Below are 57,671 nucleotides of genomic sequence, written 5' to 3'. Positions count from 1 at the left end.
CATCTCCGGCTTCGACGCCCCGGTCTCCGCCGCCGAGCAGAAGCTGCGGGACGCCATCGAGGCGGCCGACCGCGCGGGCGAGATCGACGGCATCATCGCGCATGAGGCACGGCTGCTCGTCGACGGCCCGACCCGCGGCCCCGACCCGGAGCGCGCGGCCCTGCGCCGCGGCATCGCCGAGATGTCCCGGGCCAACTACGCCCAGCAGCAGGACGACGTACCCGACCACACCGCCGTCGACGCGCCGGCCGCCACGCGGCTGGCCGAACTCGCCTGTCCCGTCCATGTCCTCGTGGGAGAAGCGGACACCACCGGGACCCAGGCCATGGCCGCCGCCCTGGAAGAAGAGTGCCCCAAGAGCACTCTGGTGCGGGTGCCGGACGCCGCTCACGCGCTCGCGCTGGAGCGCCCCGAAACCGTGGAGAGGGAATTGCGGACATGGCTGCGGACGATCTGACCGCGCGGGACACCGCCCCCGAAACCCCGGAACGGCCCGGGCCGGCGGACGGCCGGGGACTGCGCCGGTCGATCGCGCACTGGACCCTGGTGGTTCTGCTGGTGGCCGTGCCGTTCGCGCTGGCCCACTGGGCGGTGCGGCCCGGCCCCGACCACGCGGAAGGACGCGGGGCCCGCGCCACCGCCGGTGCGCTGGAGAACCTCGGCGTACGCTTCGGCAACCAGCAGGTCTCCCAGGGACTGGACCTGATAGCCAAGGACCTCACCGCCATACCCGGCGTCGAGGTCGAAAGACAGCGGACGTCGGGAACGTACCGCTTCCACGACCGCGACATCGCCTACGACGTGCGGAACGTGATAGCCCGCCAGCCCGGCGACAGCGACGACGCCCTACTGGTGAACGCCCACGTGGACTCGGCCCTCGAAGGGACCGGCGCGGCCGACGACGCGGTCAACGCGGGAGCCGTGGTGGAAGCCGCGCGGAAGCTCGCCCGCACGCACCACCACTACACGGTCATCTACCTGTTCAACGGCGGCGAGGAAGCCGGCGCCACCGGCTCGGCCGGCTTCATCCACCACCCCTGGGCCAAGAACGTCCGCTGGTTCCTCAACCTGGAGGCGGTGGGCTCCGGCGGACTGCCCATCCTCTTCCAGGCGGGAGACAACGGCGGGGAACTCGTCGACCTCGCCGGGGACGTACCGCGGCCCTACGGAAGCATCCTCGGCCAGTGGCTCTTCCAGGCCGGGCTGATCAACTCGGACACCGACAGCCGGGTATGGCGAGCGCAGGGCTGGTCAGGACTCGACTACGCGCTCTTCGGGGACGGCTACACCTATCACACGCCGCTCGACCGGACCGCCCGCATCGAGCCCGGCTCGGCGCAGGCGATCACCGACCTGACCACCCGGCTCGCCACCCACATCGCGGACACGCCGGACCTGAAGGCGCAAGAGCGCACCCCGTACTACTTCAACCTGGCGTCCCGATGGTGGGTGACCATCGGGACCACGACCATGAAGATATGGACCCTGTGCGTGGCGCTCGCCCTGGCACCGCTGGTGGCGCTGGCCTGCCGCCGCTGGAGGATCAGACCGGGGCAGGTGGCGGCATCCGCGGCGGCGACCCTGCTCGGCATCGTCCTGGCCCTGCTGGCCGGCGTGCTCGGGGGAGTGGTCGCCTGGGCGGTGGGCGGCTCCGCCGCCTGGTACGCCCACCCATGGCTGGTCTACCTGCTCCCCTTGCCTCTCGCGGTCCTGGGCGCGCTGGCGCCGCACCTCGTGATCCGGCGCCGCCGGATGCGCCGCGATCCCGCCCGCCGTGACGGCGCCCGCACCGCCCTGCTCGCCCACGCGTGCACGGCGGCGGTGCTCGCGGTCGTCACCGCCTGGCTGGAGTTCGGCCCCGCTTATCTGGTGTGGACCGCCGGCACCTTGCTGACCGTCGCCGTGGGCTGCGCTCTGCTGCTGCGCCGCGGCTGGTGGATGGTTCCGCTGGCGGTTGCCGCGCTCGTCCAGTGCGTGCTGGTCGCGGAGTTCTCGCGGGACCTGATGTCCCTGGCGATACCGATGATGGGACGCCTGCCGACCGCGGTCCCCATGGACCCCGTGATCGGCGCCGTCACCGCCGTCGTCGCCGTACTGCTCGCGGTCCTGCTCGTGCCCCTCATGATGGGGGCCGGCCGAGCGCGCTGGTTCGTGTGGGCGACCTGCGCGGCCACCGTCTGCGGGCTGGTCGTCTCGGCCCTGGTCTCGCCCTACGACACCGAACGCCCGAAACTCGTCAACGCCTTCCAGGAACAGACGGACGGCAAGACGCCCCGGATCACCCTGGAAGGCCGGGACTTCCTCACTCCCCAGGCGCTGGGCATGGTCGACCGGGTCGCGAAACGTACCGGACTGCCGGTCGACGACGGCGCCCTCGTGACGTCCGACCACGTGACGGTGCCCTCCGGCCCGGTCGACTTCAGCGCCAAGGACTCTTTGGCAGGGCCGCTCACGGTCAAGATAGGCCCGAACCGGGCCAACCTCGTCCGCATCACCGTTACCGGCCCGGTGACCAGCGTGAACGGCCGCTCCTTCCACGGGGGAGAAGCGACCGTCGACGTACTCAACCGCACCGGGGGCTTCACGGCGGACATCGCCCGCACCGGCCCCGTCAAGGTCCAGGTCGACCAGGTCTTCCTCACCACGGGAAGCGAGATGAAGAAGGTCCTGGCCGCGTTGCCGCCCTGGGTGATCGGCGACGGCCGGACCGTCGTCCAGCACACCTTCAAGGACCCCGGCCCCGGCCACCGGCCCTGAGAACGAACGGGGCCCGGACCGCGGGGGCATGGCGCCGAGCGGCCTCCTGGCTTGAGTGCGCGGCAGACCGGGCTCGCGGACGTCCCTGTTACGGTCGCCGGATGGAGAGCTGGGACGGGGGCGGCGTACGCGCACGGCTACGGGAGATGGCAGCACGGGACCCGGAGCGGAAGCGCTTCGGGGCGGACACGCACGGGTACGAGCTGGCGCCTCGGCTGCCGGAAGCGGAGATCCGAGCGTTCGAGGAAGCCCATGGCATCGAACTGCCGTCGGCGTACCGGTCTTTCGTCGCGGAAGTGGGCAACGGCCCCGCCGGGCCCTCCCACGGACTGATGCCGTTGACCGTCGCCCGCCCGGAGGCCGACGAGGAGTGGGCCGCGGACGGCGAGTGGCGGGAAGACCGGCTCCCGGGCCGACTCGCCGAGCCGTTCCCCCTCACCGAACCCCTGCCCGGCCGGCTCGGCGCGGGCCCATCGGCCGCCGCACTGACCCGGGGCACGCTCATGCTGGCCGAACAGGGCTGCGGCATCTTCACCCGACTGATCCTGAACGGCCCACGAACCGGCCAACTCTGGCAATTCGACCCGGACTGGGGCGGCTTCACACCGACGAGCCCTGACTTCCGCACGTGGTACACCGATTGGCTGGAGAGCCCTGGCAGGTGATCGCCATCATGGGGAGATGACCAACCCGAACCTGACCACCGGCAGTATCTGGCGACTCCACCGAGGCGATCAGGAGATCGCCCGGCTGACCGTGACCGGTGCCGACATGCCCTGGACTTTCGCCGAAGTCGAGACACTTCCTGGCTTTGAAGAGTTCCGTCCCCTCTTTGCCGAGCAAGAGCGGGCCGTCGACGAGGAGGAGTGGGAGCAGGCAGACGCCTGTCACGCCCAGATCCGCAGCGCGCTCACCATGACGTTTCCCGACGGCAGCCCGGTTGCTGAGTTCATGCTGCATATCCACGATGACGGCACCGCCGGCTGGCGCTGGCACGACGAGCCCTTCGACACGGTGAACCAGTGACACGCTGGGCTCGCTGTTTCGGGACGAGGAAGCCGTCTGTTTCTACGTCGAGCCGAATGGTGACAAGCCCAATGGGACGGACCGCGCGACCGAGAGTTGCACGGCGATGGATCTCCACGTGACCGGGTCAAGTCGCGCGTGGAATGGTGAGTTGGCCCCTACCCATGCGGCCCAGGAAGCGAGCCAGTCGTGCAGGGTGCTGTGCGCCCAGGCACCTCCGTCGCCGGCCCGTTCGCCGCGTTCGTTCTTCGCCTGGCGTTCGCGTTGGTCTCGGGCGAAGTCGGTGGCGAGCGTCGCTGCGTACATGCGCAGGTCACGGGCGGTGTCGACCTCCTCCCGCTTGGTATCGGAGTCGGCGAGTACGCAGTTGAACCCGGGTGGCGTCGTGCGGATGGTGCCGAGTTGGTAGGCCAGTCCGCGCCAGCCGGGTTGCCCCGGGGCTTCTTCGTGCAGCAGGTCGCTGCCGTCGAGACGGCGGCCGAGCAGCCGGACCCAGCCCCAGAGGAAGCCGGTTGATGCTTGCGTGGGCGCAGTGCTCGGCTGCGGATGTCTCGGACCCAATACCGTGGCGGGGCATCCCGCAGTCGAAGGCCAGGAAGCGCAGGTAGGCGGCGAAGTCCTGGCGGGAATTCACTTGCTGCCAGGACTGGAGGTTTAGGGATGCGGGCACAGCGAGAGGCTACGAGCCGCGCCGGCCTGCGTCGACCGATGACCGGTCATGAGGTGGCGACGAGACCCTGGTGACCGGGCCCCCTGGTTGGCCAGGCGACCGAACGCGCCCGCTGACGCCGAATTCAGCCCAGCCCCGGCAAGCTGCGCAGCTCCCCGATCCGCAAGATCCGCGCAAAGAGCAGAAACAGAAGGCCCATGGCGATACCACCGGCGGCCAGCGAAAGCGCCGGCGTCCAGGAGGCCGTTGCCAGGCCCTGGCCGCAGGAGCGAGCGATGAACCACCCGGCGCCGCCGGCGGCGGTAGCGGCCGTGATGAGCTTCGCGTAGGTGCGGCTGATCCGCCGACCATCGAGCAGCCGTCAACGCGAAGTGCATCAAGCAGCCGTTGCGCTCCACGGCCATCACCGTGCCCGCCTTGCAGAGTGGCTTGAACTCCGGATCGAACCAGTGCGGCACGAGCGCGCCCAGTTCCTTCGGCGAGAGCTCGTCCAACGACTTGCCGGGCACACGCCGCCAGAAGAAGTCCACGCTCATCGTCACCCACTCCGATCCTGATGCCCGGCATTCCTGGTGCCGTTCATGCGGCAGGTTAGGCGATCCCCCGGAGATACGGACAGCTGGCAGTTGGCAGTTGGCAGCGGCAGGACTTGCGAGGGAAGAAGTGCCGGCTCAGAAGGCTGAACAGTACGACCGGGGATCACATGCAGAACCACTGCTCGGCGCCTCAGCCTCGTCGTCGACGACGCGATCCTCACGGCCTCCTGCCGTGTCGCCGCCTACCGAGTTGGTCGGGCCGAAGCCCTGCGCTGTCTTCGCCTGGGTCGGTATCTCGCCGAGGTTCGCTGCTGCCCGTCCCATAAGCTGATCCACTCCAAGTCCTGGACAGGAAGCGTGAGATGACAGACGACGTACGAGTTCTGGCGCAGCGCATGTATGAGGCGTTCAACGCTCGTGACCTCACCGCGGCAACGACGATCTTCTCCGCCGACTTCGTGAGCCACCCCCTGGGGACCGTTGGCGTCGACAGCGTTGTGAAGGCGTGGAGCGGGCTCCACGCCTTGTTCCCGGACATTCAGGTCGTCGTCGAGGACATGCTCGTGGACGCAGACAGAGCCGCAGTCCGTACGAGCCTGCACGGCATCCCGGCGGAAGCCGAGGGGCAGGCTTTGCCCCTCCCCTCGATGATGGAGATCTTCCGGGTGCGGAACGGGCGCATCGCCGAACTGTGGGGCCTGTCTTCACTCAGCCGCCCCGGACGCTGAGCGCAGCGTCCAGCTTCCTCCCGGCTGGGGCATCCCAACGATCCGTTCTCAGGATGGGACTCAGTCGGGGTGCACTCGCCCAGGGGCCATGGCCGTGATGGCGTACTCAGCGACGTCGTTGATCATCGAGGCTGTCCGCTGGCGGTATTGACTGGCTATTCCTCGGGCTCCCAGGCGATCAGCTGCTCGAACACCTGCTGGTCGCCCTCGATCTTCAGGTCGCTCAGCGTGAGGCGGCCCCAGACCAAGAGGAGCAGTTGCTCGGCCGTGCCCGTGGCCGATGCGGAGGCGGGCGCGGCGTCGTCCGTGAGGGGTGCGGGCCAGGCGCCGGTGCCGTCCAGCGTGAGGAGCCAGGAGCGGCCCTCGGTGGCGTGGTAGTGGATGGTGGCGGGCTCGTGCGGCCAGGCCGCCGGGGTGGAGTTGCAGGTGTCGAGAAACTCGGCCACGCCGTCGATCGCGACGTCCGCCGGCATCGGCTGCACGGCGCCTGCGGCGAGCTGGGCGTCGTAGGTGTGCACCAGAACCTCGTGCACCCGGCGCCGGGCAACGCCCCGGGCATTCGCCGGCGACACGCCGGCGCGCCACCACGCCCAGCACTCGCGCTCCGGGCCGGCCTCGCGCAGCGTACTCAGCAGCAGCTCGTTCGACTCCGTGTACCAGGCCAGCAGTGCATCAAGGTCGCGCGGCACTTCTGCGGCATCCTTGGCCGGCGGAGCCTCGGCCGGGCCCGCGGCGACGATTGCGGCCCACCAGCGCTGGCCCGTACCCAGGTGCCGCACCAGATCGAACAACGTCCACTCGGGGCAGGACGGCACCGGCGCGTCAAGGCTGGGCGCGGCGGCAACCGCACTCCGGAACGCGGCCGACCGCTCGTCGATCAGTTGCAGCAGGGCGGAATACTCAAGACTCTCTGTCACATCGCCTACCTATCACCCCAGCTCAGCCGACCGCACCCTGTTTTCCAGGCCGTCAGCTACGGGAGTTGGAGCACGCACACCGGGATCCACGGCTCCCGACGGCTACGGATCCGCTGGGAGATCCGTGAAAGACGGGGACTCTCCGGGCACTCCGGCCCATCTGAGTACGAGACTGAGTAGGACGACGGTGCCGTCGGCCCGGGTGGCGGCGTTTGGATGGCTGCATGACGCCGACTCCTTCCGCCGTTCCCGGTTTCCGCCGTCGACTCAGGGTCCTGGGGCTGTCCGTTGCCGGGGCCGTTGTCGTGCTCCTCCTCACAAGGTTCGTCGTGGTCTGCGTCGCCGTGCGAGGCGGCCCAGTCCGTTCCGAGGCGCAGTTCCTGGAACACGTACGCGACACGGAGGCCGCCGGCGAGGACGCGGTTCGCTTCCTGGGCTCGGATCCGGACTCGGTGATCCTTGAAAAGTCCAGCGCCGGCACGTCCTGCGTGGACGACCTCGGTGTCGACGGGGACGACATCAGCCGGGACCAGCCGTCCGTCTCCTGGGCCCCGGATTTCAAGGACGGCGACGCCGGGTACCGGGTGGCGGTCGCCGGCCTTCGCAGGCGGTGGTCCGAGCGGGGGTGGAAGGTGACGACGGGGCCGGGGACGGACCCGGTCACCGGTGAAGCGACCGGCCTGCAAGCGATCCGCACCACCGACGACCACGGCGTCGCGCTGTCGCTGAGCCCCGGCCGACGTGCCGGCGAGGGACTGATCGTCGCCGACGGAGGCTGCGTGCGCCACGACGGCTACTGGGACACAGAGAACTGGGAGTCCTCCTGATGGGCCCGATCACCGTGAGCACGTGGACGACTTCGCGGGCGCACCCTCCCCTCCCGGACCCGTACTGCGATCTCAGTAGTCACTGCTGCGGTTGCAGTACATGGCGGTGTCCGTAGCCGCATGACGACGGGGCGGGTCTCCCGAGTGAGCCTGGAACGGCTGTCGGGAGACGGATACGAAGACCCCTGATGACTCCTCGATGCCGGGGATCGAGTCCCAGCAGCCGTACGACCTGATGCAGGAGCGTTTCCCCGGGGCCACCGCCGACAGTGCCGGCGCCACGGTCGTCTTCGTGGCCCCGCACGGGCAGAAGGTGACCGCGAGCGACAACCGGCAGGCCATCGTGGAGACGGTGGAGGCGCTGGGTGGCGGCTCGCAGGTGGCCGGTGTGGCGGACGCCTTCACATCGGGGGCGGTCAGCAAGGACGGTTCGACGGCGTACGCGAGCGTCACCTACAAGGTGGCCTCCGACGCCGTCACCGACGCCAGCCGCAGCGCGATGGAGCAGGCCGCCGAGCAGGCGCGCGAGGCGGGCCTGACCGTCGACCTGGGCGGCTCGGCGATGGAGGCCGACGACGGGCTGAGCGGGGTCGCCGAGATCGTCGCATCTCGGTGGCGGCGCTCGTCCTGCTGATTACTTGCGTGGCAGGGGAGTTGGGGATCAGGGGTGGATGAGGGCCTTGAGGACCTGGCGGTCGGCCATGGCCCGGTAGGCGTCCGGGGTCCGGTCGAGGGGGAAGGTGTGGTCGAAGACGCGGCCGGGGGCGATGGTGCCGTCCAGGACGTCGGGGAGCAGCTCCTCGATGTAGGCGCGGGCGGGGCTGGCGCCGCCGGTCAGGGTGATGTTGCGCATGAAGGCGGCCGGGCCGATCGGGCCTTCCTCGTACTGGGGGACGCCGAGGCGGCTGATGGTGCCGCCGTCCAGGACCGCGCCGAGCGCGGTGTCCAGGGCCTGGCGAGTGCCGACGGCCTCGATCACCTTGTCCACGCCGCCTGTCAGCTCGCGGATGCGGGCGATGCCCTCCTCGCCGCGCGCGGCGACCACGTCGGTGGCGCCGAAGTGCCGGCCCAGCGTGGTGCGGGCTTCGTGACGGCCGGCGAGCACGATCCGTTCGGCTCCCAGCCGTTTGGCGGCGATCACCGCACACAGGCCGACCGCGCCGTCCCCGACCACGAGCACCGCGTCGCCGCGGCCGACGCCTGCGGTGACGGCGCCGTGATGGCCGGTGGTCATCACGTCCGCGAGGGCCAGCAGGGACGGCAGGAGCGCGGAGTCGGCGGCCACCGGCAGCTTCACCAGGGTGCCGTCCGCATGCGGGACGCGGACGGCTTCGCCCTGCCCGCCGTCCACGCCGTCGAAGCCGTAGCGTCCGCCGTTGCGGCATGAGATGTGCAGGGCCCTGGCGCAGTAGTCGCAGGTGTTGTCGCTGTAGGTGAACGGTGCGACGACCAGGGCACCAACCTTCAGACCGGTCACGTCCGCGCCGGTCTCCTCGACGACGCCGAGGAACTCGTGCCCCATGGGGCGGCCGGCGCCGGTGGCGGGCATCGACGCGTAGGGCCACAGGTCGCTGCCGCACAGACAGGCGGCGAGCGTACGCACCACGGCGTCGGTCGAGTGGACGATCTTCGGGTCGGGCCGGTCCTCGACGCGGACGTCGCCGGCTCCGTACATCACTGCTGCACGCATGAGGGTGCTACTCCAAACGGGGGTCGTGCGGGGGTCGTGCTGGGTCGTGACGGCTGTCAGCGTTCGAGCATCCGGGCCTGGGCCTCCGTGTGGGTGTCGCCGGCGGCGGGCGGCAGGTTGCCGAGCTGGTGGAGCTGCTCGCGGGTGAGCGTGAGGGCGTCGGCGGCGGTGTTCTCCTCGACCCGGCTGACGCGCTTGGTGCCGGGGATCGGGGCGATGTCGTCGCCCTGGGCGAGCAGCCAGGCCAGCGCGACCTGCGCCGGGGTGGCGCCGACCTCGGCGGCCAGGGCCTTGACCTCGTCGGCGAGCACCAGGTTGTGCTCGAAGTTCTCACCGGTGAAGCGGGGGTTGTCGCGCCGGAAGTCGTCCTTGTCGAACTGGTCGGCGGAACGGATGGTGCCGGTCAGAAAGCCGCGACCCAGCGGGGAGAACGGCACCAGGCCGATGTTCAACTCCCGCAGGACGGGCAGCACGCGCTCCTCGATCCCGCGGGTGAACAGCGAGTACTCGGACTGGACGGCGGTGACGGGCTGGACGGCGTGGGCGCGGCGGATCGTGTCCGGGCCCGCCTCCGAGAGGCCGAAGGCACGCACCTTGCCCTCGGCGATCAGCTCGCCCACGGCACCGGCGGTCTCCTCGATCGGAGTGTTCGGGTCCACCCGGTGCTGGTAGTACAGGTCGATGTGGTCGGTGCCGAGGCGCTTGAGGGAGCCCTCGACCGCGGTGCGGATGTTGGCCGGGCTGGAGTCCAGGTTCCACGAGCCGTCGCCGCCGTGCGAGACCAGACCGAACTTGGTGGCCAGTACCACCTTGTCCCGGCGTCCCTTCAGCGCCCGGCCCAGCAGCTCCTCGTTCGTGTAGGGGCCGTAGATCTCCGCGGTGTCGATGAGCGTGACGCCCAGCTCCAGCGCCCGGTGCACGGTCCGGATCGACTCCGCGTCATCGGTGCCCGAGCCGGTGTAGCCGTGGGACATGCCCATCGCGCCCAGACCGATCCGGGAAACCTCCAGGTCACGCAGCTTGATGTACCGCATCTCGCCCTCTCCGGTTGGTGGCGTTGCCCGCCCCCCGCTCTCGCCCGGCCCGGCAGGCCATGCCGGTCAGAGCCGGGCGGGGCAAGGGGACGGCGTCTTCCTCGTTCACCTTCGCCCGGATCGCGCCCGTGTGGCAGGGCGGGCCCTTCGGGGGTAATGACAGGGCCCCCCTCGACCCTGCGTGGCAGGGGCAGGGCGGGTGAGACTGGAGCCATGGCATCGACGAGCGCGCACAGCGAGGGCGCCGAGCTGGGCCGGTACCTGCGCGCCCGCCGTACCCAGACCAGCCCCGAACACGTGGGGCTCACCGTCGGCACCGGCATCCGCCGCACCCCCGGCCTGCGCCGCGAGGAGCTGGCCACGCTCGCCGGCATCAGCATCGACTACTACGTGCGCCTGGAGCGTGGCAAGGAGACCCGCCCCAGCCCCGCAGTCCTCGACTCGCTCGCCCGCGCCCTGCACATGGACGACCAGGAACACCAGCACCTGCGTGAGCTCGCCGCCCGCGCGGCCCGCTACGTCGCCGAGCCCCCGCCCGCGCCCAGCCGCACCGTGCGCCCCCACCTGAAGCTGCTGCTCGAATCACTGCGCCCGAACCCGGCGTACGTCATCAGTCGCAGCATGGACATGCTGGCCTGGAACCCCGGCGGCCTGGCCCTGTGCGCCGGCCTGGAGGACTGGCCGGCCAAGCACCGCAACCTCGCCCGCTACCTCTTCCTCCACCCCGCGGCCCGCGACCTCTTCCCCGACTGGGACCGCCAGATCACCGCGTGCGTCGCCCGCCTGCGCGCCATCGCAGGCACCGCACCGGACGCTCCCGACCTCACCAACCTCGTCGGCGAACTCCTCCTCAAAAGCCCGGACTTCGCGGGCCTGTGGGAACGCTACGAGGTCACCGGCCGCAAGCCCGCCCACAAGACCTTCCATCACCCGCACGTCGGAACGGTCACCCTCACCTCGCAGTCGCTGCATATCGAAGGCACTCCGGGTCAGCGCATCGGCGTCTACACCGCCGAACCCGGCAGCCCCGACTATGACGCCCTGCTCCTGCTGGACGCGGCTGCCCCACAGCAGGCGCATTCCTCGCAGGCCGCGGAAGCCATCGGACGACAGCCCCGCCGCGGCTGAGCGCTCGGCGGTCACCTGCCGGTTCCGGGTCTGGGGGCGTCGAGCCGGCCTCGGCGGAGCAGGCAACGGCTCCCTCCCCCTTTTCACGGGGGACTTGTGGAGACGAAGGGGACCTGGGGCCGCCGTCGATACCGTCGGCGCCGCCGCCCGAAGGGAAGAGCGTCGACCTGCGGGTGAGCAAGCGGCTGCTCTGGCTGGGGGAGGCCGCGTATCCACTGCAGAACATCGTGAGGGTCTACACCGCCGAGTTCAGGCCCAAGCGCTGGAGGGCTTTCTCGTACTGCGTGCTCGGGAGTGCCATCGCGTTGTGGGTCGCGAACGTGGAGCCGGAGCTGCGGGGCATCAGCCTCGTCGTGGTGGTCGCGCTCTTCGCATGGTTCGTGAAGGTGCTGACCTCGCCAAGCAAGTACGCGCTGGCCATCGACACGTCCGGCGCCGCGAGCGCGCTGGTGACATTGCCGGACCGGGGGAAAAGCTCCGGGGGCTCGTCGGCGCCATCGTGGAGGCCGTCGAGAACCCGGAGAAGGAACTCCACACGTGGGTGGAGAGCGTCCACTTCAGCCACAGTGAGTACCACTACGGCGACAAGGTCAACATGTACGGCGGCCTGGGCAACAGGGGAATCCTGAAGAAGTGAGCGGTGCCACCGTCCCCTTGTACGGCGCGCCTGGCTGAGCGTCTGTGACGGGTCGTGCCCCAAGAGCTGGGCGGGGGAGCAGACGAACGGGATCTTGATGCTGCACCGCAGGTTGGTGCGCCCGCAAGACGCTGCGCGGCCGGAGCAAACAGGAGTTGTTCACACAGCCGCGGCCATAGCCGCCCAGCGAGCCCGCGACCAGCCTGGCTATCCCAACCACAAGTACTCACACTTGCTTCCGCCGAGTCTCAATCGTCTTCGGTGATGAAGCCGGTCAGCGCGGCAGCGACGGCGTCGGGCTGTTCGTCGGGGATGAAGTGTCCTGCGTCCGGCACGACGATCCCGGTGACGTGGTCGGCCCACGGCCTGATGGAAGCTGCCATGTCGGGGATGGAGCCGTGGCTGCTGGAGATCCCGAGAACCGGGACCGTCAGGCGCTGATGCTCCAGCGCTTCGTGGTTCTTCCGCGCCGACACGGCGGCGTCCCGGTAGTAGGCCAGGGATGCACGGAGGCCGCCTTCGGCGGCCACGGACGCGGCGTATTGCTCGATTTCGGCGTCGTCGAAGGTGTCGGAGGAGAGGGTCTTGACCTTCAGGAACCAGCCGACGTACTCCCGTTCGCGGCCGGCGAGCAGTGCCTCGGGCAGGTCGGGCACGAGGTGGAAGGCGAAGTGCCAGGTCTTCCACGCCAGCTCGGGGTCGGTCGGAATGGCGTCAGGGAGTGTGATGCCCGGGATGCCGGCGTCGAGCAGTGCCAGGCCACGCAACTGGCTCTGGTACTTCAAGGCGAGGGAGAAGGCGACCCACGCGCCGATGTCGTGGGCGACCAGCCAGTATGTCGGGACTCCGAGCGCCTCGACCGCGGCATGGACGTGCGCGGCGACCGTGTGCGTGTCGTAGCTGACGTCCGGGCGTTCGGAGTGGCCCTGGCCCGGCAGGTCAATCGCGATGACGTGGAATCGGTCGGCCAGGTTCGGCATCACCTTGCGCCATGCCCACCAGGTCTGCGGGAACCCGGCCAGCAGCACGACGGCCGGACCGTCCGGCCGGCCGCCCTCAACCGCGTGAAGCCGGATGCCGCCCGCGTCGACCCAACGGTGGGTGAATCCGGCCAGGTCGGGCAGCGGCAGGTCGCGGACCGGGTTGCCGGAGCCGCGGGGGGTGCTTGCTGGGGCGTTCATGATTCTCCTCCACTGGTGTGAGGTGTGCGGACGGTCTGCTGAAGGTGCTGCCCGGTGTGCCGGCGCGCAGCAACGCAGGAGCCGGCGGAGAGAACAACCCGTCGACGCCCGAGGACGCCACGACGAGCACGCCTTCACCCTAACCCATCTTGAACTGATCAGTTCAAGATGGGATGATGGTCTCCCCTGAGAAGGCAGAGCACGAGGGAGGTGCCGGCATGGCAGGCAAGAAGCAGTTCGACATCGCCACGGCGCTCGACGCCGCGATGATCCAGTTCTGGCGGGCCGGCTACGCGGACACGTCGGTGGACGACCTGTCCCGGGCGACCGGGCTCAACCGCAGCTCCATCTACTACTCCCTCGGCGACAAGGACACGCTCTTCATGCGCTGCCTGGAGCGCTACACCACGCGCTACGGAGACAAGTACGACGCCGCGTTGTCCTGCGCCGCCGACCGGCCCCTGGCGGCCGCGCGGGCGTTCTTCGACGTCACCCTGGAACGCATCGCGGACCCCGGTCTGCCCGACGGATGCCTGGTGGCCCAAACTGTCATGGCGACCCCAGTGCTGAGCGCGAGCGTCGCGGCGCGTGCCCGGGAGGCGATCGGTTTCCAGCACACCCGGCTGCACGCCGCGCTGAAGGCCGGCCGACTGCACGACGAGGCGGCCGAGTCCTTCGCGACCCACCTCGCGGCCGTGAACCAGTCCCTCGCCGTCATGAGCAGAGCCGGAACGAGCATGGAGCGGCTGCGCGCCGTCGTCGACGTGACCCTCGACGCACTTGCGCAGACTCTCGGCGCGAGCGACTGAGATTTCCTCCGGCGAAGCGGACTTCGCCGTCTGCGTACGCTTTGGCGCCCGGCCCGCTTTCGTCCCCGGTCCGGCAGGGTACCGTCTGATTCGTCGTCAGTGACGGTTCCGGGGGTGCGGATGACGGGCATAGAGATCGCGGTCGGGTACATGTTCGCCTGGCTGGTCCGCAAGGCGAAGCGGGTAGCGGGGCGGGCCGATGGGGAGGTCGACCGCACGCTCGACGGCGCGATGGACCAACTCCACGAATTGGTCAGCCGCAAGCTCGGCGAGGACCCCGCACTGCACCGACTCGCCGAGGAGGCACGGGCGGGACAGGACGGTCCCAGCGTCCGTACCCGGCAACGGGTGCAGCTTGCGTTGGAGGACGCCGCGGAGCAGGATCCCGGCTTCGGCGAGGCCCTGAACCGGGCGGTCGAGCGGATGCAGAGCGTGAGTCGCCCATCCAGCGGATTGTCAGCAGGCGATGGCGGGGCGGCCGTCGGCGGGAACGTGGACATCCGCTCCGACCACGGCTCCGCCGCGGCCTGGAACATGGGGGATGTGAGCCTGGGAAACCCTCCGCAGCCGGGGGCGCCCCAGGGCTGACCGCACCCGGAGCCACCCCCCGGCCCGTCGGCGCGACCAGCACCAGCGTCTCCGCCGATCACAACGGCGTCGCCGCCGGCCGTATCGAGCGATTCATCCAGATCTTTCCCGGATACCGGGAAAGTGCACTGGACACCCCCCGGCCTGTCGGTTCGTGGACTGCGCAGCAACTCGGCGTGCACCCCGCCATCCACGGCGCCAACCCGCACGACGGCGACAGCGCGTTCGTGCTCCCGGAGTACCTCGAACGTGACCACGACCGGCGGCTGCGCAACCACCTGGCCAAGGCGGCCGCCGAGGGGCAGCCGACGCTGGTGGTGGTGCGCGGAGAGTCCTGTGTGGGCAAGACCCGTACCGCTTTCGACGCCGTCCGCGCTTGCCTGGACGACTGGCAGTTGGTCTTCCCGAAGACTGCCAAGAGGCTCCTGGCCCTGCTCGACGCCGATGCCCTCGCCCCGCGCACCGTCCTGTGGCTCAACGAAGCCCAGAACTACCTCACCGGTACCGATGGAGAGGCGGCGGCCGCCGCGCTGCACAGCCGAGTGGAAACCCCCGGACCGGTCGTGATCATCTGCACGCTGTGGCCCGAGTACCACCGGAGCCTGACCGCCACCGCCACCCCGCAGCCCGACAGGGACACACACCGCCACGCCCGCGCCCTGCTCGGCCAGGCGAAACTGGTAGACGTCCCGGCATTCTTCACCGCCCAGGCCCTCACGGACCCTCGTGTGAGCCGCGACCGCTCGTTGGCCACGGCCGCGCGCGCCAGCACTGGCGGAAGGATCACCCAGACGCTCGCGGTCGGCCCCCAACTCGTCGACCACTACGAGCACGCCGCCGGCCCCCAAGGCACATACGGCAAAGCCATCATCACGGCGGCCATGGACGCCCGCCGCCTCGGTCACACTTCCCCCCTGCCGTCCGCGCTTCTGCGGGCCGCCGCCCCCGGCTACCTCACCGCGGATCAGCGGGCTGCGGCTCCCGGCACCTGGTTCGCCGACGCCCTCGAATACGCGCGGACCAAAGTCAAGGGCGTAGCCGCGGCCTTGGAACCCGTCGCCAACCCGGACGGCATGGGCGCCCTCCCGGACGTGTACCGCCTCGCCGGTTATCTCGACCACCACGCCCGCGAGACTCGTCATTACGCCTTCCCGCCGGGGTCCTTCTGGACCGCCGTCAGGGATCACGCCGCCGGCGTGGAAGACCTGCGCCGCTGTGCGGTGTCGGCCCGGTACAGAAGTCGTTACCGCATCGCGGCGGACCTGTACCAGCGGGGGGCCCACGCCGGAGACGTCGCGGCGCTGCGGGAACTCGCAGAACTGCGCGAGCAGGCCGGGGACATCCGAAGTGCGGAACGTCTGTACGGGCAGGCCGCTGACGCCGGTGATACGCAAGCGATGAGGACGCTGGCAAAACTGCGCGAGCGGGCAGGGGACACCGACGGCGCACGCCGGCTTTACCGACGGGCCCTCGGTGTCTGGGCTCTGCAGGAGCTGACAGAGCGGCGCGAGCGGTCTGGTGACTCCCATGGCGCACAACGGTTCGCGCAGCAGGCCGCCGACGCCGGATACACGGGGCCCATGGAGGCACTGACGCGGATACACGAACTGGCCAGGGACCTGCGTGCGCCATGGACGCCCGAGCCGGCTGCCGAGACCTTCGTCGTGACGAATCCCCGAGCACTGGAGGAACGGGCGGAGCGGCTGGAACGGGCCGGGGACACCCATGGCGCACAACAGCTGTACCGCGGAGCCGTGGATGCCGGACACCTCACGGCTCTCCAGGGACTGGCACGGATGCGTGAGCAGGCCGGAGACGCGGAAGGCGCGGAGCACTTGAGGCGATTCGGGCTGGAGGCTGACGGCTCCCCGGCCCAACCGTGGTAGGAGGACGCAAACGATACGGTCCAGCGCGTTCGACGGAGGCCGGCGCCTGCCCTATCGACCAGCTGGAGGAGCACACACGGCTGAGCCCCCCAGCAGGCCGTCGGTCAGCGGCGAGGAGATAGCGGGACAGGACGCGGAAGCGGTACGTCCGGCAGCGCTGACGGACCATCACCTCATAGGCTGGCATCGGCACGCCAGACGTCCGCTGCCAAGTGCGCCCTGAGGGTGATTCCATGACTGACGACGCATACCCCCCGGACACGAGCACCTCCTCGCCCGAGCCCGACACGAACCCCGCGTCCCCTTCCCGCAGACGGTTCCTGGCCGGTGCCGCCGCGCTGGCCGCCACCATCGGCATCGTCAGACCCGACCCGGCGGTGGCCGCCGCTCAACTCCCGGACTTCCCGCCCGACGTCGAGCTGTATCGCACGGTGTACCGCAACTGGGCCGACGAGATCACCGCCGAGGGCCTGTGGGCCTGCGCACCGGCCGACCCGGACCAGGTGGTCGAAGTCGTCAACTGGGCCTGGCGGCAAGGCTGGACCGTCCGCGCGCGGGGATCCTCGCACGGCTGGTCACCGCTGACGATCACGGACCACACGCCGTCGGACGCACCGGTCCTCCTCGTCGACACCGCCGGGCACCTCACCGACGTGACCGTGGCGTCCACCGAGCCCGCCACCGTGCGGGCCGGCACCGGCATCACCATGGAAGCGCTGCTCGCCCGACTGGAGGAGCAAGACCTCGGCTTCACCGCCGTACCCGCCACCGGTGACATCACGCTCGGCGGCGCGCTCGCCATCGACGCCCACGGAACCGCGGTCCCCGCCCTCGGCGAGCAGCCGGCTCCCGGGCACACCTACGGATCCCTCTCCAACGTGATCGTCTCGCTGACCGCGGTGGTCTGGGACGAGAACAGCGGCGAGTACACCCTGCGTACGTTCGACCGCGACGAGACCGAGTGCGCCGCGCTCCTCGCCCATCTCGGGCGCTCCCTGGTCACCGAGGTCGTGCTCCGGGTGGGCGCCAACCAGCGGCTGCGCTGCGTCAGCCGTACCGACATCCCGGCCTCCGAACTGTTCGCTGCGCCGGGCAGCGGAGGACGGACGCTCGCGAGTTTCCTGGACGCCTCCGGGCGGGCCGAGGCGGTCTGGTTCGCGTTCACCGACCGTCCGTGGCTGAAGACGTGGACCCTGTCCCCGACCAGACCGCCGGGATCGCGCCAGGTGACGCAGCCCTACAACTACCCCTTCTCCGACAACATCCCGCAGACCGTGGCGGATCTCGTCGACCGCGTCATCGCCGACGCCGCCTGGTACCTGGCACCGCTCCTCGGCGCCGCGGAGTACACCGCGACGAACCTCGGACTCGCCGCCACCGCCTCCGCGGACATCTGGGGCACGTCCAAGAACACCCTGCTGTACCTCAGACCGACCACGCTGCGCTTCACGACGGCCGGCTTCACGGTACTCACCACCAGGTCCCAAGTGCAGCTGGTCGTACATGAGTTCACCAGCCACTACAGCGAGCTGCTCAACACGTACGCCGCCCGCGGGCAGTTCCCGGTGAACGGCCAGTTCGACGTCCGCGTCACCGGCCTCGACCGTCCCGCCGACACCGGCCTGCCCGGCGCGCAGGCCCCGCTGCTGTCCGCGCTCCGGCCCAGCGACGATCACCCCGAGTGGGACACGGCCGTGTGGATGGACGTCACGACCCTGCCGGGCACACCGCACGCGGAGGCGTTCCTGCGGGAGTTGGAACAGTTCCTCTTCCAGAGGTACGCCGGGGACACCGCCCTGACCAGGGTGGAGTGGTCCAAGGGCTGGGCGTACACCGACACCGCCGCCTGGAGCGACGATCAGGTCATCGGCACGGAACTGCCCGCGGCCTTCGGCGACACGGTGTGGGAGACGGCCGCCGGCGACCTCAACCAGCTCGACCCGCACCGGGTGTTCCACAACACCTTCCTGGACCGGTTGCTCCCCTGACCCGCCTCCACCGCGCAGAACACCGGACGGGGGTCAGATCCAACCGCGGCGTACGGCTTCCATCCCGGCCTGGAATCGGGTCTCGGCCCCCGTCTCCGCCATCATCTTGTGGATGTGGCGGTGGACCGTCCGCACACTCCAGCCGAGCGTCCGGGCGATCGTCTCGTCGGTGGCCCCGGTCGCGAGCAGGCTCAGGAGCTCACCGGCGACGGCGGGTCGATCGGCCTCGCCGTCGGCCCGCTTGAGCCGGTTGAAGGAGACCGCCCGATCCCAGATCGCCTCGAAGAGCTCGCTGAAGGCGTCGAGCATGGACGACGGCCGCACGAGGTAGGCCGCGTCGGCCACCGCTCGCCGTGAGATCGGGATCAACGCGAGCTGGTCGTCGCAGAGCACCATCTTCATCGGCACACGCCCGGAGACCCGCGCGCGCTCGCCGTGCTGGATGCGCCGCCAGACGTCGTCGAGGCGGCCCGGAATCTCCAGGGCCGACGGGTGGTAGACGACGCGGTACACCAGGCAGCGCTCCTCGGCCTGGCTGAACTGCTCGGGATTGCCGGCCACCGGGTGGTCGAGATAGGGCGGCATGTCGAGCGCCCGGATCTGGTGTTTCGCGGTGCGCTGGAGCCGTATGACGGCGTTCTGGACGTTGACCGCACCGTCGACGATCTCGATCAGCGAGGCGGGATCGGGCGCGTCCCGGTCGAGCGCCGCCTGCTCGGTCGCGAGTTGCTGCGCGTGGGCCCACAACTGCATCAGTTCCCGCTGGCGTTCCGAGATGAGCGAGCTCGCCGCGACATCCGGAGGCACGGCGACGTACTGGACAGGGCTGACGGGCAACCTGGTGGCCAGCCCGCGCTCGACCAGCCGCCCCAGAATCCGGGTCGTCTGGGTCCGCGACAACGCGATATCGGCCGCGAGGGTCTCGGCCTCGCTCCTGCCTCGCCGCACCAGGGCCTCGTACGCCAGTGCGTCGACGCCGGAGATGCCCACCGCCTCCCACATGGTGACCCCTCATCATCAATGCACGTCAGAAAGCTGACAGGTGACAGGAACCCGCACCCGGAAAAGATTGTCGGCCGAGTCTACCGTCTGACAGGATCCCGCCAATCCCCGTGACGTGACAGATAACTGACACATGGTGGGATCCGAGATAGGAGCCCTTGCACATGCGTTCACCGACTCGACGACGCAGAAGGACGACACACCCGTCGCTCCGCTCGTCGACAGCGGCTCTGGTGATGCTCATCACAGCCGCGACCGCGGTGGTCCTGCCGACCACCGCCCACGCGGCCGACGGCACCGCGGCCGAAGCGGCCGTGCCTGCGGCCGCCACCGCACCACCACCGCCCGCCCACGCGGCGGCACGGCCCACACCTGGCAAGTACGCCGTGCCGGCGGGCTGCAACGTCGGCCACGACACCGGTCAGGGTGACGACGGCAACGGCACCTCGCACGCACGCTGCTTCGCCGACGGTCTGGCCGACGCGAAGGGCCGGCTCGTGCAGCAGGACGACGAGCCGCTGCCGACCTCGCTCGGGCCCGCCGACATCAAGCAGGCGTACGACCTGCCGTCGGGCGGCGACGGCCGCACCGTCGCCATCGTCGACGCGTTCGGCTACGGCAGCGCGGAGTCCGACCTGGCCGTCTTCCGCGCCCACTACGGCCTTCCCGCCTGTACGACGGAGAACGGCTGCTTCACCAAGGTCGACCAGCGCGGCGGCACGGACTACCCCACCGAGGACCCCGGCTGGTCCATCGAGACCGCGCTCGACCTCGACGCCGTCTCCGCGGCCTGCCCCGGCTGCCACATCCTTCTGGTGCAGGCGGACAACAACGGTTCGCCGAACCTGGGGCAGGGGGTGGACACCGCGGCCCGCCTGGGCGCCGCGGCCATCTCGAACTCGTACGGCGTGGACGGTGAGTTCCCGTACGAGTCGTACTACGACCACTACTACGACCACCCGGGCATAGCCGTCACGGTCTCGACCGGCGACTCCGGCCACGTACAGAGCTATCCCGCGACCGCCCCCGACGTCATAGCCGTCGGCGGTACGACCCTGAACAAGGATTCGTCCTCGCCGCGCGGGTGGACCGAGACCGCCTGGGCGAGCGGGGGCAGCGGCTGCTCGCTGTACGAGCCCGCGCCCGGCTTCCAGCAGGACATCGCGACCGGGTGCCACGGCAACCGGGCGACCGCCGACGTCGCCGCCGACGCCGACTCGGAAAGCGGTCTCGCCGTCTACAACACCCTCGGCCAGGACGGCTGGGCGCAGTGGGGCGGCACCTCCCTGGCCTCGCCGCTGGTCGCCGCGATGTACGCACTCGCCGGCCCGGCGGTGCCCGGCACCTACCCGGCGAGCTACGTCTACCGCGAGAAGGCCTCGCTCCACGACGTGACCGACGGCACCAACGACAACTGCGGCGACAACTCGTGCACCGCCGGTCCCGGCTGGGACGGCCCGACCGGCGTCGGAACGCCGAACGGCGTCTCCGCGCTCACGCTCGGCCCGTCCGCCGACGTCACGGGCAAGGTCACCGCGGACCACAAGGCGCTCCCCGGCGCCACGGTCACCCTCACGGGCCCCGACGGCTACGCCTTCCACGGCGTCACCGACTCACACGGCCGCTACGACGTCGCGGTCGCGGCGGGCACCTACCGGATGACGGTTTCCGATTTCGGGTACGACGGCGGCACTCTCGACGGGGTGACCGTCAAGGCGGGCGACAGCGTCACTCGCACCGCCGATCTCAGGAAACTGGCGACCCGCACCGTGAGCGGCACCGTTCACGACGCCTCGGGGCAGGGCTGGCCGGTCTACGCCAAGATCACCGTGAAGGGCGACCCGAACGGCACCGCCTTCACCGACCCCTTCACCGGGCGGTACAGCCTGCGACTGCCGGTGGGGACGTCGTACACGCTGAGCGCGGCGCCGGTCGACATGCCCGGCTACCACACCGCGACGGCCACGGTCGACCTCGGCTCCGGCTCCGGCACGATCACCCACGACATCGGGCTCGGCGTCGACCCCTCGACCTGCACCGCCGCCGGCTACGGCTACACCTACGGCGGCGCCGGCACCGACTTCGAGGGCTGGTCGGCCGAACGGGACGGCTGGTCGGTCACCGACGACGCCGGCAACGGCAAGACGTGGGTCTTCGACGACCCCGGTCAGAAGGGCAACCTGACCGGAGGGAGCGGCCAGTTCGCGATCGTCGACGACTGGTACCACCCGGCCGCCCACGACACCAGCCTGGTGACCCCCAAGCTGGACTTCACCCACCAGACGCAGCCGCGGATCGGCTTCGACACCTACTACTTCAACCCCGGTTTCGGCACCCAGGCCGGCTACGTCGAGCTCAGCCTCGACGGCGGCGCCACCTGGCAGAAGGTCTGGACGGCGCCGGACACGACGGTCCAGGGCCAGATCTCGGTGCCCGTCCCGCAGGCGGCCGGGAAGTCGGACGTAAAGGTCCGCTTCCGGTTCGTCGGGGACTACGACAACTACTGGGAGATCGACAACGTCTTCGCCGGGTCGCGCTCGTGCGACCCGGTGGCAGGCGGCCTCGTCGCCGGCCAGGTCACGGACGCGAACACCGGTGGTCCGCTGACGGGCGCCGAGGTCTCGATGCCGGGCGGCACTCCCGCCGTCACCCGGACCACGAAGGACGACCCGGCGCTCGGAGACGGCTTCTACTGGCTCTTCGCTCCCGGTACCGACGGCCGGTCGACGACCGCGGCCGGTCGCCACTACACCACTGCCACGGCCAAGGTCACCCCCCGAGCCCACGCGGTCGTCGACCAGGACTGGGCGCTGCGGGCCGGGCAGGTGACGGCCGGACCGGCATCGATCTCGGTGCGCTCCGGCAACGGCTCCTCGAAGACCTCGCAGACGAACACCCTGACGCTGACCAACACCGGCACCGGCCCGGCGACGGTGAACATCGTGGAGCAGGACCGCGGCTTCACCCCTCAGGGCGGTAAACACCAGGACACATCGCCCGGAGCGCCGCTGAAGCACACCAAGGTCAAGGCGTCCTCGCGCCCCTTCGGTCCCGGCCACGTGACCGACGCCGGAGCGCTGCCGCCGAAGGACGCCTCGGTGAACCCGGCGTGGTCGGACCTGCCGGACTACCCCACGCCGATCATGGACAACGTCGTGGCGGAGCACGACGGGACCGTCTACTCGGTGAGCGGCTTCGCCGACTCGGGAATCACGGCCGACGGAGCCGCGTACGACCCGTCCGCCGGGAAGTGGCGAGCGATCGCCCCCATGCCGCAAGCACGCGAGAACGCCATGGGCGGGTTCGTCAACGGGAAGCTGTACGTCACCGGCGGCTGGGACGCCCAGGGCGACCCGACGTCGACGACGTACGTCTACGACCCGGCCAAGAACTCCTGGTCCCACGTGGCGGACATGCCGGCACCGGCGACGGACGCGGCCGCGGCCGTCGTGGGCGGCCGCCTCTACGTCGTCGGGGGCTGCTCCACCTTCGTCTGCGACACCGGGTCGTCCGTCTACCGGTACGACCCGCGCACGGACGCCTGGACGCGCCTGGCCGACTACCCGCAGGACGAGGTGCTGCTCGGCTGCGCGGCGTCGGGCGACGGTCTGGTCTGCGCCGGCGGCATCGGGCCGGTGACGAACGACCCGACCGGCGCGACGTACCAGTACGCCGCCGGGTCCGACACCTGGAAGCGCCTGACCGACATGCCGGTCCCCACCTGGGGGATGGGCTATGCGGGCGCCGGAGGGAAGCTGCAGATGGTCGGCGGCGTCGCCACCTACGACGCCACCAACCGGGCGGAGGAGTTCGACCCCGCCACGGGTGTGTGGTCGGCACTGCCCAACGCGACGTACGCGCTCTTCCGCGGCGGCGCGGCCTGCGGTCTGACACGCGTCGGCGGCGGGCTCTCCTCCGCCATGGCGGCGCCGTACGCCGAGGCACTGCCGGGGCAGGACGCGTGCGCCACCGGCTCGGACGTCGGATGGCTCTCGACGTCCCGGACCCGGATCACCGTCCCGGCCGGCAAGACCGTGACCGTCCAGGTGCGCACGGACGCCTCCGCGACGTCCACCCCGGGCACGAACCAGGCCCGGCTGGCGTTCGTCACTGACACGCCGTACACCATCCCGCCGGTGAACGTGGCACTCACGACCCGGTGAGATGAACCCAGCGGTGCCGTGTCGGCCGGGGCCACCCGCCGACACGGCACCGCTGTTTCGCGCCCGCGTGCCCCAGTTCGGACCAGTCGTGCAGTAGCGGAACAGGGCAGGGCCGCCGCGAGGAAAGAGGCCGCCCCGCAGAGCTGGCTAGCGTGCCTGATGCGGCGCCGGGCGGCCGCGCGGCTGTTGCGGCTGCTCAGCCTGGTCCCGGGGCCGGACATGACCGCCGCCTACGGCGCGGCCCTGAGCGCGACCGGCCTGTTCGAGGCGGAGGACGTGATGGAGGAACTGGTGGAGACCGGTCCGCTCCAGGCGACCTTCACCGGCCGCTACCAACTGCACGACTTGCTGCGGCTGTTCGCCCGCGCGCGCCTGTCCAGGGAAGAGACACCCGACGAGCGGGAAGCGGCCGAGGACCGGCTGCGCACCTGGCTGCTGGACACCGCCGTGGTCGCCGGCCGCTGGTACAAGCCCGGGTACGGCGCACCGCCGTCCTCCTGGCAGGGCCAGGTCCCGCTGGACACCGCCGAGCAGGCCCGGACCTGGCTCCAGAGCGAAGCCCCCGCCTGGCTCGCCGCACTGCGCGGCGCCGCACACAGGGGTGAGCACACCCAGGTCGTGGAGACCGCCGACGCCATGGAATGGTTCTGCGACCTGTGGGTCTTCTGTTCTGGGGGCACTGGCCAGGGGTCTTCCGCCTGTCCAGCCAGGCCGCCGCCGCACTCGACGACCCGTACCTGCGGGCCTTCCACCTCAACTGCCACGCCTGGGCACTGAGCACCTGCGAGCGTCGCTACCGCGAGGGCAGCGAGCGGGCCGACGAAGCGCTCGAATACGCCCGCCGCGCCAAGGACGTCCCCAACAGGCCTCGGCACTGGTCCAGGCGATGCGCCTCTGCGGAGGCGCCCTGCGCCTGCTCGGCCGCGCCGAGGAAGCCCTCACCCAGCACAAGCGCATCATCGCCTTCCTCGACGCGCTGGACTGTCCGGTGAGCGGGCACGTCGCCGACCTCTCCCGTGTCCGCACGATCCATGGACTCGGCCTCGACTACGCCGCGCTGGGGCGGTGGCGGGAGGCAGCCGACCACTATCGCGATGCCCAGGTCCGGTCCAGCCGCATCGACATCCTCCACAGGGAGGCCCTACTGCTGGTGCATCTGGGAGAAGCCCTGATCGAACTGGGAGAGACCGAGGAAGCCCGCTCCTGCCTCCGTCAGATACTCGCCTTCGGCGAGGCGGCCTACAGCGACGACCTGGAAACCGCACAGAGCCTCCTGGACTCGCTCCCGGCGACAAGAGGTGGAGGCCCTCGGGCGCAGTCAATGCGGTGACCACACGTTTCCGTCGTTCTGGTGGTTTGCCGTGCCCCGTGCCGGTGCCCGCCGTGGGCCGCCTCGCACACTGACAGGGGCGGCATCGGGCTGTCGGAAGGGGGACGGCATGGCCGACGGCAGGATCCTGATCGCGGTGCGGGAACACTCCCGTGCGGAGGGGGCCGCGCCCGATCAGCTGCGCGCGATCCGCGCGGCGGTCGAGGCGAAGGGTTTCGAGGTCCGCTGGGCTGTGACCACCGCGGACGCGCAGGCGGTGCTGCACACGGAGGCCGGACTGGCGGCGGCCCTGATCGCCTGGGACCTGCCTGGCGATCCGGGCGCGGGCCCGCCGGAGGGGCACGAGAGCGGCGCGGCGGCGGTGCTGCGGCACGTCGGCCGGCGGTTCCAGGACCTTCCGGTGTTCCTGGTGATGGCGGGCGAGGGCGTGCGGGAACTGCCGCTGTGGGTGTCGGAGATGGTCGTCGGCTACGTCTGGCCGCTGGAGGACACCCCGGGCTTCATCGCCGGCCGGATCGCGACGGCGGCCCGCGCCTATCGAGAGGCTGTGCTGCCGCCGTTCTTCCGGGCACTGCGCCGCTTCGACGACGCCCATGAGTACTCCTGGCACACCCCGGCGCACGCGGGCGGCGTGGCGTTCCTGAAGTCACCGGCGGGCCGCGCCTTCCACGACTATTTCGGCGAGCGGCTGCTGCGCAGCGATCTGTCGATCTCGGTGGAGGAGTTGGGCTCGCTGTTCGAGCACACCGGCCCGATCGGGGCGGCGGAGCGCAACGCGGCCCGCGTCTTCGGTGCCGATCTGACGTACTTCGTACTGCACGGCGACTCCACCTGCAACCGTCTGGTGGGCCACTTCAGCGTCACCCGGGACGAGTTGGCCCTCGTGGACCGCAACTGCCACAAGTCGGTATTGCAGGGCCTGGTGGTCTCTGGGGCCCGCCCGGTCTACCTGGTCCCGACCCGCAACGGCTACGGTCTGGCCGGGCCGCTGCCACCGGCCGAGCTGGCACCGGAGTCCGTGGCGGCCCGGATCGCCGCGCACCCGCTGGCCCAGGGGGCGCTCTCGGCGGATCCCCAGTACGCGGTGCTCACCAACTCGACGTACGACGGCCTGTGTTACGACGCGGTCCCGACGGCACGCGCGCTCGCGGCGAGCAGCCCGCGGGTGCACTTCGACGAGGCGTGGTTCGCGTATGCCCGCTTCCATCCGCTGTACGCGGGCCGCTACGGCATGGCGGTGCACGAGTCGTCGTTCCCCGGACCCGACCGGCCGACCGTGTTCGCGACTCAGTCGACGCACAAGCTGCTCGCCGCGCTGTCGCAGTCGGCGATGGTGCACGTGCGACCCGCGCCGCGGGCGCCGGTGGAGCACGAGCGGTTCAACGAGGTGCTGATGATGCACGGCACCACCTCGCCGCTGTACCCGATGATCGCCTCTCTGGACGTGGCGACCGCGATGATGGACGGCCCGCAGGGCGAGTGGCTGGTCGACGAGGCAGTGACCGAGGCGGTCCGGTTCCGTCAGGAGATGGTCCGGCTGCGGCGCCGTATCGAGGCCGCCGGGGACCGTCCACCGTGGTTCTTCGGCGTGTGGCAGCCGGAGTCGGTCACCGACCCGGCGACCGGCACGGAGCTCCCCTTCGACGAGGCCCCGCCGGAGCTGTTGCGCACGGAGCCGTCCTGCTGGACGCTCGAACCCGGCGCCGACTGGCACGGCTTCCCGGGGCTGACCGAGGGCCACTGCATGCTGGACCCGGTGAAGGTCACCCTGACCTGCCCCGGCATCACCCCCACCGGGGAGATGGGGGAGGAGGGCATCCCCGCACGCGTGCTCACGGCGTACCTGGCGACGCGGAACATCGTGGTGGAGAAGACCGACAGCTACACCACGCTGGTCTTGTTCTCCATGGGCATCACCAAGGGCAAATGGGGGACACTGCTGGACGCCCTGATGGACTTCAAGGCCCTGTACGACGGCGACGCACCACTGGAGCGGGTGTTGCCGCAGACCGTCGCCGCCCACCCGGTGCGGTACGAGGGACTGACCCTGCGCGAGCTGTGCCGACAAATGCACGACCAGCTCCGCTCGGCCCAGCTCGTGGAGCTGCTGGACACCGCGTTCCAGCAGTTGCCGGAGCCGGCGTTCCCGCCGCAGCACTGCTACCAGCGGCTGGTGCGGGGCGGCACCGAGCGGGTGCGCATCGCGGAGGCGGCCGGCCGGATCGCGGCCGCGATGGTCACCGTCACGCCACCGGGCATCCCGGTGCTGATGCCCGGTGAGCGTGTCGGCGCTCCCGACGGCCCGCTCCTGCGCTACCTCACCGCGCTGGAGTCCTTCGACCGCCATTTCCCCGGTTTCCGCAGCGAGACGCACGGCGTGACGATCGACGCCGGCACCGGCGACTACCAGATCGAGTGCCTGCACCCGGACCGGGACGGGCACCGGCCCGCACCCCCGGCCCAGCGGCACGCGCCGCGGTCGGCGGACACCCGGCAGCCCTGAGATCCCGTACGCGAGGCGCGTGGGAGCGGCCCAAGGGGCGGGGCCGGCGGCCGCCGCGGCGGCGCCGCGTCGGGTAGTCGCCAGCATCAGCCTCAGACCTTGGGGTGTGGCGTTGCCGGATGCGCCGCGCCCGGCCCGGGAGAGGTGTCCTCACGGAAGGCCGGACCGCACCGCGCCGTCCGGCACGGTTGTCTGCCAGACGGCGAGGAGCAGCAGCGTGCCGGCTTCGGCCAGGAGACTGAGCAAAGCCTGTGGGGCGGGCTGCAGACCTCTTTCGGTGAAACCGAACACGCCGACGGTGCGTGAGGCGGTGAACCCGCCGAGGGCGCCGAGCGCCACGCCGGCCGCGGCGGCCTTGAGCAGCAGCGGCATCCCGATCAGCAGCAGGGCCGCGACCGCGAAGGAGACGCTCGCCTGGAGCAGGAAAAGGGGGCCGACGACGCGGATGAAACGGTACTCGTCGATGTAGAGCTGAGCATGGATGTATCCGCTCGCGGCGAGCGTGGCGGCGATCGCCGAGCGTAGGGCCGGGGCGAGGAACCTTCCAGTGCTCATGCCAGCCTCTCATCCTTCACCGCCAGCTCTCGGGCGCCCTGCCGATAGCCGACGGTGCGAATACCGAGTGCGTCCTTGAGCCGTCGGGCGGGGACGACTTGGGGCGTGGGGGCGGGGGCCCGGCCCGGCTTGGGCAGCGGGTAGGCGGTGGTGGTCGCGGAGTGGAAAGTGATGTTGCCCTCTGTTTTGGTGAACAGCTGGTGGACGTGGCCGTTGAGGCAGGTGACCGAGGAGAAGCGGCGCAGCAGCGCGATGACCTTCAGCGCGTCGTCCGTGCTCCAGCCCCACTTGGGGTACATGGCGAACAGCGGGATGTGGCTGAAGACCACGACAGGGGTGTCCGACGGCAGGCCCGCGAGGTCCTTGCGGACGAAGTCGATCTGCTCGTTGCCGAGGTGACCGAGCTTCTCCAGACTCAGCGTGTTGACCAGGGCGACGAAGTGCACGCCATGGGTGTCGAAGCTGTACCAGCCGTCGCCGAGCGTGCCCTCGCCGAAGGTTCGCCGGTAGGCGCGGCCCGCGTCGCCGATGGAGTCGTGCTCGCCCGGCACGGTGAAGACGCGATCCGTCCGCATGCCGGTCATCATCTGCCTGACCTGGTCGAACTGGCCGGCCGTGGACAGGTGCGTGAGGTCGCCGCTGTGCATGACGAAGTCGGGCCTGAATCCCAGGGAGTTGACCTGGTTGATCGCTTCGGTGAAGGAGCCGGCGACGTCCGTGTTCGCCGGTCCCTGGAAGCCGATGTGACTGTCGGAGACCTGGACGAAGCGCAGCGCGCCGGTAGCCGTCGAGGCGGGCAGGGCGGCGGACTCGGCGGCAGCGCCGGCGTGCGGGTCCCGGGAGTCGGCGATGTGGCTGATCACCTCTCCACTGGCCACGGTCAGCACCACGGCCCCGCCGAACCACCCCGCGTGCCGCATGAGTTGACGCCGGGTCATGTCGAACCTGCCGGCAGGCTTCCAGTCGTCGTCGACGGGTGCTCCGTCGTGAGGATCGCGGTGCTCGGTCATGAGGTCACCTCCACGGTGGCGGTCATGAACGGATGGATGGTGCAGAGGTAGGCGTAGGTGCCGGGCTTGGTGAAGGTGTGGCTGTAGGTGGCGTGGGTGGCCAGGGCGGCCGAACGCAGGGGTCCGTCCGCTTTGGCGCTGGTCACGGTGTGAGCGTCGGTGTCCTGATTGGTCCAGGTCACCGTGGTGCCCACCTTGACCTTCAGGGTGGCAGGAGAGAACGCGAAGTTCTTGATCGCTACGGCGCCCCCGGTCACCGGTGCGGACGACGCCCTCGTACTCGGCGGGCCGGCGGGCCCGCTCATGCCGGGCATGGACGACATGCCGGGAGTGGCGCCCGCCGCGTTTGGTGGTCCGGAGGCGCCGGGCATCCCGGCCGGCTGGTGCTGACCTCGTCCAGGCGTGATGGCGCCGGCCCCGGCGGACGAGGCATGCGACGACTGGCCGCACGCGCTCAGGAGCCCCAGCGCGCCGGCGGTGGCGAGGGTGGCGACGGCGAGCCCGACCGCAGCGCGCGGTCGTCGGCCTGCCGTACGAGGGTTCAGGTACATGGTGTTGTTCCTTGCTGGATGAGGTGGAGACGGGGCGCCTGCCCACTGAGCGCACGCTCCGGGGTAGGGCCGCGTGCGCCGAGAAGATGCCCTTGCGTGCAGCGAAATCGAGCACGGAGTACGGCGGTTCGCCGGACGCGGGGAGCCGCGTATGGCGGCTGTTGTCTGCATTCACGGGCGGCGGGCGCGCACGGTTCGACCGATAGAGAGTTTTTGTGCCTTTTCTTCCGGGATGCGCCGAGCGCATGCCGCCGCGGCACTTGCGCACCGTGATCGCTAGCGCACTAGGGGTAGCGAGACAAAGCGTCGAATGTACGCAATGATCGTGTCATGTCCTGGAATCCCCGAAAGCGTGGTTCAAGGACCGATCCGGATGGCTCCGCGCGCCGTGTCTATGGTCGAGGGACGCTCTCGACCACGGACGAGGAACTGCTGCGCACCCTGTACGCCGAGCACGCGGGACCGCTGTTCCACTACGCGCTTCGGCTGACGTCAGGGGACTGGCAATGGGCGGAGGATGTCGTGCAGGAGACGTTGCTGCGAGCGTGGCAGCACCCTGCCGCGTTCGACCCGGCGCGGGGCTCGGCCCGAGCGTGGCTGTGTACGGTCGCCCGGCATCTGGTCATCGACGCCCACCGGGCCCGGCGGGCCAGGCCGGCCGAGGCCGGCGGCGAGGCGTTGGAGCGGGCCGCGGAGCAGACACCGGGCGAGGACGAGATCGAGCAGGCGCTCCAGAGCTGGGCGGTGGCCGAAGCCGTCCGGACGCTGTCCCCGGACCACCGGGCGGTCCTGCTGGAGACCTACTACCGGGGCCGGAGCATGGCGGAGACCGCACGGGTGCTGGGCATCCCGGTGGGCACCGTGAAGTCGCGGACGTACTACGCGCTGCACGCCCTGCGGCTGGCGCTGCGGGAACGGGGCATCGAGCCATGAGCGTGGCAGGCAGGAGGTGGCGACCATGAGTGCGGAGCACGACGTCCTCCGGCTGGCGCTGGGAGCCTACGTACTGGGCAAGCTGCCCCCGGCGGAGACGGAACAGGTGCGTGACCACCTCGCGGAGTGCGCCGAGTGCCGGGCGGAACACGCGCAGCTGACGGGACTGCCGGCGCTGCTGGCCGTGGTGACCGAGGCCGAAGCCGCAGGCCGGACGGCCCCGGCGGCCGAGGGGGAGATGGCCGATCGGCTGGTGGCGCGCGCGGCCGGCGTCGGGCAGGCTTCCCCGCCTGCGCGGCCCGCCGTGAGCGCGGGGCCGCGGGCGGGCGAGCCGGGTGTGCTGGAGAGGCTGCTCCAACAGGCCGGAGCCCGCCGCCGAAGGGCGTGGCGACTGCAACTGGCGGGCGGCGCCGCCTCCCTGATGCTCGTCGCGGGAGCCGTCGGCGGCGCGTGGCTGGCGGGCGTCGGATCCGTGGGCAGCGAGGCGAGGCAACCGGGGCCCACCGCGCCAGCCCCCCTGCGCACCTTCTCCGGAAAGGATCCCGCCACCGGCGTCTCCGCCTCGGTGAAGGTCTCGCCCTCTGCCTGGGGCAGCGTCCTACAGGTGCGTGCCCAGGGGGCGCCCGCCGGGATCACCTGCCGGTTGCAGGCGGTCGGGGCCGGCGGGGCCAGAACGGACGGCGCCACCTGGCGGGCGGGGGAGTACCCGCCCGAGACCACGATCCTTGGGGCGGTCCCCGTGTCCCCGGGGGCCATCGGGCACTTCGAGATCGTCGCGGGCAACGGCCAGAGGCTGGTCACGATCTGGCAGAAGCCGGTCAACTCAGCCCTGCCCGCGGTATGACCCGAGTCGCAACAAAATGCGCAAAAGGCGCCAACGTCTCGAACCGTTCGGTGTGCGCCGTCCGTGGAACTGATTGACCGCCCTTGCAGGGTCCGGCGTACCGGCCGACCCTCCAAGTCATCGGCGGGCCTTCCGCTTTCGGTCTCCACACACCCACAGAAGAGCCAGAAGACCATGTTTGTAGCCGATTCGCCCCGCACGAACACACTGCCTCATGAGTCCTGCCGCCACCAGGCGCTGCTCACTCTGCCCGCACAGGAGGCGCACGTCTCCGCCGCCCGTCACTTCGTGGCCGATCTGCTGGAGACCTGGAGCGTTCCCGAGAGCGCGCGGGACTCCGCCGTTCTCATCGTCGACGAACTCGCCGCCAACGCCGCCCAGTACGGCCGGGAGCGCATGACCCTGGTGCTCGTCCTCGACCACGGCATGTTGCACATCGTGGTCAGGGACTCCGGAACGGCCGTGGAGCACCCGCGCTCCGACATCGCCGCGGACGAGCACGGCCGCGGCACCGGTATCGTCCAGCACCTCGCGCACTCGACCGAGGTACACCAAAGTCGCCGCGGCCGCGAAGTCCGTGCCTGCCTGAGGTGCTCGGCATGACCGGCCCCGGCGCTCAGGGTGAGCCGCGCTCCCTCGGCAGGCGGGACACCACGGCAGGGCGGCGGTCACCGGTCGGCACGGACGGCTGCGGCACGGGATCACCCGACGGCCTCATCGAGCGGACGTGCGCGTCCCACAAGCCATGCCCTGCCGAGGACGTCCCTTCGGACGTCGGGGACGGCATCGGCGTCCCGTCCCCGCAGGAGGCGTACGCGAACGCTCCCGACCAGCGCCGTGAGATGCACCAGGTGATCGCCCTCGGGGCCGAGCGCGACGGCCGCCGGGTCGGCAGCGTCGCCGGACCACCCGCCGATGCCGCGGTCGCCGAGCGCGCCTGGCTGCTGCGTCGGGCCGCCCTCATGGACCGCGTGGCCCTGGAGACACCCGGCCCCGGCCCAGCCGGCGCCGCCGCACGCACCGCGGAAGAAATCCTGCGGTATGACCACCGCCACCCCGACCTGGTGGCCGGGCCCCTCCGCCCCGACGCCATCACGCCGGGCGGCGGCCTCCGCCTCTACGTCCGCCAGGAATACGCCGCATGGACGGCCGCGATGCGGCCCGGCGCCTGAGAGCCTGGTCATCACCCGGACGACCGCTTTTCCAGGGGCGTCGGAGCCGGTGGTCGTCACCGGGCCGGACGCCAGGGGGCGGCCGGTGGCGCCGGAAGCGTGGCTGCCCGCCCGCTCAGCGCAGCAGCGCGTCGAGGAACGGGTTGGACAGTACGCGGTGGGGGTCGAGCCGGTCGAGAATCGCGACCGCTTCGTCCCAGCCCGAGCCGCCTCCGGCGCGCTGGCTGGCGGGGATGGCGCGGGTGAGGACGTCCGGGTCGGACCACGCGGCGGTGTCGCTGTAGGCCCAGCCCTTCGACCACTCCACGCGAACCGTCGCCCGGTCCCCGTCCAGGGCCAGGAGGAACTGCTCGATGTCGCGGTAGAACCGGTGCAGGGCGGGTGTCGTCGGCAGGGAGAGCACGTCGATCCACACGGCCGTGTCGACGTCCGGCCGGTCGGGACGCGGCCGCAGGGCGGACAGCAGCGGGGGCCGCGCGCCGGGGACACCGCACACGAGCGGGTCCTCCAGACCAGTCACCCGGATCTCCACCTGGCCGTTGACCGGGTACTCGCCGCGCGCCGCGTACTGCGTGAGCAGGGTGCGGTAGAAGCCGGTGAACTGGCTGACCACCCACTGCAGATCGGCGCGGCGGGTGAGGACGGCGTAGCCGTTGGCGGTCTCGCGCAGCGTGGTGGGCCGCACGTACTGCAGCAGGTTGCGGGAGGAGCCCCACAGGTCCGAGCGCAGGCCGCCTGCCAGCAGGTGGGTGAGCACGTCGCCGGTCAGCACGTCCCGCACGAGGGTCCCCGAGAGCAGGACGTCGGTGATGTCGCCGGTCAACGCGACCTTGGCCAGCAGGTACTGGACCTGCCCGAAGAGCGGCGCACTCGCCCACGCCCCGGAGACCAGGTCCCCGGCCAACCGGGCCACCGGCTCCGGGAGGGAGTCGGAGAACGGGTAGTTGTACGGCTCGTCGACCGCGCGGGCGGTGAACGGCCGCTGCGGGGCGACGCTCCAGACCTTCAGCCAGGGGCAGTCGGTGAAGGCGAACCAGATCGCCTCCACCCGGCCGGTGCGGTCCACGAAGCCGTCCAGGGTCCGCGTGCCGGCCGGAGCACCGGGGGCGGCGAACAGTTCGGTGGCGGGGATGTCCAGAATGGACTGGCAGCGCAGATTGTGGTCGGTGCCGACCCTCAGAACGGCCTCGGTGACGAGCGAGCGGCCGAGGTGGGTGAGCAGGGCGTCACAGTCGGGCTCGGCTCGGCCGACGGTCCGCAGGACGTAGCGGCCGGCGGCGTCGTCCCAGACGACCACGGTCAGCTCGGTGACCAGATTGCTCAGCGAGCCGTAGCCGTGGCCGGACGACGGGCTCTCGCCCACGGCGGGGATGGCCGTGCCATGTGCGCCGATGGCGAGCGCGCCGCCGACCGACAGATCGCCGGGTGCCGGCGCGGAGGCGACCCCGTATCCGCCTGCGCCGGCGAACGCGAGCAGCGTCTCCAGCGAGGCGCCGGCCTGGACCCGGACGTGGGCCGACCCGTCGGCGGCCTGTTGCTCCAGCGACATCGCGGTGAGGTGTGCGGTGGTGTCCAGCAGGACGACCCGGGCCGCGGCGGATGTGCCGTCGGCCACCGTGAGGGGGGCCCAGCCATGCCGGTGCCCTTGCGCGCGTACCGTCCAGCCGGCGCCGTAGGCCCAGTTGACGACGTCGAGGACCTCCTGAGGGCTGCTCGGCGCGCATGTCCAGAGCTGGTCGGTACGAATCTCACCGGCCCAGTTCTCGTAGGCGCGCTGATAGATGTCGATTCCGGCTGGGAAGCCCGGCGGCGCTGCCGAGGCCGCGTAGGCGCTGCCCGGCCGGACCAGCCCGCGCAGCAACCAGACCGCGCCGCCCGCGGCGGCCGACGACGCGAGCAGCCTGCGCCGCGACAGCCCGCCGCCCTGGTTGGAAGGACTGTCCGTCATCCCCGCGCCCCCTGACCTGCTCCGAATCGGCCCCGCCGGGCCCGTCGAACACGCACGTTACCCAGCAAGGAAGGCATCGCGGTCATACATTCGGTCTAATCACTTGAACGAGTGAATGACCCGCGAACCGGCCCCTCCCGGGACGGGAACCGGTTCTCGGTGAACGCGATGTCCGCGACCCGCCCGCCAAGGCGTCATGGACACACCCCGAAGCCGCCGTCTGAAGGAGTATGGCCGCGTGAGCAGATCTGAGCGGATACGGAACGCGGCCCATCTCTGGCAGGAACACCTGGATGCCGAGTTCCCCGCCGACCTGCGAGGCGTCGAGTTCGAAGACATCGACTTGGTGCTGCTCGATGCCGATACCGCAGGTTGCGCCTACACATGGATCAGCAAAGGCGGCGACCTCGATCCGGAGCGCAGACGCCTTCTGCAGACCTGTGTCGAAGACCTGGACCGAGTGATTCCGCAGATCGGCGACCCCTCAGGACGCCGGTACTACCAGCGCCTGCACCAGCTCGCCCTGCTCGTTTCGGGGGACCCGGAAACCAAGTGAGATGGCTTCTCAGGAGAACTTGTATCCGGCGAAGTCGGCGACGCGGACGTACCCGATGCGCTGGTAGAGGGCATTGCTGGTGGGGTTGCCCGGGTCCGTGAACAGGACCACGTCCGTCGCGCCGGCGGCCAGCGCTGCCCGGCTCGCCTCGACCGTCACGGCGCCCGCGTAGCCGCGGCCCCGCAGGTGGGCCGGGGTGTAGACGGGGTCCACCCGGACCATGCCGCCGACGATCGAGGTCGCGGCCGCCATCGAGACGGGGGTTCCGTCCGGCGTCTCCCAGAAGGTGAAGTGCCTGTCGCCGAAACGCGAGTCATCCCAGGAGCCGGCGTCAATCAAGTCGATGGAGGGCTGCTCCCCGACATCGACACAGAACTCACGGCACCAGCGCACGACTTGCTCACGGTCCTGCTTGCCAGTGATGCGACCGCGGCCCTCCGGGCACGGCTGCGGTGGGGTGAGCGTGCCGAGACGGTAGAGATGCGTCCGCCAGAAAGGTATCGGTGCCGCGTTCGTGTGCCGCTGCCATGAGTCGGCGAAAGCGCTGGCGGTGTCCTGGTCCGCGATGACGTTGGAGGGCGAGTGGTCGCGACTGGCCAGGTGAGCGGCGAGGGCGTCGGTCTGCTGGACAGAGAGTGGGGTGAGGCCCAGGCGGCCGCCCGGAGTGAGATAGAAGATCGCGTGGACTCCGCCTCCTGACACCAGCCGGCCGAAGACGGGAGCTTCGCCGTCGTGACCGGCTGCCCCGCGTGTCCGCAGTTTCTCGATGTCCGTCAACGGGGTGTTGTGCAGGGCGGGGCGCGAGCGCAGGAAGTCTCCGGCTCGGGCGAGGAAGTCGTCGACGTCCTGGGTGAGGTGCCAGCCATCCGGGGTCATGCTTCATCATCCCGGATGACCTCGGCTCGGGGAGTACGCACTCAGCACCTTTCAGCCAGCCGCGGGCCCGGCGTGACGTACGGCAACCTGAGCTACTCCGCGCGCGTCAACGCAGCGCGCGCCAGGGGCACTGAGTTCCCGGTAAGCAATTCACCGTTCCTTACGGGGGGTTATCCCCACTGCCGTTCCGGATGATCGCCCCATCGCAACGGCTGGCACCGCTCGGGCATCGTGAACTGGCGAGGAGAGGGCGGGGTGTGAAGAGCCCTCCGCAGCAGTGGCCTTGCTACGAAGACGGAGGATGGACACGTGATCAAGCACAAGCGTGCACTGGGCGGGGCACTCACGCTGGCCGTGGCAGTCGGTGTGATGGGAGGCAGCCTGCCGGGTAACGCCGCCATCGCGGCGACCATGGCGAAAAGCACCGCCGCGCAGTCCCCCCACACTGCCGACGACGCTCAGCTGCGCGCGCTCATGCACCGGTTGACCACCACAGACGGTGCGCCCGGAGCACTCGTCGCGACGCGGGGCAGACGCGGCAGCGCGGTGCTGACCAGCGGCGTCGCGGACGTGGACAGCCAGGCTCCGGTGCGCGGCGACAGCAGGTTCCGGATCGGCAGCATGACCAAGCCCTTCGTGGCCACGGTCGTGCTCCAACTGGTGGGAGAGCACCGCGTCGATCTCGACGCCCCGGTGGAGCGCTACCTGCCCGGCGTCGTCCGAGGCCACGGGAACGACGGCCGGGTGATCACGGTCCGTATGCTCCTCCAGCACACCAGCGGCCTGCCCGACTACCTGGACTACCTCAACCCGCAGGACATACTCAAGGATCCGACGGCCCACCACGACACCCGCGACCTGGTGAACCTTGCGCTCGCCCACCCGCCGACCTTTGAGAAGCCCGGTGCGAAGCCCGGCTCCGAATGGCACTACTCCAACACCGACTACCTGCTGGCGGGCATGCTCATCGAGAAGGTGACCGGACACTCGTACGGCGAGGAGATCGGCCGGCGCGTCATCGAGCCGCTCGGCCTGCACGATACGTCCGTGCCGGGCGATGCCACGTCGATCCCCGGACCGCACCCGCGCGGATACGTACGCCCGGACAAGGACGCGCCGCTGATGGACATCACCGCGTTCAACCCCTCCATCGCGGGCGCGTCCGGCGAGATGATCTCCAGCGGCACCGACCTCAACCGCTTCCTGGACGCCCTCGTTCGCGGCAAGCTGCTGCGCCCGGCACAGCTCAAGGCGATGATGAAGACACGGTCGACCGGCAGTGACGACGGCCGGGAGTACGGCCTGGGCCTCGAGAGCCGACCGCTGCCCTGCGGAGGTCTCTACTGGGGCCACGGCGGCGACGTCTTCGGCTACCAGACCGCGGGCGGCGCCACGGCCGACGGCAGGCAGGCCACGGTCATGACGAACGTCGACCCGGGCGGAACGGACGCTCAGGACGACGACATAAAAGCCGCCGTCCAGGCGGGGCTGTGCGAGGGGCGGCCCGCACACTCCCGGTAGCGGTTCGACGTTTCTCGCCGCCCTCCGCCATCCCCACCGCCCTCCTTGGCCGGGCACGCGGCGTCGTCCCTGGCATGAAGAGAGCCGACCTGGCGACGACCGCGGGCGGCACCTTCGTACTGGACTGCCGACACCGATACCCGCTACTTCAACGTCAAGGCCGGCGGCCCCGGCCAGGGCCTGCGCCGTCAGAACGGTGGATCGGCGGAGTGGGCGCCGTCCCAGGCGGGTGTGGTCGGTGTGATCCTCGGCTGCTGGAGGATTCGTACAGCGTCTTCGATGCGGCCGAGGTCGATGAGGCGCTCGGCACGAAGAGAGCCGTTGGACGTCGGGTGCTGTTCGAGCACGGCGGCGGCTTCCTCGGCGCGGCCGGCTTCGGCAAGCACGTCGGACAGGGCCCAGGCCGCGTACCAGGTGCCGCCCTCGGGGTGCGCCCGCGCCTGCTCGATCGCCTCGTCGAGCAGTCCGCAGTCGGCCATGAGCGGAAGCCGCATCCGGAAGAACTCCCATTCCTCCTCGCCGCCGCCTCGCGCCTTGAGGGCATCGAGGTAGGCCAGGCCGTCCCGGGGCCGGCCCTGGTCGGCGTACAGGGTGCAAAGAGTGTGGACGATCCAGTCCTCCGCGCCGCCGGGCCGTTCGGCGAGCGCGCGCGTCACCTCGATAGCCTCGTCGCCCCGTCCGTGCCGGACCAGGAGCTCGGACAGCGGTACGGCGACATGCCACATACCGTCCGGCGCAGCACCGAACGCGCGGTAGGCGGCGATCGCGCCTTCCAGGTCGCCGCGTTCCTCCAGCACTTCGGCAAGGCGCTGCACGGCGTGTCCGTGTTGCTCGGACGCCGCGTACGCACGTAGTTCCGTGATCCGATCGTGCCTGGCCAGCAGGTCGGCCAGTTGGTCACGGCCGTTGACGGAGGTGACCTCGCGGGTGTGCAGCAGGGCGATCGCCTTCTCGTGCCGCCCCTGGCGTTCCCTGATCGTGGAGAGCAGACCGACCGCGTTGAACGGTTCCATCCGGAGGTTGTCGCAGCCGGGGTCGCCGCAAGCGGGGACCGCCGCTTCCACCCGGGCCTCCAACAGGGCCGCCGCTTCCTCGTCCAGGCCCGCCGCTTCGGCGACATCGACCAGGCACTCGGCGAGGAGCCAGTCCTGGATCCCGGCGCGCAGCAGCAGGAACGCCTCGCCGCTGCGGCCGTGGCGGGCCAGCAGGCGCGCGAAGAAGACCAGCGCCAGCCGGTCACCGGCATCCGCGCACGAGCGGGACAGCTCGATCGCCTCATCCACCCGACCCCAGCCCTCCAGCAGCTCCGCCCGGGCTCGGGCCGCCGGCCACCAGTTCGTGGCGATGTACGGAGCGAGCACCTCCAACGCCTGCTCACGTTGGTCCCGTTGCCCGAGCAGCCGTGCCCACTCCAGTGCGCAGAACCACTCGCCGCGGCCGGCCTGGAACTCCACTTCCCGCTCATGACCGAGTTGGAGGAGCCGCGACACCAGCAGCGGAGGAATGCAGCCCGGCAACGTTCGGGTCCGGTGGTCAAGATCAGCAGCGTCCACGACAGCGCACCTTAGCCCGCACCACTGACACGGCCCTTACCTCGGAGTCATCGCACGGGACCGGTGTCAAAAAACGGTCTTTGGCAACTCCCCGGATCAGCCGCGCGTCGGAGCCTCGGACGGAGAGTCTCGCGCGCCGGACAGCAGCTTCCAGCAGCTTCCGGACGTCCGCGCGAAATCCCCTTGGATAATGGTCAAGAATCGTTGACCATTGCTCGCATGCCTACCGACGATCTTCCCGAGACGTTTCACGTCACCACGGACGAACAGCTGCGCGCCGTCTCCAATCTCACGCGCCACCGGATCATGGCCGTGCTCCGCTTCGAGCCGGCGACGATCACGCAGATCGCCGAGCGCGTTGGCCTTGCGAAGGGGAGCTCCAGCTATCACGTACGGCTGCTGGAGCGGGCCGGCCTGGTGAAGGTGGTCCGGACGCGGAAGGTGCGGGGGGTCACCGAGCGGTACTACGCGATGGCCGCGGGGGCGATCGTGCTGCCGGATCCGGGCGAGGGAGGGCCCGATGTGCTGATGCGGCACGCGGTGGCGGACCTGGAGGCAGCGCCCGCTGACGGTGAGAGGCACGTACGGATGACGCATCTGCGGCTCACCGAGGAGCAGTTCGCGGAGCTGGGCGCACGGTTGCGGGCTCTGGCGGACGAGTACCGGGAACTGTCCGATCCGTCGCTGCCGGACGCGTCGTTCGTCTTCGCGCTGTTCCACCCGGCACGGCACGAGCAGGCCGAGGGGGACACCAAGTGATCTCAGACGTTCGGAAGTTGCCGACCGGGTTCGGACGGCTGTGGACCGCGCAGACGGTCTCCTCGCTCGGTGACGGGGTGACGCAGGCCGCACTGCCGCTGCTCGCGTTGACACTGACCCGGAATCCGATGGCGCTCGCCGTCGTCACCGCCTCGGGGACATTGCCGTGGCTGCTCTTCGGGGTGCTCGGCGGTGCGCTGGTGGACCGCTGGGACCGCCGACGCACGATGTGGGTCACGGACACGGCACGTGCCCTGCTGCTCGGAATACCCGCGGCGGCGGCCGTGCTCGGCGTCCTGAGCATTCCGCTGCTCGTGGCCGTCACCTTCCTGCTCGGCCTCGGCGGACTCTTCTTCGATACGGCTGCCACGGCCTATCTGCCGGATCTGCTCCGCCGCGATCCCGCACTCTTGGAGCGCGCCAACTCCCGCTTGCGCGGCACCCAGACCGCCATGTCCGGCTTCGCGGGGCCACCCGCGGGCAGCGCGCTGCTCGCGCTCGGGCGGGCGGTCCCGCTGCTCGCCGACGCGGTGTCGTTCATGCTCTCCGCACTGCTCGTACGCACGTTGCCCGCCATGCCCCGGCCCGTGCCGGAGGTCCGCGAGTCGCTGCTTCGGCAGGCGCGGGCCGGGGCCTCGTACGTCTTCCGGAACCGGGTGCTGCTCGGTCTCGCGCTCCGCCCGGCGGTCGGGAACGTCGCCTTCCTCGCTGTGGAGACCGTTCTCGCCCTCTTCGCGCACGACCGCCTCGGTGTCGACACCTACGGCTTCGGCCTGCTCCTCACGGCGGAGGCCACCGGCGGCCTGCTCGGCGCCGGCATTGCCTCCTACCTTGGCCGACGACTCGGCACCGGCACCGCACTGACCTGCACAGCCGCCGTCGAAGGGCTGGCCATCCTGGGCCTGGCCGCTGCCCCGAACCCGTACGTGGCCGGGTTGGCGCTCGCCGTCTGCGGCGCCGGCATGGGCGCCACGATGGTGCTCGGGCCCTCCCTCCGGCAGGCGATCGTCCCGGCCCACCTCATGGGCCGGGTCGCTTCCACCTCCCGCATGCTGGCCATGTGCGCCGCCCCCGTCGGGGCCTTCCTCGGCGGCTGGCTGGCCACCACCTACGACATCCGCACCCCGCTCTACGCCGCCGCCGTCCTCCTCCTGACGATGACGGCCGTCACGGCATCCATGACCAGCAACCACCACGTCGAAGCGGCACTGCGTGCCGCCGCCCCCGCCGACAGCCCGGATCACCCCGCATCCAAGGACCCCGCCAAGAAGAGCGCACCCACCTTCTCGTGACGCCGGCCGCGACGGCGTCACAACGAGCCGGGTACCAGGCCCCCGCGGGGCGCAACGAGTGACCAGGCCGGTCGGGTGTGCCGGCCGTCAATCCCAGCTCGGCGACACGTCCAGACGCGATCCGTCGGGCGTGCCGCACTGTCCGTGGCAGCGGGCAGATCGGGGCGCATGACTTCGGTGGTCGAGGAAGCCGCGTCCCGTGCCCGCATGGAGGCCCACCGCCCGAGGATCGATCCCCTCCCGGGCACGTAGGACATGGTCTTGCCGGGAGCCCGTACATCCGGCCGGAGCGGAGGTGCAGTGCGTAGGGCCCGAAGCAGTCGACCGCGAAGGTCGCGACCGGAGCACCGCGGCGGCAGGCACCCGCTGCCGTTCCTTCCAGTTCACCGGCACGGCCGGCATCTCCGACCCTGATCGGGAGAAGCACGCGGAGCCGCGTGGGCAACGGAGGCGGCGCCAGGACGCTGGACGGCGCCGCTTCATCGCCGGGCAGTCCCAAAGCCCCGTAACGGCTGGTTGGTTCGCTGCTCGTGGCGAACGAGCCGGCCGATCAGAGCCGCTTGGCATGACCGCCGTCAAGCCGGTAGGTCCTCACCGCGTTCGTGTGCAGGACGGCGTCGGCGGCCTCGCGGGGAAACGCGGCGAGCGCGGTGCGTACCAACTCGAGCCAGGTCGCGTAATGCGTGGCCTGCGTCATGACCGGCCAGTCGCTGCCGTACAGGCACCGGTCGGGACCGAAGACCTCCAGAGCCTCGCGCAGCAGGGAGACCATCATTTCGGGCGAGGTGGCGGGGGCTGCCTCGGTGGTCAGACCCGACAGCTTGCAGACGACGTTGTCCTGGCGCGCCACCCGCCGCATCGCCTGCCGCCACGACGTGCCGGGGTCCGCCGGGGACGGCTTGCCCAGGTGGTCCAGCACGATGAGGGTCTGCGGACACGCCTCGGCGAGTTCGGCGAGTTCCGACATCTGATGCCGGCGCACACACGCGTCGAAGGGCAGCCCGGCCTCGCCCAGGAGGCGCACCCCTGCACGGAATCCGGCGTCGGTGGTGAAGCCGGCCGGCTCGTCCTGGATGTTGCGCCGGACCCCCACCACGAAGGGGTCCTGGGCGTAGCTGCGGATGGCGCCCGCGGCCCTGGAGGAGTCCTCCAGCGGGGCGTGCACGACGGCGCCGCGGATCCACGGCCGGTGTTTCGCCTCGCTGCGGACCCACTCCAACTCGTCGGTGGCCTGTTGCCCGATCCGCCCCGCTTCCACGAAGACCACGTCGACCGGTTCGGGGACGGTGTCGGCGAGGTCGCGGGGTGTAAAGGGCTTGTGGAGCCGGGGAACGGCGCCGAGCCAGGGGTAGGTGAGGCGACGTGGGTCCCAGAAGTGGACGTGGGTATCGATCGGTGACCGGACGTCGCCAGAGGGCATGGTGCGCACCACAGGCTCGCTCATGACCACACTCCCGGGTGCCGTTCAGCGAGGACGTTGCTGGCCCGGCCACGGTCACGGACGGGGGCCAGGCACCGCTCGACCGCGTGCCGCAGGCCGTCGTCGAGTGCTTCGCCGAGGCAGCCGGCGGTGCGGCGAACGACCTCGGGGTCCTGACGTGTCACCATCGTTCCTCCTCCGCTCGGACGAAGTGCGCGCGGCGACGGCGCGAAGGGGCAGAGCCGGCGCCGTGGCAGCGGTCGCCACGTGGTCGTGCTCGGGCTTGGCCGCGTGCCGACCGTGTGTGATCCGTCCGCGCGTGACGACATCCTCGTCCCGTGCGGGCCAAAAGGGGATGCCGAGGGTGACGGTGACGACGTCGGGTCGGTCAGGCGGGCGACGGGTGTCTGCTCCGTAGCCGGTGGGGCCCAGAGTCATGGGCGGCGGGCCGTACCGGACTCCGACGGCGTGCACGCCGTGTGCGGAGTTCACCCGGCCCCGGCCGAGCGGCAGGGGCGAGTTGACGACGCCAGTGACGCCGAGGGCGTGCAGGCCCGCGGCACTGCCGACGAGGGCGTCGTGGCCGCCGAGTCCAAGGGGGCCGATGGAGGCCGCCCAAGGTGACGGTGTGCCTCGGTCCCGCTCATCGTCCGTCCCGTTCGAAGACATCGAGCTCCGCCCACAGCTCCTCGGGGATCGTCGCGGCGGCGTGCGAGACGTTCACGGTGACTTCCCGCGCGCTGCGCGCCCCGACGACGACACCGGTGACGGCCGGGTGCCGCAGCGGGAACTGCAGGGCCGCGGCGGCCAGCGCCACGCCGTGCGCGGCGCAGCGCTCGCCGAGGGCGACGACGCGACGCCGTATCGCCTCGGGGGCCGGCACGTAGTCGTACATGGCGTCCGGCCCAGGGTTCGCCAGGATGCCGCTGTTGAAGACACCGCCGACCAGGACGCCCACCTCACGTTCGGCGCACGCGGGCAGCAACTCGTCGGCCGCACTTCGATCCAGCAGCGAGTAGCGGCCTGCCACGAGCACGCAGTCGAGGTCGGTCTCGGTGACGAAGCGGGTGAGCATCGCCGTCTGGTTCATGCCCGCGCCGATCGCCCGGACGGCTCCCTCGGCGCGCAGCCGGGCCAGCGCCGGATAGGCGCCGGTGACGGCTTCCTCCCAGTGGTCGTCAGGGTCGTGGACGAGGACGACGTCGAAGGCGTCGAGGCCGGAGCGCTCCAGGCTCTCGGCGAGGGAGCGGTAGACGCCTTCGGCACTGTAGTCACGGATCCTGGCGAGGCCGGGTTCGCCGTGGAAGGCATCGTCTCCTCGGATGGAGTCACCCGGCACGAGCAGCCGACCGACCTTGGTGGACACCGTGTATTCCGAACGCGGCTGCCCCATGCCGGTGAGGAACGCACCGAGTCGCCGCTCGGCGAGCCCGGCACCGTAGTGCGGGGCGGTGTCGAAGTACCGGATACCGGCCGCCCAGGCGGCCTCCAGCGTGTCGGCGGCCTGCCGGTCGCTGACAGCCGAGAACAGACCGGCCAGCGGCGCGGTGCCCAGCCCGAAGCGGCTGACGGATACTCCGGAGCGCCCGAGAGGTACCCGGTGGGCGTACCCGCGAGGCGTGGGGGAGGACATCAGGCCTGCCCGAGGACGTGCCGCTGACGGCCGAGCCGGTCGATCTCCGCCTCGACCACGTCGCCGCGCAGGCAGGGGAAGTCGCACCGCTCGTGCTGGAAGGCACGCTCGCTCACGTCGTCAGCGATGGCGTAGCCCGCGATGGCCTCCGCTGCGGCATCCGGCGAGTCCAGGTAGCGGGCGGTCCGGCCGATGATCACCGCGAGTTCGATCTCGTAGTCCGTTTTGACACCGGCCCTGGGTATGAGAACGGTGTCGTCGGATCCGACCACCGTGTTGGCTGCCTTCATGAAGACCACCGGCTCGGCCGGGGGCGGGGCCGCGGTCTCCTCGGCGTGATCCGTGTAGTTCCGTCCGACGCACACGACCTTGCCCGGGCGCGCCAGCGGGGCGCCGGTCCGTTCTCCGGTCAGATCGGTGTGCGGCAGCATTCCCTCGGCCCGCGCCGCGCGGGCGCGCTCCACGCCGGCAGAGGCCAGGAAAGCGCCATCGAAGTCGGCGCTCAGCGGGGTCAGGTCGTAGGCGACGCCGTCGGTGTCGAGGACGGCGGGACGTTCGGAGCCCGCAGGGCCCACGCGCAGGAATCTCATCCAGGTGCACTCCTCGCCGAGGGAACGTGCCTTCCTTGGAACCGCTAGGTGTTCACGACGTCGTTCGGGACGCCGTCGTTCCGTTCCAGGTGCTCGCGCAGCCACTGTTCGGTGGTGCTGACATGCAGGAGGGCGGCGGCCTGGGCGAGGGGGGCGTCGCCGGCGGCCAGTGCCCGGTGAATCGCCTCGTGTTCGACGACGGTACGGGCAGCGGCGTTCTCGTCGACCAGGCCGCGCCAGACGCGTGCGCGCAGCGTCCGGCTGGAGATCCCGTCCAGCAGGGTGGTGAGGGTGGCGTTGCCGGTGGCCGCGATCACCGCCCGGTGGAACGCGGCGTCGTGTTCGTTGAGCCGCTCCACGTCGTCCCAGGCCGCCCGCATCGCGTCCAAGTGCCGTTCCACCTCCGCCAGTTGCCCGGCCGAGATCCGGGTGGCCGCCAGTCCTGTGGCGACCGGTTCGAACAGTCTGCGTACCTCGGTCAGCTCCAGCATGGTGTCGCCGCGCAGCAGTTCCACCGCTGACCCGATGCTGCTCAGCAGCAGCTCCGGTTCGAGGCTTGTCACATACGTGCCGTCGCCCCGGCGGATCTCCAGCACCCGTGCCACGACCAGCGCCTTCACCGCTTCCCGCATCAGATTGCGGGACAGACCCAGCTCCGCGGCCAGCTGCTGCTCCGGCGGCAGTTTGGCGCCCGGCGGCAGCTCGCCGGACTGGATGAGATCCCTGATGCGGCCGATGGCCTTGTCGGTCAGTGACATGCGGCTGCTCCCCGCTCGTTGCCCAGGCGGCGGCAGCGTAGCAATGCATCCCATCGCTGGGGAAGAAGTGGGAACGACGCGAGCCTTCGGGCCTGCCCGGCGCTCGGACATATGCACAGGCCAGGGGAATTGACCCGCACTCCTTGCTCCCGGAGGTATGGACACCGGGGCGGGTTGACTCTATAAATCCATCCCATGTCCAGTGCCCTGCCGTGGCAGGGAGGTCATGTCTTCGACACACGACGATGGGTGGTCGCCATGGCGCAGAGACAGCACGGGACCCTCCGCTCGGAAAGTGCCCGGACCCGGTGAGTGAGCTGATCGGCGCGGTCGAGGCCGTCGACGTACGGTTCCCGACCTCGCGGGAACTCGACGGCTCCGACGCCATGAACCCCGAACCCGACTACTCGGCCGCGTACGTGGCGATCCGTACGAGCGCCGGGGCCGAGGGATACGGACTCGCCTTCACCGTGGGACGCGGCAACGACGTCGAGGTCGCCGCTGTACGGGCTCTGGCCCCGCTGGTCGTGGGGCTGCCGGTGGAGGAGGTACTGGCCGACCTCGGCGGCTTCTCCCGGCGGCTGACCGGCGACAGCCAGCTGCGCTGGCTGGGCCCGGCGAAGGGGGCCATCCACATGGCCGCCGCGGCGATCGTCAACGCCGTCTGGGACCTGTACGGACGGCGTACCGGCAAGCCCGTCTGGCGGCTGCTGGCCGAACTCTCCCCGGAGCGGCTGGTCGACCTGGTCGACTTCCGCTACCTGCGGGACGCTCTCACCCGTGACGAGGCCCTCGACATCCTGCGCCGCGCCGAGCCCGGCCGCGCCCAACGGACCGCGGACCTGCTGGAGCACGGCTACCCGGCATACACCACGACCCCCGGCTGGCTCGGCTACGACGACGAGAAGCTGGTACGGCTGTCCAAGGAGGCGGTCGCCGATGGCTTCAGGCAGATCAAGCTGAAGGTCGGCGCCGACCGCCAGGCCGACGAGCGCCGCATGCGGCTGGCCCGCGAAGCGGTCGGCCCGGACATCAGGATCGCCGTCGACGCCAACCAGGCGTGGGGGGTCCAGCAGGCGATCGACCGGATGGCGTCGCTCGCGCCCCATGGCCCGTACTGGATCGAGGAACCCACCTCTCCGGACGACATCCTCGGCCACGCCGCCATCCGCCGGGCCCTGGCGCCGATCAAGGTGGCCACAGGTGAACACGCCCACAACCAGGTGATGTTCAAACAGTTCCTCCAGGCCGGCGCGCTCGACGTCCTACAACTCGACGCCAGCCGCACCGCCGGTGTCACCGAGAACGTCGCCATCCTGCTGCTGGCCGCCAAGTTCGGTGTCCCGGTCTGCCCTCACGCCGGTGGAGTCGGACTGTGCGAGATGGTGCAGCACCTGGCGATGTTCGACTACGTGGCTGTCAGCGGCACCACCGAGGACCGTGTGATCGAGTACATCGACCACCTGCACGAGCACTTCACCGACCCGGTCCGCGTCCGCGACGGCCGCTACCTCGCCCCGACCTCCCCAGGTATCGGCGCCGAGCTGCTCCCGCGAGCCCTGGCGGACCACCGTTACCCCGACGGCCCTGTGTGGAGCGGGGAGGCCGACGGATGAGTACTCCCGAGTTCGCGGGGCTGACGGCCCTCGTGACCGGCGGCGCCTCCGGCATCGGGCTGGCCACCGCTCGCCTGCTGGCCGCCCGTGGTGCCCGCGTCGCCTGCCTCGACCTCACCCCCGGCAACGTTCCCGAACCCCTTGTCGGCATCCGCGCGGACGTGGCCGACGACGCGGAGGTCCGGGCAGCCGTCGAGGAGGCCGTACGGGTGCTCGGAGGCATCGATGTCCTGATCAACAACGCCGGGATCGGCGCGCAGGGCACCATCGAGGACAACACCGACGACGAGTGGCACCGGGTCTTCGACGTCAACGTCCTCGGCATGGTCCGGGTGACCCGGGCCGCTCTGCCCCATCTGCGCCGCTCCGGCAGCGCGGCCATCGTCAACACATGCTCCGTCGCCGCCACCGCGGGACTGCCCGACCGGGTGCTGTACTCGGCGACCAAGGGGGCCGTGCTCGCCCTCACCCGGGCAACCGCCGCCGACCTCGTGCACACCGGCATCCGCGTCAACTGCGTCAACCCGGGCACGGCCGACACTCCATGGATCGGCCGCCTCCTGGACCGGGCCGCCGACCCGGTGGCCGAACGCGCCGCCCTCAACGCCCGGCAGCCCATGGGCCGTCTCGTCTCCGCCGAGGAGGTCGCCGCGGCCATCGCCTACCTGGCGAGCCCGTTGTCCGGCTCAAGCACCGGCACCGCCCTCCCCGTCGACGGCGGCATGCAAGGCCTTCGGACCCGACCGCGCACCTGACCCCGCTCCTTCCCTCTCCGCATTCCCTCCCCGCACCCGCCCACCACCCAGCCGCTCCCGCACACAGCCCGGCCGTGTGCGCCCTTCGTCAGCAACGCATACGGCGAGAGGTGGCTCCGCCCAGGGCAACGGCTGCGTACCGCCCCGGCGCTGTCCCGCGTCACCGGGGCACGGCACAGGAACGGGCACCGCCGCCCTCGCCGGATCGAAAGAAAGGATTTCCCGTGCAGAGAAGGGACTTTCTCGTCGCCTCCGCAGCCGCGTCCGCCGCACTGGCCGTAGACCTCCCGCCCACCGCGGCGGGCGCGGCGCCGCAGGCCCCCACAGAAGCGGGGGAGGCCATCACCCTGGCGGCCTCCCGTCTCGCCCTCTGGTACGACAAGCCCGCCGGCCAGTGGCTGGAGGCGTTGCCGCTCGGCAACGGCCGTCTGGGCGCCATGGTCTTCGGGGGAGTGGACACCGAGCAGCTCCAGCTCAATGAAGACACCCTGTGGGCAGGAGGCCCCTACGAACCCGCCAACCCCCAGGGCCTGGCGAACCTCCCCGAGATCCGCCGCCGGGTCCTGGCCGGCGAGTGGACCTCCGCCCAGGACCTGATCGACTCCACCTTCCTGGGCACCCCGGTCGCGGAGCTGATGTACCAGACAGTCGGCAACCTGCGCCTGACGTTCCCGAACACGGGTGAGGCCGGCTCCTACCGTCGTGAGCTGGACCTCGACACAGCCGTGGCTACCACGATGTACGTCCGCGACAAAGTGGCATACCGCCGCGAGGTGTTCGCCAGCCATGCCGACCAGGTGATTGTGGTCCGGCTGACCGCGGACACCCCTGGTGCCCTGTCGTTCACCGCAGCCTTCGACAGCCCCCAGCAGGCGCAGACGTCCTCCCCGGACCGGATCACCGCCGCGCTGGAGGGGGCCGGGCAGACGCGTGAGGGGGTCACCGGCAGGGTGCGCTTCCGCGCTCTGGTCCGTGCCCGCGCCGAAGGGGGGAACGTGCGCAGCGACAACGGCACGCTCTCCGTGGCCGGGGCCGACGCGGTGACCCTGCTGGTGTCCGTCGGCACCAGCTACAACGACTACCGGGACGCCTCCGGAGACCACCGTGCCCGAGCCGAGCGCCCTCTGAACGCCGCCGCCGACACCTCGTACGGCCAGTTGCTCTCCCGGCACGTGCGCGACCACCGCGCGCTCTTCCGCCGGGTCACGCTCGACCTCGGCACCACGGACGCGGCCGGCGCGCCGACCGATGAGCGGGTGGCCGCCTTCGGCCAGGGGGACGACCCGCAGCTCGTGGCACTCCACTACCAGTTCGGCCGCTACCTGCTCATCGCCTCCTCCCGCCCGGGCACCCAGCCCGCCAACCTGCAGGGCATCTGGAACGACCAGCTCTCCCCTCCCTGGAGCTCCAAGTTCACCATCAACATCAACACGGAGATGAACTACTGGCCCGCGCCCACCACCAACCTCCTCGAGTGCTGGGAGCCGATCTTCGCGCTGCTCGACGACCTCGCCCAGGCCGGCCAGAAGACCGCCAGAGTGCAGTACGGAGCCGACGGCTGGGTCGCTCATCACAACACCGACGCCTGGCGCGGCACCGCGCCGGTGGACGGAGCCTTCTGGGGGATGTGGCCCACCGGCGGCGCCTGGCTGGCCACTTCCGTATGGGAGCATTACCGCTTCACCGGCGACAGAGCAGCCCTGCGCCGCAGGCTGCCCGTCGTCGAAGGAGCGGTCCGCTTCTTCCTCGACGCGCTGATCCCCGACCCCACCACCGGTTACCTGGTGACCTGTCCCTCCGTCTCGCCCGAGAACGCCCACCACCCCGACGCGTCCGCATGTGCGGGCCCGACGATGGACAACCAGATCCTGCGCGACCTCTTCGACGGCTACCTCGCCGCCTGCGACACGCTCGCCGTCACCAGCCCGTACGCCGAGCGGGTGCGTCGGGCCCGCGCCCAGCTGCCGCCCATGAGGATCGGCGCCCTGGGGCAGCTTCAGGAGTGGCAGCAGGACTGGGACGCGGGCGCGCCCGAGCAGCAGCACCGCCACATCTCCCACCTGTACGGCCTGCACCCCAGCAACCAGATCACCAAACGCGACACCCCGGAGCTCTTCCGGGCCGCTCTGAAGACCCTGGAGACGCGCGGCGACGACGGCACTGGCTGGTCCCTCGCCTGGAAGATCAATTTCTGGGCGCGCGCGGAAGACGGCGCCCGCTCCTACAAGCTCCTCACCGACCTGCTCGCCCCCGACCACACCGCCCCGAACCTGTTCGACCTGCACCCGCCGTTCCAGATCGACGGCAACTTCGGCGCCACCGCCGGCGTGACCGAATGGCTGCTCCAGTCCCACACCGGCGAAGTCCACCTGTTGCCCGCACTTCCGCCGCAGCTCCCCGAGGGCCAGGTCACCGGCCTCCTCGCCCGTGGGGGCCTCACCGTCAGCCTCTCCTGGAGCGACGGCGCCCTGACCCATGCCCGCCTTGCGGCGAGCCGGAGCGGCACCGTCCGACTGCGCACCGCCGCACCGGTCACCGTGCACTCCGTGGGCGGTGCCGGCACAGAAGTGGAGCGTCCCGAAAGCACCGTCACCGTGTTCGAGACCGAGGCGGGCGGGGACTATACGATCACCCCGCACATGGGATGAGGCCGCTCGGCTCCTGTTCTCGTCAAACGGACGCCATGCCCCGGGCGAGCAACAGGTACGCGCTGGCGGTCCAGGTGTAGGCACGGTCGCGCAACCCCTGACCGGTAAGGGCGTCGAAGTTCTCCGCGAACCCGGACGCCTCGCAGAGGGAGAGGAAGCGACGGCTGACGTCGTCGGCCAGCCGGGTGTGGCCGGCGCGGCGCAGGCCATCCTCGATGAGGACGGTGGCGGGTGCCCAGATCGGGCCGCGCCAGTAACCGTCCGGCGCGTAATGCGGTGAACTCGGGTGCTCGGTCGCCAGCCCGTGGGCTGTGAGGTGGGAGGCGATGCGCTCGGCCAGCCGGTCGGCGATCTCCGGCGGAAGGCGCTCACCCAGCACGATCGGCATGAGGTCCAGCAGGCTGCTACTGGTGGACAGAGCACCGGACCAGGGGGAACGGCCGTGGAAGCGCCCGTCGGCCCACAGGTCTTCCAGCAGCGCGGTCTGGATCGCCTCGGCCGTGCGCAGATGCCGGTCGGCGGCACCGGCGATGCCCAGCACCTCTGCCAGCTCCGCCAACTCCGCCAGTTGCAGGACGAGAAAGGCGGCCAGGTCCGCGGTGACAAGCACCTGCCCCGAGTCGAAAGTCGTGGCGTTGTCCCAGCCGCTGTCGTTGCCGTGCAGGTAGTGGGGCAGGCGCTCACCGGGACGGGTCCGGGCCACCAGCCAGTAGTCCGTCCAGCGTTCGAGCCGCCGGTAGACGGTGCTCAGTTCGCCGTGGTCGGGCAGACGGGGGAGCGTTTCACGCAGCCGACGCAGGGCCCACCCGTGGACGGGCGGCTTGACGTAGTTGTAGAGGACCTCGGAGTGGGCGACGGAGTCCGGAAGGGCTCCGGCGGCGTCCTGGTGGTCGAACGGCAGCCGGAACTGGTCCCAGGCGAGCTCCGGCAGCCCGGGTGCCAGGGCGAGCGCGTTGAAGCAGTGGTCCCAGCTCCACACCTTGTCCATCCAGTGCTTGGACATCAGCACCGCCGGTCGCCGCACGGCGCCGGCGGGGCGCACGGTGGCCGACCACAGGACGTAGGAGGCCAGCTCCGCGGCCGGCGCGCCGTCGCCCGGGACGGGTGCCACGGCGCCGGCGAAGTCGCGGAACGCCTCGCGTGCGCGGGCGGTGGCGGTCTCGAAGTCCGCCGGGGGCGTGTAGGGCGGCCGCGCGGCGTCGATCTCCTCGACGGCAGCCTCCCACTCCTGCGGTCCGGACAGGACGAGCGTCCGGGGCGCTGCGCCCAGTTCCTCCAGCCCGGTGGCTGTGGCGACGGCGCCGGCCAACGGGGTGACCCGGTAGCGGCGGCCGGTCTCGTACGAGGTGAGAACGTAGGAACCGTCCACCGGGTCGCGGTAGAAGTACGTGCCGGTGAACGGTGTCAGCTCCGTACTCGCGGCTGTGATCATGAGATCGAGCCGGTGCCCGCGCAGCCGGACGGTGTCGCCGCTCTCGTAGACGAGAGCGATCCTCCCGCCGCCGCTCTCCCACACCAGCCGGGAGGGTGCGGCGTGCCAGGTGGTCTCCACCCGCTCCGAGGTCACCGGGTCCAGCGGCACGAAACGCAGGACGGCGTGCATCCCGTTCTGATGGGAGACCAGGTGCAGGTCCCGTTCCTGGCGGTGCGGGCCGGTGACCGGCGAGAAGCCGAACCACGATCCCTTGCGGCTGAACGGTATCTCCCGGAGGGAGAAGGCGGGCCCGGGGGCGGTGGTGGTCATGGGTGTCTTCCCGTCCTTCGCGGATGCGAGCAGCGGCCAGAGTTCACTCTGGCCGTCGGACTCTGAGCGGGAGCGGCATCACGGCGTGCATCGAATCGGTTCGATCATGCCCGCGAACCTAAGGTTCCCGCCCGACCTCGTCAAGCCCGCGGACCGGCCGTCTGCCAGGGCGCGGGCCGCCTCACCCGATGACCGGCCCCAGTGGGGCGACGGGGGCGGATCGTCGCCCGCAACGAGCCGGTTCGGCCCGCGTATGATCAGCGTGCGACCAGGGGTTTGAGGAGCCACATGAACATCGGTGAGATCGCGCGGCGAGCTGGTGTGTCGCGCAGCACGGTGTCCTACGCCCTCAGCGGCAAGCGCCCTGTGGCGGCGGCGACCCGCAAGCGCATCGAGGACGTGATCGACGAGCTGGGCTACCAGCCCAACGCGACGGCCAGGGCGCTCAGGGAGGGGCGGACCCGCATGATCGGCCTGGTGATCCCGCCGGCCGGCAACCGGCTCACCCACATGCAGTTGGAGTTCGTGGCGAGCGTCGTGGACGCGGCCACCCGCGCCGACCTGGACGTGGTGCTGTCCCCCTCCGGAGGTGACCACGACCGGTCCTTCGAGCGCCTGGTCTCCGAAGGACGCGTCGACGGTGTGATCCTCATGGAGATCCGGCTGGACGATCCCCGCGTGGACCGGCTGGGCCGGGCGGGGCTGCCCTTCGTCGGCATCGGGCACCCCGCGGACGACCGGGACATGTGCTGGATCGACGTCGACTACGCGGGCCTCATCCACCACACGGTGTGCCACCTGGCAGACCTCGGCCACACCGAGGTGGCCCTGCTCAGCCGCTCGCCGGAACTGGTCGCGGCGGGCTACGGGCCGGCGCTGCGGGCGCGTGAGGGCTTCACCGCGGCGGTGGCCGAGCGCGGCATGACGGGGGTGGAGGTGGCCTGCGGCGATGACGCGGCGTCCGGCCAGGCGACCATGGAGCGGCTTCTGCGCGCCCACCCGGACCTCACCGCCGTCACCACCATCAACGAGGCCGCGCTGCCCGGTGTCCAGCGGGCGCTGGCCGACGCCGCACTCGTGGTGCCCCGTGATTTCTCGATCGCCGGGGTCGCCGCCCGGCAGTGGGCAGAGGACTTCCGCCCGCCCCTGACGACCGCGGACGTCCCCGCCCTGGACATGGGCCGGCAAGCGGTCGCCCTGCTGATCGAACGGATCGCCGAACCCGCCACGCCGCCCCAGCACATCCTCCTTGCCCCGTCCGTCATCCTGCGCTCCAGCACCGGTGCCGCGCCGGTCCGTCTTCCCGGCGCCCGCTGACGGTGGCGGGCGTCCGCCGTGCGGCGGGCGCACCGCGGGGACGAGCCGGTGCCGGAGCACCGCGCAGGCGGAACCGTCCGGTCCATTGACCGTGCCTGGGGGCGGTCGTACGATCAGTCGAATCGATTCCGCACGAATCGATTCGATCATGGAGCCGTTCACTCGCCGCACGCCGCACGCCGCACGCCGCACGCCGCGACCGCGCACCGGTGCCTGGCCACGCCAGGCCGTGCCGACCCGCACGCGCTCACCACCGCGTCTCCCGCGGTCTCGCCGCGCCGCCCCGTCCGGCGATTCCACGCCGAGGAGGAATCCGATGAAAAAGAAAGGCAGACGAAGCCGTCTGGCAACGGCCGCCGCCGCACTGCTGGGTCTGGCGTCCCTTCTGCTGCTCCCCACAGTGAGCCATGCGGCCACCGGGGAGTCGTTGAGCATCGATCTGAGCGCCACCCGAGGCCCCTCCACCGGAGTGGGGGAGGGCTTCCTCTACGGCATCACCGAGGACGGGTCGCAGCCCGCCGACCAGTACCTCCAGCCGTTGCGCGTCAACGCCTTCCGCGGCGGCGGCTGGTTCTCGGGAGGCTGGATCAAGGACGGATACCAATACGGCTCCGCGACCAAGGCCGACATCCAGTCGATGGTCTCCCAGGCCCAGAGGCTGACCCAGCCGCCCTACCACGTGCAGTACCAGGCGATTCTCGGCGACCTCTACGGCAACAACGGCGGCCAGCCGTCGAACACCGTCTACCCGTGCGACAACGGAGACTGCTCGAACTGGATCAGCTTCATCGACGCCACCGTCGGCGCGTTGCAGGCATCGGGGCTCCCGTTCGCCTACGACATCTACAACGAGCCGGACATCTCCGTCTTCTGGACTCGCGGCATGAACAGCGCCCAGTACTTCCAGATGTGGGACAGCGCGTACCGGGAGATCCGCCGTATCGCCCCGAACGCCCAGATAGTGGGCCCGTCGCTGGCCTTCACCCCGCAGGGCAACCCCGGTGAGTGGAGCACCTGGCTCTCCCACGTCAAGGCGGCGGGCACCGTCCCCGACATGATCACCAACCATGACGAGGGCGACGTCGACGACCCGGTGACGGTCAGTCAGTCCCTCAACTCCGCGCTCGCGGCGGCCGGGATCGGCGCGAGGCCGCTGTCCGCGAACGAGTACCAGCCCGCCGACCGGCAGACCGCCGGTGTGACGGCCTGGTACCTGGCCCGCTTCGCGCAGTCCGGGTACACCAACGCCATGCGCGGCAACTGGTCCTGCTGCGTCACCCCGAACCTGACGGGCATCCTCACTCAGTCGGGCGGCACGTGGCAACCCACGGGCAACTGGTGGGCCATGCGCGCCTACGCGGACATGACGGGCACTCTCGTGGCCACCTCCGGGCAGGTCGGCTCGACCGCCGTGTCGGCGGCGGAGGACAGCTCCGCCAAGCGTGCGGTGGCGGTCGTCGGCGACAGCAACGGGTACACCGGTTCCGTCGCGTTGACCGTGAACGGTCTTGCTTCGGTGCCCTGGCTCACGAACAACGGGTCGGTGCACGTGACGGTGAAGCGGATCCCCGACCAGGCTCCGCTGAGCGCCCCGCAGACCGTGTATGACCAGGACGTGAGCGCCTCTTCCGGATCGGTGACGGTCCCCTTCACCTTCCAGGCCGCACACGACGCCTTCGCCGTCTACGTGACGCCGCCCGGCGGATCCGGCGGCACCACCAGTGGCGCCTTGCACGCGGTGGGCGCGGGCAAGTGCCTGGACGTGCCCAACTCGACGACCACCCCGGGTACCCAGCTCCAGATCTGGGACTGCAACGGCGGCTCCAACCAGCTCTTCACCCGCACCTCCAGCGGGCAGCTCACCGTCTACAGCGGCGGTAACCAGCTCTGCCTGGACGCCAGCAACCAGGGCACCAGCCCTGGCACCAAGGTCGCCACCTGGACGTGCAACGGCCAGAGCAACCAGCAGTGGAACGTCAACGCCGACGGTACGGTCACTGGAGTCCAGTCCGGCCTGTGCCTCGACGTCACGCAGGCGAGCACCGCCAACGGCGCCCCGGTCGAACTGTGGACGTGCAACGGCGCGGGCAACCAGCAGTGGACCCTCGGGTAGACCTTTTCTCCCGGGACCGTCGGCGCCGTCCGCGGGGCAGCGGGGCCGCGGAACGCGGCCTCGCGCGCTCCCTTGACCACTCGGCGGAACACTCCTACGTTGTGCGCTGAGCAAAGCATTGCTCTTTTGCCCAGCGGTTGATGCCGTCCCGGGCGGCACGGAGCCGATGGACGGGCGGCTCCGTGCCGGCGTTCCCACGGCGGTCGCGGCGTTCCCCCACTTCTCCGGAAGGGTTCTCTCTCATGCGTGGATTTGCGCGTCATCGGCGCCGGCGGCTGACCGGTGCCGTCGGGCTCGGAGCGGCGTTACTCGCCGTGGGCTCCGCCGTGTTCGCAGGGCCGCCCGCGCAAGCGGCGGCGTCCCCGTCCACGACCCTGGTGGTCAGTGCCGACCAGGTGCTCCGACCGGTCACCCATGTCGCCACCGGCAGCCTGTACGGCCTGGCCGACGCCTCCACCCCGGCCGACAGCCTGGTGCAGGCGATCAAGCCCAACACGTTCGTCCAGAAACCCCAGGGCGGCCACCAGCAGGCCACCGGCGACATCCTCACGGTGGCGCCGAAGGCGGCGCGGGCCGGCGCGAAGGTCGTCAACCGGCTGTCGGACTACTACGCGGGCTGGCCGTATCAGTTCAGCTGGAGCAACTGGCTGTCCGTGGTCGACGACCAGATCGCGCAGACCAAGGCGTCCGGGATCACCAACCTGGCCGCGTACGCGCCCTGGAACGAGTCCGACAACACGTGGCAGTCCTCCAACGGGACGTTCGAGGACTTCTGGACCCGGACCTACCGCGAGATCCGCTCCAAGGACTCCACGACCCCGATCCAGGGCCCGAGTTTCTCGGACAACATCAGCGACATGGACAACTTCCTGAAGAACGCGGTCGCCACCAACACCGTGCCGGACATCATCGCCTGGCACGAGCTGAGCCGCTCTTCGAAGATCGCCGGCGACGTCGCCACCGTCATCGCGCTGGAGAACAAGTACGGCATCAGCCCGCGGCCGATCGCGATCGAGGAGTACGCCGCTCCCGCCGAAGTCGGCGTGCCCGGCGCGCTGGTGGGCTACATCGCCAAGTTCGAGCGGCTGGGCGTCCATGACGCGGAACTCGCCTTCTGGAACCAGTCCGGGGCGCTGGGCGACCTGCTCACGGGACAGGGCGGCAGCCCCAACGGGGCGTACTGGCTCTACAAGTGGTACGCCGACATGAGCGGGTCGATGCTCGTCACGACGCCTCCGGCGCAGACCGGCATCGACGGTGCGGCCTCCCGCAACAGCGCCGGAAACGAGGTCGACGTGGTCTTCGGCGGCAGCTCCGGCGACTCGGCCGTCACCGTGAACGGGCTGAACGCCCTGTCCGCCCTCGGTTCGAGGGTCCACGTCAAGGTGGAGTACACGCCCTCTCCGGGACGCACGGTCGCGGTGTCCGCACCCACCACCGTTTCGGAGTCCGACTACGCCGTCAGCGGCGGAACCATCACCGTGCCCGTGACGGCGGACAGCAGCTACGCCTACCACCTCGTGATCACGCCGGCGAGCGGCGGTTCCACGCTGGACGGCACCTACCAGATCGCCAACAAGAACAGCGGCCTGGCACTCGACACCCAGAACGAGGCCACCGGCCAGGGCACCCTGGTCGACCAGGCCACGCCCAACAGTTCCGCCACCCAGAAGTGGACGCTGGTGTCGGCCGGCTCGGGCCTGTACAAGATCCGCAACCAGGCGAGCGGACTGGTGCTCGGGATCACCGGCATGAGTACCTCCGACGGCGGGACAGCCCTCATCTGGGGGGACAGCGGCACCGCCGACCACTTGTGGCGGCTGAACCCCGACGGCACCGGCTACTACAAGATCGTCAACAGCAACAGCGGGTTGCTTCTCGGGGTGCAGAACATGAGCACCAGCAGCGGCGCGCAGGTCCTCCAGTGGGAGGACAACGGCACCGCGGACCACCTGTGGAAGCTCAGCCCGCGCTGACATCCGCGTCGTCCGGCCCACGGCCCGGCACCGGCCGCCGGCCGCGGCCCTCGCGATCGCGCACTGCGCCCGTCCCGAGCGCCGCAAGGTCGTCACCGGAATGATGGTCTCGCTCGCCCTGACGTCCTTCG

Annotated in this window: 47 protein-coding genes and 3 pseudogenes (1 of these 50 running past the window's edge); 31 read left to right on the top strand and 19 right to left on the bottom strand. The window is 70.7% G+C overall.

Annotated elements, in window-relative coordinates:
• The 4 genes from AB0927_RS31265 to AB0927_RS31250 form a co-directional block, all read left to right on the top strand.
• Positions 1–457 carry the 3' portion of an alpha/beta hydrolase gene (locus AB0927_RS31265; RefSeq protein WP_366671138.1) on the top strand. 350 nt of this gene lie to the left of the window's left edge, so the window shows 457 of its 807 coding nt (coding positions 351–807); its start codon lies beyond the left edge, outside the window; the stop codon is at positions 455–457.
• Complete coding sequence (locus AB0927_RS31260; protein ID WP_366671137.1) at positions 439–2,757, top strand: M28 family peptidase; 2,319 nt, start codon at positions 439–441, stop codon at positions 2,755–2,757. The genes AB0927_RS31265 and AB0927_RS31260 overlap by 19 nt, the downstream gene beginning before the upstream one ends.
• A gap of 101 nt (positions 2,758–2,858) precedes the next feature.
• The gene (locus AB0927_RS31255) at positions 2,859–3,422 is read left to right on the top strand and encodes an SMI1/KNR4 family protein (RefSeq protein WP_366671136.1); all 564 of its coding nucleotides are present in this window, start codon (positions 2,859–2,861) and stop codon (positions 3,420–3,422) included.
• A 16-nt stretch (positions 3,423–3,438) separates the two neighbouring features.
• Entirely contained in the window at positions 3,439–3,783 is a 345-nt protein-coding gene (locus AB0927_RS31250) for a hypothetical protein (RefSeq protein ID WP_366671135.1), read from the top strand.
• Between the two features lie 654 nt (positions 3,784–4,437).
• On the opposite strand, the gene AB0927_RS31245 is transcribed toward AB0927_RS31250, so the two are convergent.
• Positions 4,438–4,995, bottom strand: coding sequence for a hypothetical protein (locus AB0927_RS31245; protein ID WP_366671134.1), 558 nt, complete (start codon positions 4,993–4,995; stop codon positions 4,438–4,440).
• A 356-nt stretch (positions 4,996–5,351) separates the two neighbouring features.
• On the opposite strand from AB0927_RS31245, the gene AB0927_RS31240 reads away from it, so the two are divergent.
• Positions 5,352–5,717: a nuclear transport factor 2 family protein gene (locus AB0927_RS31240; protein WP_366671133.1), complete on the top strand. Its 366-nt coding sequence runs from the start codon at positions 5,352–5,354 to the stop codon at positions 5,715–5,717.
• 155 nt (positions 5,718–5,872) lie between these two features.
• On the opposite strand, the gene AB0927_RS31235 is transcribed toward AB0927_RS31240, so the two are convergent.
• Complete coding sequence (locus AB0927_RS31235) at positions 5,873–6,634, bottom strand: maleylpyruvate isomerase family mycothiol-dependent enzyme (protein ID WP_366671132.1); 762 nt, start codon at positions 6,632–6,634, stop codon at positions 5,873–5,875.
• A gap of 305 nt (positions 6,635–6,939) precedes the next feature.
• On the opposite strand from AB0927_RS31235, the gene AB0927_RS31230 reads away from it, so the two are divergent.
• Positions 6,940–7,461, top strand: a complete 522-nt coding sequence (locus AB0927_RS31230) for a hypothetical protein (RefSeq protein ID WP_366671131.1) — start codon at positions 6,940–6,942, stop codon at positions 7,459–7,461.
• A 199-nt stretch (positions 7,462–7,660) separates the two neighbouring features.
• Entirely contained in the window at positions 7,661–8,095 is a 435-nt protein-coding gene (locus AB0927_RS31225; protein WP_366671130.1) for an MMPL family transporter, read from the top strand.
• 27 nt (positions 8,096–8,122) lie between these two features.
• Here the strand turns inward: AB0927_RS31225 and AB0927_RS31220 are convergent, their stop codons facing one another.
• Positions 8,123–9,151, bottom strand: coding sequence for an alcohol dehydrogenase catalytic domain-containing protein (locus AB0927_RS31220; protein ID WP_366671129.1), 1,029 nt, complete (start codon positions 9,149–9,151; stop codon positions 8,123–8,125).
• Between the two features lie 56 nt (positions 9,152–9,207).
• Positions 9,208–10,185 (bottom strand): aldo/keto reductase, encoded by a 978-nt coding sequence (locus AB0927_RS31215; protein WP_366671128.1) that lies wholly within the window; start codon positions 10,183–10,185, stop codon positions 9,208–9,210.
• Positions 10,186–10,398: 213 nt separating this feature from the next.
• Between AB0927_RS31215 and AB0927_RS31210 the strand changes: the two genes are divergently transcribed.
• Both AB0927_RS31210 and AB0927_RS31205 read left to right on the top strand, forming a co-directional pair.
• Positions 10,399–11,313 carry a helix-turn-helix transcriptional regulator gene (locus AB0927_RS31210; RefSeq protein WP_366671127.1) on the top strand — a complete coding sequence of 305 codons (915 nt, stop codon included), beginning with the start codon at positions 10,399–10,401 and terminating at the stop codon, positions 11,311–11,313.
• A gap of 173 nt (positions 11,314–11,486) precedes the next feature.
• Positions 11,487–11,720, top strand: a pseudogene (locus AB0927_RS31205) (DUF6232 family protein); the annotation flags it as partial.
• A 478-nt stretch (positions 11,721–12,198) separates the two neighbouring features.
• On the opposite strand, the gene AB0927_RS31200 reads toward AB0927_RS31205, so the two are convergent.
• Complete coding sequence (locus AB0927_RS31200; protein ID WP_366671126.1) at positions 12,199–13,131, bottom strand: alpha/beta hydrolase; 933 nt, start codon at positions 13,129–13,131, stop codon at positions 12,199–12,201.
• A gap of 218 nt (positions 13,132–13,349) precedes the next feature.
• Here AB0927_RS31200 and AB0927_RS31195 point away from each other — a divergent pair, with 218 nt between their 5' ends.
• From AB0927_RS31195 to AB0927_RS31180, 4 genes are all read left to right on the top strand, one after another.
• Positions 13,350–13,940 carry a TetR/AcrR family transcriptional regulator gene (locus AB0927_RS31195; RefSeq protein ID WP_366671125.1) on the top strand — a complete coding sequence of 197 codons (591 nt, stop codon included), beginning with the start codon at positions 13,350–13,352 and terminating at the stop codon, positions 13,938–13,940.
• Between the two features lie 120 nt (positions 13,941–14,060).
• Positions 14,061–14,528, top strand: coding sequence for a hypothetical protein (locus tag AB0927_RS31190; RefSeq protein WP_366671124.1), 468 nt, complete (start codon positions 14,061–14,063; stop codon positions 14,526–14,528).
• Between the two features lie 176 nt (positions 14,529–14,704).
• Positions 14,705–16,414, top strand: coding sequence for a hypothetical protein (locus AB0927_RS31185; RefSeq protein ID WP_366671123.1), 1,710 nt, complete (start codon positions 14,705–14,707; stop codon positions 16,412–16,414).
• A gap of 233 nt (positions 16,415–16,647) precedes the next feature.
• On the top strand, positions 16,648–18,402 hold the full coding sequence (locus AB0927_RS31180) for a cholesterol oxidase substrate-binding domain-containing protein (RefSeq protein WP_366671122.1): 1,755 nt from the start codon (positions 16,648–16,650) through the stop codon (positions 18,400–18,402).
• A 33-nt stretch (positions 18,403–18,435) separates the two neighbouring features.
• Here the strand turns inward: AB0927_RS31180 and AB0927_RS31175 are convergent, their stop codons facing one another.
• Positions 18,436–19,404 (bottom strand): helix-turn-helix domain-containing protein, encoded by a 969-nt coding sequence (locus AB0927_RS31175; protein WP_366671121.1) that lies wholly within the window; start codon positions 19,402–19,404, stop codon positions 18,436–18,438.
• Between the two features lie 236 nt (positions 19,405–19,640).
• Between AB0927_RS31175 and AB0927_RS31170 the strand changes: the two genes are divergently transcribed.
• The 4 genes from AB0927_RS31170 (at position 19,641) to AB0927_RS31155 (ending at position 27,400) form a co-directional block, all read left to right on the top strand.
• The gene (locus tag AB0927_RS31170) at positions 19,641–23,567 is read left to right on the top strand and encodes a carboxypeptidase regulatory-like domain-containing protein (protein ID WP_366671154.1); all 3,927 of its coding nucleotides are present in this window, start codon (positions 19,641–19,643) and stop codon (positions 23,565–23,567) included.
• Between the two features lie 159 nt (positions 23,568–23,726).
• Positions 23,727–24,344 carry a hypothetical protein gene (locus tag AB0927_RS31165; RefSeq protein ID WP_366671120.1) on the top strand — a complete coding sequence of 206 codons (618 nt, stop codon included), beginning with the start codon at positions 23,727–23,729 and terminating at the stop codon, positions 24,342–24,344.
• Between the two features lie 109 nt (positions 24,345–24,453).
• Positions 24,454–24,897 (top strand): tetratricopeptide repeat protein, encoded by a 444-nt coding sequence (locus AB0927_RS31160; RefSeq protein WP_366671119.1) that lies wholly within the window; start codon positions 24,454–24,456, stop codon positions 24,895–24,897.
• 109 nt (positions 24,898–25,006) lie between these two features.
• Entirely contained in the window at positions 25,007–27,400 is a 2,394-nt protein-coding gene (locus AB0927_RS31155) for an Orn/Lys/Arg decarboxylase N-terminal domain-containing protein (protein WP_366671118.1), read from the top strand.
• A 150-nt stretch (positions 27,401–27,550) separates the two neighbouring features.
• Here the strand turns inward: AB0927_RS31155 and AB0927_RS31150 are convergent, their stop codons facing one another.
• Genes AB0927_RS31150 through AB0927_RS31140 form a run of 3 tightly spaced genes read right to left on the bottom strand, consistent with a single transcriptional unit; the run spans position 27,551 to position 29,516 of the window.
• Complete coding sequence (locus AB0927_RS31150; RefSeq protein WP_366671117.1) at positions 27,551–27,955, bottom strand: hypothetical protein; 405 nt, start codon at positions 27,953–27,955, stop codon at positions 27,551–27,553.
• Complete coding sequence (locus tag AB0927_RS31145) at positions 27,952–28,965, bottom strand: metallophosphoesterase (RefSeq protein WP_366671116.1); 1,014 nt, start codon at positions 28,963–28,965, stop codon at positions 27,952–27,954. The genes AB0927_RS31150 and AB0927_RS31145 overlap by 4 nt, the downstream gene beginning before the upstream one ends.
• Complete coding sequence (locus AB0927_RS31140) at positions 28,962–29,516, bottom strand: plastocyanin/azurin family copper-binding protein (RefSeq protein WP_366671115.1); 555 nt, start codon at positions 29,514–29,516, stop codon at positions 28,962–28,964. Before AB0927_RS31140 ends, AB0927_RS31145 begins: the two co-directional genes overlap by 4 nt.
• 330 nt (positions 29,517–29,846) lie before the next feature.
• Here AB0927_RS31140 and AB0927_RS31135 point away from each other — a divergent pair, with 330 nt between their 5' ends.
• The 4 genes from AB0927_RS31135 to AB0927_RS31120 all read left to right on the top strand — a co-directional run bounded on the left by AB0927_RS31135 (position 29,847) and on the right by AB0927_RS31120 (position 32,465).
• On the top strand, positions 29,847–30,449 hold the full coding sequence (locus AB0927_RS31135; protein WP_366671114.1) for a sigma-70 family RNA polymerase sigma factor: 603 nt from the start codon (positions 29,847–29,849) through the stop codon (positions 30,447–30,449).
• A 25-nt stretch (positions 30,450–30,474) separates the two neighbouring features.
• Positions 30,475–31,293, top strand: a complete 819-nt coding sequence (locus AB0927_RS31130) for a zf-HC2 domain-containing protein (protein WP_366671113.1) — start codon at positions 30,475–30,477, stop codon at positions 31,291–31,293.
• A 174-nt stretch (positions 31,294–31,467) separates the two neighbouring features.
• Positions 31,468–31,896, top strand: coding sequence for an ATP-binding protein (locus AB0927_RS31125; RefSeq protein ID WP_366671112.1), 429 nt, complete (start codon positions 31,468–31,470; stop codon positions 31,894–31,896).
• Positions 31,893–32,465 (top strand): hypothetical protein, encoded by a 573-nt coding sequence (locus AB0927_RS31120; RefSeq protein WP_366671111.1) that lies wholly within the window; start codon positions 31,893–31,895, stop codon positions 32,463–32,465. The genes AB0927_RS31125 and AB0927_RS31120 overlap by 4 nt, the downstream gene beginning before the upstream one ends.
• A gap of 115 nt (positions 32,466–32,580) precedes the next feature.
• On the opposite strand, the gene AB0927_RS31115 is transcribed toward AB0927_RS31120, so the two are convergent.
• Entirely contained in the window at positions 32,581–34,413 is a 1,833-nt protein-coding gene (locus AB0927_RS31115) for a cholesterol oxidase substrate-binding domain-containing protein (protein ID WP_366671110.1), read from the bottom strand.
• Positions 34,414–34,651: 238 nt separating this feature from the next.
• Here AB0927_RS31115 and AB0927_RS31110 point away from each other — a divergent pair, with 238 nt between their 5' ends.
• Positions 34,652–34,969: a hypothetical protein gene (locus AB0927_RS31110; RefSeq protein ID WP_366671109.1), complete on the top strand. Its 318-nt coding sequence runs from the start codon at positions 34,652–34,654 to the stop codon at positions 34,967–34,969.
• 9 nt (positions 34,970–34,978) lie between these two features.
• Here the strand turns inward: AB0927_RS31110 and AB0927_RS31105 are convergent, their stop codons facing one another.
• Positions 34,979–35,845 carry a GNAT family N-acetyltransferase gene (locus AB0927_RS31105; RefSeq protein WP_366671108.1) on the bottom strand — a complete coding sequence of 289 codons (867 nt, stop codon included), beginning with the start codon at positions 35,843–35,845 and terminating at the stop codon, positions 34,979–34,981.
• A 309-nt stretch (positions 35,846–36,154) separates the two neighbouring features.
• Here AB0927_RS31105 and AB0927_RS31100 point away from each other — a divergent pair, with 309 nt between their 5' ends.
• Entirely contained in the window at positions 36,155–37,366 is a 1,212-nt protein-coding gene (locus AB0927_RS31100) for a serine hydrolase domain-containing protein (RefSeq protein ID WP_366671107.1), read from the top strand.
• Between the two features lie 188 nt (positions 37,367–37,554).
• Here the strand turns inward: AB0927_RS31100 and AB0927_RS31095 are convergent, their stop codons facing one another.
• Positions 37,555–38,919: a hypothetical protein gene (locus AB0927_RS31095; RefSeq protein WP_366671106.1), complete on the bottom strand. Its 1,365-nt coding sequence runs from the start codon at positions 38,917–38,919 to the stop codon at positions 37,555–37,557.
• A 219-nt stretch (positions 38,920–39,138) separates the two neighbouring features.
• Here AB0927_RS31095 and AB0927_RS31090 point away from each other — a divergent pair, with 219 nt between their 5' ends.
• A complete protein-coding gene (locus tag AB0927_RS31090) occupies positions 39,139–39,678 on the top strand; it encodes a winged helix-turn-helix domain-containing protein (RefSeq protein ID WP_366671105.1) in 540 nt (179 codons plus the stop codon).
• Between the two features lie 17 nt (positions 39,679–39,695).
• On the top strand, positions 39,696–40,970 hold the full coding sequence (locus tag AB0927_RS31085) for an MFS transporter (protein ID WP_366671104.1): 1,275 nt from the start codon (positions 39,696–39,698) through the stop codon (positions 40,968–40,970).
• Between the two features lie 550 nt (positions 40,971–41,520).
• Here the strand turns inward: AB0927_RS31085 and AB0927_RS31080 are convergent.
• The 6 genes and pseudogenes from AB0927_RS31080 to AB0927_RS31055 form a co-directional block, all read right to left on the bottom strand.
• Complete coding sequence (locus AB0927_RS31080; RefSeq protein ID WP_366671103.1) at positions 41,521–42,414, bottom strand: amidohydrolase family protein; 894 nt, start codon at positions 42,412–42,414, stop codon at positions 41,521–41,523.
• Positions 42,411–42,578 carry a hypothetical protein gene (locus AB0927_RS31075; RefSeq protein WP_366671155.1) on the bottom strand — a complete coding sequence of 56 codons (168 nt, stop codon included), beginning with the start codon at positions 42,576–42,578 and terminating at the stop codon, positions 42,411–42,413. Before AB0927_RS31075 ends, AB0927_RS31080 begins: the two co-directional genes overlap by 4 nt.
• Positions 42,579–42,864: 286 nt before the next feature.
• Positions 42,865–43,059: pseudogene (gene larC / locus AB0927_RS31070) on the bottom strand (nickel insertion protein); the annotation flags it as partial.
• The gene (locus AB0927_RS31065) at positions 43,034–44,023 is read right to left on the bottom strand and encodes an aldo/keto reductase (RefSeq protein ID WP_366671102.1); all 990 of its coding nucleotides are present in this window, start codon (positions 44,021–44,023) and stop codon (positions 43,034–43,036) included. The gene AB0927_RS31065 and the pseudogene larC, both read right to left, overlap by 26 nt.
• Positions 44,024–44,109: 86 nt before the next feature.
• Positions 44,110–44,613, bottom strand: a pseudogene (locus AB0927_RS31060) (fumarylacetoacetate hydrolase family protein); the annotation flags it as partial.
• 44 nt (positions 44,614–44,657) lie between these two features.
• A complete protein-coding gene (locus tag AB0927_RS31055; RefSeq protein WP_366671101.1) occupies positions 44,658–45,371 on the bottom strand; it encodes a FadR/GntR family transcriptional regulator in 714 nt (237 codons plus the stop codon).
• A 308-nt stretch (positions 45,372–45,679) separates the two neighbouring features.
• On the opposite strand from AB0927_RS31055, the gene AB0927_RS31050 reads away from it, so the two are divergent.
• The 3 genes from AB0927_RS31050 (at position 45,680) to AB0927_RS31040 (ending at position 50,390) form a co-directional block, all read left to right on the top strand.
• Positions 45,680–46,987, top strand: a complete 1,308-nt coding sequence (locus tag AB0927_RS31050; protein ID WP_366671100.1) for an enolase C-terminal domain-like protein — start codon at positions 45,680–45,682, stop codon at positions 46,985–46,987.
• Positions 46,984–47,742 (top strand): SDR family oxidoreductase, encoded by a 759-nt coding sequence (locus tag AB0927_RS31045; RefSeq protein WP_366671099.1) that lies wholly within the window; start codon positions 46,984–46,986, stop codon positions 47,740–47,742. The genes AB0927_RS31050 and AB0927_RS31045 overlap by 4 nt, the downstream gene beginning before the upstream one ends.
• A gap of 224 nt (positions 47,743–47,966) precedes the next feature.
• A complete protein-coding gene (locus tag AB0927_RS31040; protein WP_366671098.1) occupies positions 47,967–50,390 on the top strand; it encodes a glycoside hydrolase family 95 protein in 2,424 nt (807 codons plus the stop codon).
• Between the two features lie 22 nt (positions 50,391–50,412).
• Here the strand turns inward: AB0927_RS31040 and AB0927_RS31035 are convergent, their stop codons facing one another.
• Positions 50,413–52,134 carry a trehalase family glycosidase gene (locus tag AB0927_RS31035; protein ID WP_366671097.1) on the bottom strand — a complete coding sequence of 574 codons (1,722 nt, stop codon included), beginning with the start codon at positions 52,132–52,134 and terminating at the stop codon, positions 50,413–50,415.
• A gap of 288 nt (positions 52,135–52,422) precedes the next feature.
• Between AB0927_RS31035 and AB0927_RS31030 the strand changes: the two genes are divergently transcribed.
• The 3 genes from AB0927_RS31030 to AB0927_RS31020 all read left to right on the top strand — a co-directional run bounded on the left by AB0927_RS31030 (position 52,423) and on the right by AB0927_RS31020 (position 57,540).
• Positions 52,423–53,451, top strand: coding sequence for a LacI family DNA-binding transcriptional regulator (locus AB0927_RS31030; RefSeq protein WP_366671096.1), 1,029 nt, complete (start codon positions 52,423–52,425; stop codon positions 53,449–53,451).
• Positions 53,452–53,878: 427 nt separating this feature from the next.
• Positions 53,879–55,564, top strand: coding sequence for a ricin-type beta-trefoil lectin domain protein (locus tag AB0927_RS31025; protein WP_366671095.1), 1,686 nt, complete (start codon positions 53,879–53,881; stop codon positions 55,562–55,564).
• Between the two features lie 242 nt (positions 55,565–55,806).
• Positions 55,807–57,540 (top strand): RICIN domain-containing protein, encoded by a 1,734-nt coding sequence (locus tag AB0927_RS31020; protein WP_366671094.1) that lies wholly within the window; start codon positions 55,807–55,809, stop codon positions 57,538–57,540.
• The last annotated feature ends 131 nt before the right edge of the window (positions 57,541–57,671 follow it).

The organism is Streptomyces sp. NPDC048106 (genome assembly GCF_040706415.1).
Taxonomy (GTDB): domain Bacteria; phylum Actinomycetota; class Actinomycetes; order Streptomycetales; family Streptomycetaceae; genus Streptomyces.
This window is presented reverse-complemented; position numbering and strand designations above follow the sequence as displayed.

Coding starts and splice junctions, on each gene's coding strand:
- AB0927_RS31065 (WP_366671102.1), bottom strand. CDS start 44,023: ATGTCCTCCCCCACGCCTCGCGGGTACGCCCACCGGGTACCTCTCGGG.
- AB0927_RS31165 (WP_366671120.1), top strand. CDS start 23,727: ATGCGGCGCCGGGCGGCCGCGCGGCTGTTGCGGCTGCTCAGCCTGGTC.
- AB0927_RS31120 (WP_366671111.1), top strand. CDS start 31,893: ATGACCGGCCCCGGCGCTCAGGGTGAGCCGCGCTCCCTCGGCAGGCGG.
- AB0927_RS31150 (WP_366671117.1), bottom strand. CDS start 27,955: ATGAGCACTGGAAGGTTCCTCGCCCCGGCCCTACGCTCGGCGATCGCC.
- AB0927_RS31255 (WP_366671136.1), top strand. CDS start 2,859: ATGGAGAGCTGGGACGGGGGCGGCGTACGCGCACGGCTACGGGAGATG.
- AB0927_RS31260 (WP_366671137.1), top strand. CDS start 439: ATGGCTGCGGACGATCTGACCGCGCGGGACACCGCCCCCGAAACCCCG.
- AB0927_RS31055 (WP_366671101.1), bottom strand. CDS start 45,371: ATGTCACTGACCGACAAGGCCATCGGCCGCATCAGGGATCTCATCCAG.
- AB0927_RS31195 (WP_366671125.1), top strand. CDS start 13,350: ATGGCAGGCAAGAAGCAGTTCGACATCGCCACGGCGCTCGACGCCGCG.
- AB0927_RS31145 (WP_366671116.1), bottom strand. CDS start 28,965: ATGACCGAGCACCGCGATCCTCACGACGGAGCACCCGTCGACGACGAC.
- AB0927_RS31140 (WP_366671115.1), bottom strand. CDS start 29,516: ATGTACCTGAACCCTCGTACGGCAGGCCGACGACCGCGCGCTGCGGTC.
- AB0927_RS31045 (WP_366671099.1), top strand. CDS start 46,984: ATGAGTACTCCCGAGTTCGCGGGGCTGACGGCCCTCGTGACCGGCGGC.
- AB0927_RS31215 (WP_366671128.1), bottom strand. CDS start 10,185: ATGCGGTACATCAAGCTGCGTGACCTGGAGGTTTCCCGGATCGGTCTG.
- AB0927_RS31125 (WP_366671112.1), top strand. CDS start 31,468: ATGTTTGTAGCCGATTCGCCCCGCACGAACACACTGCCTCATGAGTCC.
- AB0927_RS31075 (WP_366671155.1), bottom strand. CDS start 42,578: ATGGTGACACGTCAGGACCCCGAGGTCGTTCGCCGCACCGCCGGCTGC.
- AB0927_RS31220 (WP_366671129.1), bottom strand. CDS start 9,151: ATGCGTGCAGCAGTGATGTACGGAGCCGGCGACGTCCGCGTCGAGGAC.
- AB0927_RS31160 (WP_366671119.1), top strand. CDS start 24,454: ATGCGCCTCTGCGGAGGCGCCCTGCGCCTGCTCGGCCGCGCCGAGGAA.
- AB0927_RS31090 (WP_366671105.1), top strand. CDS start 39,139: ATGCCTACCGACGATCTTCCCGAGACGTTTCACGTCACCACGGACGAA.
- AB0927_RS31170 (WP_366671154.1), top strand. CDS start 19,641: ATGCTCATCACAGCCGCGACCGCGGTGGTCCTGCCGACCACCGCCCAC.
- AB0927_RS31130 (WP_366671113.1), top strand. CDS start 30,475: ATGAGTGCGGAGCACGACGTCCTCCGGCTGGCGCTGGGAGCCTACGTA.
- AB0927_RS31225 (WP_366671130.1), top strand. CDS start 7,661: ATGCCGGGGATCGAGTCCCAGCAGCCGTACGACCTGATGCAGGAGCGT.
- AB0927_RS31115 (WP_366671110.1), bottom strand. CDS start 34,413: ATGACGGACAGTCCTTCCAACCAGGGCGGCGGGCTGTCGCGGCGCAGG.
- AB0927_RS31250 (WP_366671135.1), top strand. CDS start 3,439: ATGACCAACCCGAACCTGACCACCGGCAGTATCTGGCGACTCCACCGA.
- AB0927_RS31135 (WP_366671114.1), top strand. CDS start 29,847: ATGTCCTGGAATCCCCGAAAGCGTGGTTCAAGGACCGATCCGGATGGC.
- AB0927_RS31155 (WP_366671118.1), top strand. CDS start 25,007: ATGGCCGACGGCAGGATCCTGATCGCGGTGCGGGAACACTCCCGTGCG.
- AB0927_RS31190 (WP_366671124.1), top strand. CDS start 14,061: ATGACGGGCATAGAGATCGCGGTCGGGTACATGTTCGCCTGGCTGGTC.
- AB0927_RS31030 (WP_366671096.1), top strand. CDS start 52,423: ATGAACATCGGTGAGATCGCGCGGCGAGCTGGTGTGTCGCGCAGCACG.
- AB0927_RS31080 (WP_366671103.1), bottom strand. CDS start 42,414: ATGAGCGAGCCTGTGGTGCGCACCATGCCCTCTGGCGACGTCCGGTCA.
- AB0927_RS31210 (WP_366671127.1), top strand. CDS start 10,399: ATGGCATCGACGAGCGCGCACAGCGAGGGCGCCGAGCTGGGCCGGTAC.
- AB0927_RS31200 (WP_366671126.1), bottom strand. CDS start 13,131: ATGAACGCCCCAGCAAGCACCCCCCGCGGCTCCGGCAACCCGGTCCGC.
- AB0927_RS31175 (WP_366671121.1), bottom strand. CDS start 19,404: ATGTGGGAGGCGGTGGGCATCTCCGGCGTCGACGCACTGGCGTACGAG.
- AB0927_RS31180 (WP_366671122.1), top strand. CDS start 16,648: ATGACTGACGACGCATACCCCCCGGACACGAGCACCTCCTCGCCCGAG.
- AB0927_RS31035 (WP_366671097.1), bottom strand. CDS start 52,134: ATGACCACCACCGCCCCCGGGCCCGCCTTCTCCCTCCGGGAGATACCG.
- AB0927_RS31020 (WP_366671094.1), top strand. CDS start 55,807: ATGCGTGGATTTGCGCGTCATCGGCGCCGGCGGCTGACCGGTGCCGTC.
- AB0927_RS31105 (WP_366671108.1), bottom strand. CDS start 35,845: ATGACCCCGGATGGCTGGCACCTCACCCAGGACGTCGACGACTTCCTC.
- AB0927_RS31240 (WP_366671133.1), top strand. CDS start 5,352: ATGACAGACGACGTACGAGTTCTGGCGCAGCGCATGTATGAGGCGTTC.